Origin of the sequence: Pseudomonas sp. TWR1-1-3 (assembly GCF_049896805.1) — a bacterium.
Classification (GTDB): domain Bacteria; phylum Pseudomonadota; class Gammaproteobacteria; order Pseudomonadales; family Pseudomonadaceae; genus Aquipseudomonas; species Aquipseudomonas bubulae.
Window position 1 is genome coordinate 1 of record NZ_JAFCUZ010000008.1, and the last position, 56,734, is coordinate 56,734.

Genomic DNA, 56,734 nt, shown 5'->3' on the forward strand with positions numbered 1-56,734 from the left:
CCTGGCTGCCCTTTGTGGGGGCGACCGTGCTCGCGATGTCAAAACGCGCCCCTTCCGGTAGCCGCCTCGCCCCCACAGGGAGGTTTTCCGGCTTCAGAGGCATTTCATCGTCACGATTTTGTGACAGTTGTGCTGTCGCACAGTCAAGAATGACAGCCTGCCCCTCACATCGTAACGAATACTTTACGAATAAGCGCCATCATCCCAGCATTACTGGCTTTAGGCTAGCTGCACATGACAATCACATGGGGTATCACTAAGGCATCGCAACAACACCGAATAATAAAAACGATTTCCTTGCGGAGAGCCCCATGAAGCAAACGAAATACGTCGCCCGTGAGCCTGATGCCAATGGCTTTATCGACTACACACCTGCCGAGCACGGGGTGTGGAACACGCTGATTACCCGTCAGTTGAAACTGCTGGAAGGCCGCGCCTGCCCCGAGTACATGCAAGGCATCGAAAAGCTGGGCCTGCCCCACGACCGCATCCCGCAACTCGATGAGATCAATCAGGTACTGGGCGCCACCACAGGCTGGCAAGTTGCCCGGGTACCCGCACTGATCCCCTTCCAGACCTTCTTCGAGTTGCTGGCCAACAAGCAGTTTCCAGTGGCCACCTTTATTCGTACCCCCGAAGAACTCGATTACCTGCAAGAGCCGGATATTTTCCATGAGATTTTCGGCCACTGCCCGCTGCTGACCAACCCGTGGTTCGCCGAATTCACCCACACCTACGGCAAACTGGGGCTGCAAGCGAGCAAGGAGCAACGGGTGTATCTGGCACGCCTGTACTGGATGACCATCGAGTTCGGCCTGGTCGACACGCCGGAAGGCAAACGCATTTACGGTGGCGGGATTCTGTCGTCGCCCAAAGAAACGGTTTACAGCCTGTCTTCAGAGCCGGAACATCAGGCTTTCGATCCGCTGGAAGCCATGCGTACGCCGTATCGCATCGATATTTTGCAGCCGCTGTATTTTGTCCTGCCGGACTTGAAGCGACTGTTTGACCTGGCCCATGAAGACATCATGGGTATGGTCGAAAAAGGCATGACAATGGGCCTGCACGCGCCGAAGTTCACGCCCAAGCCGAAAGCGGCTTAACCTTTTTTTAGTCATCAATAAAAACTGATTTCAGGAATCCACCATGAACGCACTGAACCAAGCCCACTGCGAAGCCTGCCGCGCCGATGCTCCACAGGTCAGCGACGAAGAACTGCCGATCCTGATCAAACAGATCCCGGACTGGAACATCGAAGTTCGCGACGGCATCATGCAGCTGGAAAAGGTCTTTCTGTTCAAGAACTTCAAATTCGCCCTGGCCTTTACCAATGCCGTGGGCGAGATCGCCGAAGCCGAAGGCCATCACCCGGGCCTGCTGACCGAATGGGGCTCGGTCACCGTGACCTGGTGGAGCCACTCGATCAAGGGCCTGCACCGCAACGACTTCATCATGGCCGCACGCACTGATGAAGTCGCCAAAACTGCCGAAGGTCGCAAGTAATGCACTTTGCCGATATTGGTCGGGTACCGGGCGACCCGATTCTCGGTTTGATGGACGCCTATCAACAGGATACCAATCCGGACAAGTTCGACCTGGGCGTGGGCGTCTATAAAGACGCCAATGGCCTGACGCCGATCCTGCAATCAGTAAAGTTGGCCGAGCAGCGCCTGGTCGATCAGCAACAGACCAAAACCTATATCGGCGGTCATGGTGACAGCCGATTCGGGCAACTGATCAGCGAACTGGTGCTGGGCGAAGACTCACCCCTGCTGGCCAGCAAGCGCGCTGCAGCGACCCAGACCCCGGGCGGTACCGGGGCCTTGCGCCTGAGCGCCGATTTTATCGCGCAATGCTTGCCGGGCCGTGGCATCTGGCTGAGCGATCCAACCTGGCCGATCCACGAAACCATCTTTGCCGCAGCCGGGCTGAAGATCAGTCACTACCCTTACGTGGGCAGCGACAACAAGCTCAATGTCGCGGCCATGCTCGAAGCCCTGGAACACGCGCCAAAAGGCGATGTGGTGCTGCTGCACGCCTGCTGCCACAACCCGACCGGCTTTGACCTGTCCCAGGCGGACTGGCTGCAGGTGCTGGACGTGGTCCGTCGTCGTGAATTGCTGCCTTTGATCGATTTTGCCTACCAGGGCTTTGGCGACGGAATGCAGGAAGACGCCTGGTCGACCCGCCTGTTCACCCGTGAACTGCCGGAAGTGCTGATCACCAGCTCGTGCTCGAAGAACTTCGGCCTGTACCGCGAACGCGTCGGTGCATTGATTGTGTGTGCCAATGACGCCGAAAAGCTGACCGACATCCGCAGCCAGTTGGCCTATATTGCGCGAAACTTGTGGTCCAACCCGCCGGATCACGGCGCGTCGGTGGTAGCAACCATCCTCGGGGATGCCCAGCTGAAAAGCGTGTGGATCGCAGAAGTGGAAGCCATGCGCAGCCGTATCGCGCAATTGCGTAGCGGTTTGGTGGAAGCCCTGATCCCGTTCGGGCTGGCGGAGCACTTTGCCCATATTAATGAGCAACGCGGGATGTTTTCGTACACTGGCCTGACCCAAGAGCAAGTCCAGCTGTTACGCGAGAAACACAGCGTGTACATGGTTGGTTCGGGGCGCGCCAATATGGCCGGGGTCGACGGCACGCGCCTGAGCCTGCTGGCCAAGGCGATTGCGCAGGTGTGCACACACTAGCCCCCCCACCCGTAGCAGCTGCCGAAGGAACGAGGCAGCTGCTACAGGGCTCTGCCTTTTGCAGCGACAGCTGCAATATGAAAAGTTTGATACAAATCCCCCCAGACGCAATAAAAAGACAAATTGTCACACTCCCTCCTGTATCCTTAGCAAGCTACTTAAAACACACCTTACGAGGAGCGCGACGATGCACGAGATCCCAAACCTCCCCTTCCCAAGCCTGCACGAAACCGAGCAGCCAACCCCGCAACACACCAGTGGCGAAAACCCCGCACTGGACGAGGCTTCTGAAAGCCTGCAGGCCGAAAGCGAAGACTGACGGCGCACAATCAGACGGTGCGAAAAGCATTCAGTTTTTCACACCGTCTGACACAATCGCCCCTTATTGCGGAATCAAGCGTGACTGACACCTTCAGCGATACCCAGGCCAGCGTTCTGATCGGCACCGCCGAGAAAATGATCGACCTCTGGGAGCGCCTCAGCCCCGAAAAACAAGCTCTCCTGCTCAAACGGTTCGGCACCCAGGAAAATGCACTGGCCGCTTTAATCGCGACGCAACTGGTTACACCACTATAATCTGCACCAACCCGCTCCCCGCAGGACCCCTACCCCATGCCTGAAACACAGCGCCCCATGGCAATCACGCTGCAAGTGGTTTCCATCGTCCTGTTTACCTTTATCGGCTATTTGAACATTGGCATTCCGCTGGCCGTACTGCCGGGTTACGTGCATAACCATCTCGGTTACGGCACGGTGATCGCCGGGCTGGTGATCAGCGTGCAATATTTGGCTACGCTGCTGAGCCGGCCTTACGCCAGCCGCTACATCGATACCCGGGGCAGCAAGCGCGCCGTGATGGTTGGCCTGGCCGGCTGCGGCCTGAGTGGCGTGTTTATGCTGGTGTCCAGCTGGCTGACGAGCATGCCGGCCTGGAGCCTGGCCAGCCTGTTGATCGGCCGGCTGGTGCTGGGCAGCGCGGAAAGCCTGGTGGGCTCCGGCTCCATCGGCTGGGGCATAGGCCGGGTCGGCGCACAGAACACGGCCAAGGTGATTTCCTGGAATGGCATCGCCAGTTACGGCGCCATTGCCATTGGCGCACCTCTGGGCGTGGTCATGGTCGGCCACCTGGGGATGTGGAGCCTGGGCGTAAGCATTATTGCCCTGGGAGCGCTGGGCGTACTGCTGGCCTGGCCAAAACTGGCAGCACCCATTGTCAGCGGCGTGCGCCTGCCGTTTCTGCATGTACTGGGACGAGTACTGCCCCACGGCACCGGGCTGGCCCTGGGCTCGATCGGCTTTGGCACCATCGCCACCTTTATCACCTTGTATTACGCGACCAACCACTGGGAAAACGCAGCGCTGTGCCTGAGCCTGTTTGGCGCCAGCTTTATCAGTGCGCGTTTGCTGTTTGGCAACCTGATCAACCGTATCGGCGGTTTTCGCGTGGCGATTGCCTGCCTGAGCGTCGAGACGCTGGGCCTGCTGTTGCTGTGGCTGGCACCCAACCCGGAGTTGGCCCTGGCGGGCGCGGCCTTGAGCGGCTTTGGCTTTTCGCTGGTGTTCCCGGCGCTGGGGGTTGAGGCGGTCAACCTGGTGCCGGCCTCCAGCCGGGGGGCTGCGGTGGGTGCGTACTCGCTGTTTATCGATCTGTCGCTGGGCATCACCGGGCCGCTGGTGGGTGCCGTGGCGGCAGGCTTCGGCTTTGCTTCGATCTTTCTGTTTGCGGCGCTGGCGGCGCTTGGCGGGTTGATGCTGAGTGTTTATCTGTATCGCCAGGCGCAGAACGCAAGAGCGTCCTAGCTCGCGCTCAGGGTGATTAAACCTGTGGGAGCGGGCTTGCCCGCGATGCAGACGGAGTGGTGTGCCAGGTAAAGCACGGTGATGCCATCGCGGGCAAGCCCGCTCCCACAGGACTGCTGCTGCCCTCTAGAAATCCACCCTGCCCCGCCCCGCCTTGATGTTGCCGCGCTTGGTCTTGGATTCCAGCCGACGTTTTTTTGAGCCCAGGGTCGGCTTGGTCGGGCGGCGCTTTTTCTCCACCTTGGTGGCGCTGACGATCAACTCCGCCAGACGCTCCAGCGCATCAGCCCGATTCTGCTCCTGGGTGCGGTATTGCTGGGCTTTGATAATCAGCACGCCATCACTGGTGATGCGGCTGTCACGCAGCGCCAGCAGCCGCTCTTTGTAAAAATCCGGCAACGACGAATTGGGAATATCAAAGCGCAGGTGCATGGCGCTCGAAACCTTGTTGACGTTCTGCCCGCCCGCACCCTGGGCGCGAATGGCCGTCAGTTCGATCTCGGCATCAGGGATATGCACGTTGTTGGAAATCACCAGCATCAAAAAAGGGTCCGTGTTCAGAGCATCAAGGATACCCCACAAACAACAAACCCGGCGCAATGGCCGGGTTTGCAGGGTTAAACACAGCGTTTATTTGGCAGAACTGTAAGCCGCTGCCTGCGCCTGTACCGCGCGCTTGTTCTTGATCACGAAGCACAGCCACATAAAGGCCACCCACACCGGAATCGCGTACACCGACACGCGAATCCCCGGGATCAACAGCATGATCACCAGGATAAACGCTACAAACGCCAGGCAGATGTAGTTGCCGTACGGATACCACAGCGCCTTGAACAGCGGGACTTGCGCGGTCTTGTCCATATGCTGGCGGAACTTGAAGTGCGAGTAGCTGATCATCGCCCAGTTGATCACCAGGGTCGCCACTACCAGGGACATCAGCAGTTCCAGCGCATCATGGGGCATCAGGTAGTTGAGCAGCACTGCAATGACCGTCACCGCCGCCGAGGCCAGGATCGAGTTGACCGGCACGCCGCGCTTGTCGATTTTGGCCAGCACTTTCGGCGCATCGCCCTGCTGCGCCATACCCAGCAACATGCGGCTGTTGCAGTAGGTGCCGCTGTTGTACACCGACAATGCTGCGGTCAAGACCACGAAGTTGAGGATGTGCGCAGCGGTGTTGCTGCCCAGCATCGAGAACACTTGCACGAACGGGCTGCTGCTGTAGCTGTCGCCACCGGCATTCAGGGTTTCAAGCAGCGAGTCCCACGGAGTCAACGACAGCAGAACTACCAGGGCACCGATATAGAAAATCAGGATGCGGTAGATCACCTGGTTGATCGCTTTCGGGATCACGGTGCGTGGTTTATCGGCTTCAGCTGCGGTGAAACCGAGCATTTCCAAGCCGCCGAAGGAAAACATGATAAAGGCCATGGCCATGATCAGGCCGGTCGTCCCGTTCGGGAAGAAACCACCGTGTTCCCACAGGTTGCTGACCGAAGCCTGAGGACCGCCACTGCCGCTGACCAGCAGGTAGCTGCCCAGGGCGATCATGCCGACAATTGCCACGACCTTGATGATCGCGAACCAGAACTCGGCTTCGCCAAACACTTTGACGTTGGTCAGGTTGATCAGGTTGATCAGCACGAAGAAGGCCGCTGCCGAGGCCCAGGTGGGGATCTCCGGCCACCAGTAGTGCACATATTTGCCGACGGCGGTCAGCTCCGACATGCCCACCAGAATGTACAGCACCCAGCAGTTCCAGCCCGACATAAAGCCGGCGAAACCGCCCCAGTATTTATGGGCAAAGTGGCTGAAAGAACCGGCAACCGGCTCTTCGACGATCATTTCACCGAGCTGGCGCATGATCATGAACGCGATAAAGCCGCAGATCGCATAGCCCAGAATCATCGATGGACCGGCCGACTTGAGCACCCCGGCCGAACCGAGAAACAGGCCAGTACCAATCGCGCCACCGAGGGCTATCAGCTGGATATGACGATTTTTCAGGCCGCGTTTAAGCTCGCCCGAATGCGAGGTATTTCCACTCATTGCAAAGGTCCCACACAAGGTTTGATGTGATTCAGTGCGTTGTAACTTGAGCACCAGAGGCAGTGATCGAAGGGTCTACAACACAAATCAAACCCCAGCGCAGGCGCCAGGAATCCAAGGTTGTTTCACGAGTCATGCGTCACCTGTTTGTTTTTATCTGTGACGGAATCGAACCCGCAACGCTTGTGGCATTGCGGAATTATCAAGGCGGATAGCCTTGAGGTTTTGGCCGTTCGGTGTAACGCCGAGCGGCGCAAAATGCGCGGGTACGCAATTGAGTCACAGTTAAAACGCGGCGCATTGTACACCCGCACGAAGGCAAGATCCCATCACACAGCCGATTGCAATACGAAACAAGCCGCAATTTATGTAGGAACTGTCCTAATTCTGTAAATCTCGGAAGGTTTTCATTACAAAGGGATGATTTCAGCGGTTTAGGGTCGGTAAGTGGCTGAATTCGTATAGATTTATTGACATGGTGTAACGATTATTTGCCACGCGAATTACGACCCGTAGCAGCTGCCGAAGGAACGAGGCTGCGTTCGGTTGCACAGCAACCGTAAATCCTGAAAACCGTATTGGCCTGGCACACCACAGTGCCTGTTTTTACGACGACTGCGTCGCCGCACGCAGCCTCGTTCCCTGGCAGCTGCTACGCAACCATCAGCATTTCGCAGACATAAAAAAACGCCAACCCCTGGGGGTTGGCGTTTTTTGTACCGCGCTTACCGCTTACTGCGGCTTGCGACGACCGAAGCCCGGGCGCTGGCCCGAACCTGCCGGGGCACCACGACGCTTGCCCGACGGCGCATCGTCAACCAGCTTTGGCCCGTTACGGGTTGGCTTGGTTGGACGCTTGTTGATTTCGCTCGGACGCTCGGCAACTGGCGCACCACGACCTGCTGGCACACGATCAGTACGGCCGGCAGGCTTGCGCGCCGGACGAGCCGATTCATCACGAGCCGGACGGCCCGGACGCTCGCCTTCGATATGCGGCTGGCGTGCCGGACGCGGCGCAACAGGTGCACCTTCAGCCGGGCGCAGCACGCGGGCAACACGGTCACCACGGGCCACAGGGCGCGAGGATTTGCGCTGCATGCGCTCAAGCTTGTCTTTGCTCTTGGCGTTCATCTCAGGCATGGCAACCGGCGTGAGGCCGACTTCAGCGCTGAGAATGTCCACTTCGAACTGGCTCATTTCGCGCCAGCGACCCATCGGCAGATCGGAGTTGAGGAACACCGGACCGAAACGTACGCGCTTCAGGCGGCTGACCACCAGGCCCTGGGATTCCCACAGACGACGCACTTCACGGTTACGGCCTTCCATCACTACGCAGTGGTACCAATGGTTGAAGCCTTCGCCGCCTGGCGCCTGCTTGATGTCGGTGAAACGCGCCGGACCGTCTTCCAGCACAACGCCGGCCTTGAGGCGGGCAATCATGTCGTCATCCACTTCGCCACGCACACGTACCGCGTATTCACGGTCCATTTCGTACGAAGGGTGCATCAAGCGGTTGGCCAACTCACCGTCAGTGGTGAACATCAGCAAGCCGGTGGTGTTGATGTCCAGACGACCGATATTGATCCAGCGGCCTTCTTTTGGACGCGGCAGTTTGTCGAACACGGTCGGACGGCCTTCAGGGTCGTCACGGGTGCAGATTTCGCCGTCGGGTTTGTTGTACATGATCACGCGGCGAACCGATTCGGCTGCCTCTTCACGCTTGATCACCTTGCCATCGATGGTGATGGCGTCGTGCAGGTCTACGCGCAGACCCAGGGTTGCATCCTTGCCATTGACCTTGATCCGGCCCTGGCTGATCCAGCTCTCTACGTCGCGACGCGAGCCAACGCCAATACGGGCGAGGACTTTTTGCAGTTTTTCGCCTGCAGGGCCAATTTCCTGGCCGTCTTTAGGGTCGAGATCTTTCATCTGGGCACCTCCCGGTGTGTCAATTCAGGCGAGCGCCTGAAGTGTTAAAAATGGGCCTTGGGGCTCTGCTGAGCCCCAGAGGGTCGCGAATCATACGCGGATATTGGCCATTGCGCATCAAAGGCTAGTCACGAAGTGCGTGGCTCACTTGGTTTTCCGCCGGCCGGTGGCCTCAAGCGCCAGTAAACGCAGGGCGGATTCGGCCAGCACCGCACGTTTTTCGTCTTTGTCGAGTTTCTTCCAGGCCTTGATTTCACGCTTGGTTCGCCCGCAGCCCAGGCAAATGTCGTCGGTGAACTTGCAGACACCGATGCAGGGGTCTTTGGTTGCAGTCATGGCAGCCCTCCGAAAATTGTGTGGGCGCGGGCTTGCTCGCGATGGCATCGCTGCGGTGTGCCTGACAGTCCGCGTCGTCTGCATCGCAGGCAAGCCAGCTCCCACGGGTCATGCATTGCCCGCAGAATCCGCGGCTTGCCAGGATCCTTAGTGGGAGTGCATCAGTCTTCCTGCTCGCGGCGTTCCTGTTCGATGGCTTCGGCCAGGGCCTGAGCCTCAAGCTCTTCGTCGCTCAAGGCAGATCGCTGCTCAAGTGCAGCAACCGCAGCGCGCAATCGCTCGCGGGCCAACTCGGCCGCAGAGGGTTGCTGCGGTTGTGGTTGGGCTTCTATTTCCGGCTCGAGCTCAGGCTCAGGCTCAGGCTCTAGAGCTTCAACTGGCGCAACGTCGCGCAACAAATCATCAAAGTCGGTTTTAAGACCTTCCTCCATCGAGTCCAGTTCCGTCAGCAGGGTGCGGAAGCTGGTTTCGTCTTTCGGCTCTTCCGGCTCAGCGCTTTCGTCGGCCAGCGCCTGAAGATGCGCAGGCACCGGGGCATCGTCAAAATCGAGGATCGGATCCGGCTCCAGCTCGCGCAGCTCGGCCAGTGGCGGCAATTCATCGAGGCTCTTGAGGTTGAAGTGGTCAAGAAAGCCCTTGGTGGTGGCAAACATCGCGGGCTTGCCCGGCACGTCACGATAACCCACCACGCGAATCCACTCGCGCTCCAGCAGTGTCTTGACGATATGGCTGTTGACCGCCACACCGCGCACATCTTCGATCTCGCCACGGGTAATGGGCTGGCGATAAGCGATCAGCGCCATGGTCTCCAGCATGGCTCGCGAGTAACGTTGCGGGCGTTCTTCCCACAGACGTCCGACCCAGGGCGAGTACTTTTCGCGGATCTGCAGGCGATAGCCGGAGGCAACTTCTTTCAGTTCAAAGGCGCGGCCGTCGCAGGATTTGCGCAGCAGTTCCAGGGCCTTCTTGAAGACCGGCGGTTCCGGGCGCTCGCCCTCTTCAAACAGTTCGAACAGGCGCTCAAGGCTCTGCGGCTTTCCCGAGGCCAGCAGAAAGGCCTCAAGCAAGGGGGCCAGCTCGCGGGGTTCAGTCAAATTCATGGTTTCAGCTCTTTATTCGGCTCTTGCCCGCACATGGATCGGCGCGAAGGGTTCATTTTGTACCAACTCGATCAGCGACTCTTTGACCAGTTCAAGAATGGCCATAAAGGTCACGACTACACCCAACTTGCCTTCTTCAGCGGTAAACAGCTCGACAAAGGGCACAAAGCCACCCCCCTTGAGACGCTCAAGTACGTCGCTCATGCGTTCGCGGGTCGACAGGGCCTCACGGCTGACCTGATGACTTTCAAACATGTCGGTGCGGCGCAGCACTTCGGCCATCGACATCAGCAGCTCTTCGAGCGCCACATCCGGTACCAGTTTGCGCGCCCGTGCTTCGGGGGCATCGAGCTTGGGCACATAGATCTCGCGCCCTACCCGGCTGAGCCCCTCAATGCCTTCAGCGGCAGCCTTGAAGCGCTCGTATTGCTGCAGGCGGCGAATCAGCTCGGCACGGGGGTCACCCTCGTCCTCCTCGATTTCGGCCGAACGCGGCAACAGCATCCGCGACTTGATCTCGGCCAGCATCGCGGCCATGACCAGATACTCGGCCGCCAGCTCCAGGCGCACGGTTTTCATCAGCTCGACATAACCCATGTACTGGCGGGTAATTTCCGCCACCGGAATGTCGAGAATGTCGATATTTTGCTTGCGGATCAGGTACAGCAGCAGGTCGAGCGGGCCTTCAAAAGCATCAAGAAACACCTCCAGTGCATCCGGGGGGATATACAGGTCTTGCGGCATTTCGATGACCGCCTGGCCATAGACCATGGCCAGAGACAGTTCTTGCTGGGCACCGGCCCGGGCCTCAGGTGCTTCTACGTCAGACATCAGGCCTCGACCATAAAGGGTTGAGGATCACCGCAGCCCACCCGCACGATCTCGGGGTCACCACTGTCCACCAGGCTGATGACAGTGGAGGCCTTGTTGCCGCCAAAACCGCCGTCAATGATCAGGTCGACCTGTTTTTCCAGGGCATCACGGATTTCATACGGGTCTTCCATCGGCTCGCTCTCGCCCGGCAGGATCAGGGTCACGCTCATCAGCGGTTCGCCCAGTTCTTCAAGCAATGCCAGCGCAATCGGATGGCTCGGTACGCGCAGGCCAATGGTACGGCGTTTAGGGTGCAGCAGCAGGCGCGGCACTTCGCGGGTGGCGTTGAGGATAAAGGTGTACGGCCCCGGCGTATGCGCCTTGAGCAGACGGAAGACCCCGGTATCCACCTTGGCAAACAGCCCCAGCTGCGACAGGTCACAGCACATCAGGGTGAAGTTGTGCTTGTCGTCCAGGTTGCGCAGGCGCTTGATCCGCTCGATCGCACCCTTGTCACCCATCTGGCAACCGACGGCATAGGACGAGTCGGTAGGATAAATCACCACCCCACCCTTCTTGATGATTTCAACGGCCTGTTTGATCAGACGCGGTTGTGGGTTTTCCGGATGAATCTGGAAAAATTGACTCACAGTGTTTACCTGTTCAGACGTTGGCAGTGGGTTTGTCATATTTGAATCGACACCACAATGGCGGCAAGTCTTCCGGAAGCGGACGGTATTCGCCGATCTCGGACCACCCTCCTGGACCATGAAAATCACTGCCGGCACTGACCAGCAGACCGAACTCACGCGCAAGGATCGCCAGGCTGCCAACCTGATCGGCCGGCTGGTACCCGTTGACCACTTCAATCGCGTGACCCCCAGCTTGAATATAGTCGCCAATCAGCCGTCGGCGCTTGCTGCGGGTAAAATCGTAGTGCGAGGGGTGCGCCAGACTGACCCAGGCGCCTGCTGCGCGCAGGGTGGCGACGGTGTCTTCCAGGGTCGGCCAGTGCAGCTTGACGTCCCCCAGCTTGCCGGCCCCCAGCCATTTGCGGAAGGCTTCGGCGCGATCCTTGACGTAACCGGCCTCGACCAGAAAATCGGCAAAATGCGGACGGGCCGGGGCGTTGCCGCTGTCACCCAGGGCTTGCTGGATAGCCCGTGCGCCTTCAAGCGCACCAGGCATACCCTTGAGCGCCAGCTTGCGACTGATCTCTTCGGCGCGCAGCCAGCGGCCATCGTGCAATTTGGCAATGGCCTCGACCAGCGCCGGGGCGTTGACATCGAAACCGTAGCCGAGCACATGAATCGTCGCTCCGCCCCAGGTGCAGGACAACTCCACGCCGTTGACCAATGTCATGCCCAGCGCCTGCGCCGCCGCGCGGGCTTCGTCGAGGCCTTCAAGTGTATCGTGATCGGTCAGGGCCAGGACTCGCACACCTTTCTCGAACGCACGCGCGACCAGTACCGCAGGCGCCAGGGCGCCATCGGATGCCGTGCTATGGCAATGCAAGTCAATTTCCACGGGGATTTAATAACCTCTAGCTGACGCTTTCGCTGTCATTGATGTTTGTTATTATGCCGCCACATCCTGCTTCTGGCTGCCACTGTGAAACAATTCATCGACTTCATCCCGCTGTTACTGTTTTTCATCGTTTACAAAATCGAACCGCGCATCGTCGAAATCGGCGGGCACAGCCTGTCGGTCGGCGGTATCTACAGCGCTACCGCCATGCTGATCATCAGTTCGCTGGTGGTGTATGGCGCGCTGTTTATCAAGCAACGCAAACTCGAAAAAAGCCAATGGCTGACCCTGATCGCCTGCCTGGTATTCGGCAGCCTGACTCTGGCCTTCCACAGCGAAACCTTCCTTAAATGGAAAGCCCCGGTGGTCAACTGGCTGTTTGCCCTGGCGTTTGCCGGCAGCCACTTTATCGGCGACAAGGTCCTGATCAAGCGCATGATGGGCCACGCCCTGAGCCTGCCAGATGCCATCTGGACCCGCCTGAACGTGGCCTGGATCGGGTTTTTCCTGTTCTGCGGCGCGGCCAACCTGTTCGTGGCATTCACTTACCAAAGCATCTGGGTCGACTTCAAAGTGTTCGGCAGCCTGGGCATGACTGTGTTGTTCCTGATCGCCCAGGGCATTTACCTGTCGCGCCATCTGCATGACACCGACCCGACTGATACCACCCCCAAGACCAAGGACTGACATGCTCTACGCCATCATTGCAACAGACGTCGCCAATTCCCTCGAAGCTCGCCTGGCTGCCCGCCCTGCGCACCTTGAGCGCTTGCAACAACTGAAAGCCGAAGGCCGCATCGTACTGGCCGGCCCGCACCCGGCCATCGACAGCAATGACCCTGGCGCTGCCGGTTTTAGCGGCAGCCTGATCGTGGCCGAGTTCGAATCCCTGAACGCTGCCCAGGCCTGGGCCGAAGCCGACCCTTACGTTGCCGCTGGCGTATATGCCAATGTCAGCGTCAAGCCGTTCAAGCAAGTCCTGCCGTAACCTGTATCTTTACCGGCAGCCGGCGCAAACAGCATCGGCACCGGTCAAATCGAGTAAGTCATGAGCGACCTGTTACTGATAGATGATGACCTGGAGCTGTGTGAGCTGCTGGTCAGTTGGCTGAGCCAGGAAGGCTTTCAGGTTCGCGCATGCCACGACGGTGCCAGCGCCCGCAAGGCGCTGGCAGAGTCCAGCCCCGATGCCGTGGTGCTGGATGTCATGCTCCCCGACGGCAGCGGCCTTGAGCTGCTCAAGCAATTGCGCAACGACCACCCTGATCTGCCGGTGCTGATGCTTTCGGCCCGAGGCGAACCGCTGGACCGCATCCTGGGCCTGGAGCTGGGCGCCGATGACTACCTGGCCAAGCCTTGCGACCCTCGCGAGCTTACAGCCCGCCTGCGCGCCGTGTTGCGCCGCAGCCACCCGGCGGCGGTGTCCAGCCAGATGGAGCTGGGCGACCTGTGTTTCAGCCCGATGCGCGGCGTGGTCACCATCGACCAGCGCGACATTACCCTGACCGTGTCTGAAAGCCGCATCCTTGAAGCCCTGCTGCGCCAACCGGGTGAGCCGCTGGACAAACAGGAACTGGCGCAGATCGCCCTGGGCCGCAAGCTGACCCTGTACGACCGCAGCCTGGACATGCATATCAGCAACCTGCGCAAAAAGATCGGCCCGCACCCGGATGGCAGCCCGCGCATCGTGGCACTGCGCAGCCGCGGGTATTTCTACAGCGTCTGAGAAAAGCGCCCTCACCCTGTGTAAATCCCCGGCAAAACCGTCTTTACCAAAGCTTTACCCACGGTTGACAGCGATTGACCTTGATCTCCCTAAACTGGGCGCATCCGGAACAACCGGAATCCAAATTCAAAGGAGACACACCATGCGTAAGACTCTAATTGCTTTGATGTTTGCTGCAGCACTGCCAACCGTCGCAATGGCCATGCCTGGTGGTGACGGCCAGATGGGCCCTCGTCACGGCGGCGAGCACCACGGTCGCGGCGACGCCCCTTACAGCCAGCTGGACCTCACCCGCGAGCAGCGCCAGCAGATCGGCAAGCTGATGGGCGAGCAAATGCATGATCGCAAGCAACTGGTCGAGAAGTACCTGGAAAAACTGCCAGCCGCCGACCAGAAAGCTCTGAAAGACGAGATGAAGGCCAAGCACGACAAAACCCAGAGCGATATTCGCGCCTTGCTCAAGCCTGATCAGCAAAAACGCTTCGACGAGATGCAAAAGAAACGCGCCGAGCGTCAAGCCGAGATGAAAGAGTTTAAGGACTGGAAAGCACAGCAAGCGCCAAAAGCGCAATAATCTGTCTGCCCACCAAGCCCAACGGCTCACGCCGTTGGGCTTTGGTCTTTTAAATCAATGACTTGTGAGGAATTACCGTGCGATCACTGTTTTGGCGCATTCTCGCCAGCTTCTGGCTGGCGATTGCCCTGGTCGCAGGGTTGTCGATCCTGCTGGGGCATATGCTCAATCAGGACGCATGGATTCTCAGCCGTCATCCCGGGATCGCCAATCTGGCGCAACAGTGGACCGAGCGTTACGAAACTCAGGGCGCCGATGCGGCGCAGGATTTCCTTGAACGGCGCAAGCGCCGTTATCACATCGACGTGCAAGTGCTCAACGAAAGTGGCGACCCGCTGGTACGTGGCACCTTCCCGCGTCGGGCAGCCGCCTGGGAAGCCCGCCAGAATCCGGGCACAGAACAGTTGCCATGGCGTCGCCTGACCGTCGAATACACCAGCCCGAAAACCGCCGAAACCTATTTGCTGATTTACCGAATTCCGCACCCGGAACTGGATGCCTGGCACCGCCAGAGCCTGATCTGGCCTCTGAGCGCACTGGGGATTGCGCTGGTGGTGCTGACGCTGTTCAGCCTGATGGTGACGCTCTCGATTACCCGCCCGCTCAAGCGTCTGCGCGTTGCCGTGCATGACCTTGGGCAAACCACTTACCAACAGAACAGCCTGGCGCAGTTGGCGTCGCGACGTGATGAATTTGGCGTTCTGGCCACCGACTTCAACCGCATGGGTGCCCGCCTGCAAAGCCTGATCGGCAGCCAGCGCCAACTGCTGCGTGATGTGTCCCACGAGCTGCGCTCGCCCCTGGCCCGACTCAAGATCGCTCTGGCCCTGGCTGAACGCGCCGGGCCTGAAGAACGTGAAAAACTGTGGCCACGCCTGACCCGCGAGTGCGACCGGCTGGAATCGTTGATCAGCGAGATTCTGACCCTGGCCCGGGTCGATGCTGATCAGGCCAGCGCCGAGCAGGTCGACCTCAATGCACTGCTCAACACCGTGCAAAAAGACGCCTCGATGCTGGCCCCCGAGCAGCCCGTACTGCTGCAAGCCGAACAGGGGTTGGGCCTCAACGGCTGGCCAACGATGATCGAGCGCGCCGTGGATAACCTGTTGCGCAACGCGCAGCGCTTCAACCCGCCTGGCCAGCCGATTGAACTGAGTGCGAAGCGCGAAGGCGAACACATCACCATCAAGGTTCGCGACCATGGCCCGGGGGTCGCTGAAGAGTACCTGGCGCAATTGGGTGAGCCGTTTTTCCGCGCACCCGGCCAGACCGCGGCCGGCCACGGGCTGGGATTGGCCATTGCGCGACGGGCGGCGGAACGCCATGGCGGGCGGCTGATGCTGGGCAATCACCCGGATGGCGGATTTGTTGCCACCCTGGAGTTACCGCTGAAACCGGACGGTAACCTGTAAAGGTTTCGCAGCAATTTGCTCGCTTAGCAGCTGCCGTAGGAACGAGGCTGCGTCCGATTGCAAAGCAATCGTAAAATCAGAATCCGCGGTTTAACTGAATAATCGCGTGCGCTGATTTTGCGGTGGCTACACCGCCGAACGCAGCCTCGTTCCTTCGGCAGCTGCTACGGATATTGCTACAGGGCTACTTAACCGACCACGCCTGCACAAACTCGGCGCTGTCCACCTTGGGCGCAACGCGCAACTCGTTCTGCGGCGTGCCCAAATACAGGAACGCCACCACTTCCTCGCCCTCACCCAGCCCCAAACCCTTGGCCACATGCGGTGCATACGACAGCTCGCCGGTGCGCCATACCGCGCCAATGCCCTGGGCATAAGCTGCCAGCTCAATGGCATGGGCCGCACAACCTGCGGTAATCAGCTGTTCAGCCTTCGGCACCTTGAAGTGATCCTGCAAACGGGCAAGCACTACCACCACCAAAGGGGCGCGCAAAGGCATGGCGCGAGCCTTGTCCAGGGCGGCCTGGGTCACTTCGCCACCTTGGGCCAGCACGGCCTCGGCGAGGATTTCACCCAGTTGATTGCGCGCAGCGCCTTCAACCGTCAAAAACCGGTAAGGACGCAACTGACCGTGGTCCGGCGCACGCAAGGCGGCGGCGAAAAGTACTTCACGTTGCTCAGCCGTTGGCGCCGGATCGAGCAGGCGCGGGGCAGAAACACGGTTGAGCAAAGCGTCGAGAGCCTCCATTGGCCACCTCCTGAAGAAAATGTGCAGCTATTCTAACGGTATCTCCCGAAGGCTTGGCGGTTTACATAGCCCGGACCACAGGTAGAATGGCGCCCCTCTTTCATCCCCGAGCTGACTTCATGGCGTTGCCGACATTACGCATCATCGGTTTCATTATCGGCATCTTCCTGATTACGCTCGCGATCAGCATGGCCGTGCCCATGCTGACCCTGGTGATTTACGACCACCTGGGCGACTTGCCATCCTTTTTGTGGGCCAGCCTGATTACCTTCATTGCCGGCCTGGCGCTGGTCATACCGGGCCGCCCCGAGCAGGTGCATCTGCGCCCCCGGGACATGTATCTGCTGACTGTGTCCAGCTGGGTGGTGGTGTGCATCTTCGCCGCACTGCCGTTTTTGCTGACGCAGCACATCAGCTATACCGATTCTTTTTTTGAAAGCATGTCCGGTATCACTGCCACCGGCTCTACGGTGTTGAGCGGCCTGGACACCATGTCCCCCGGCATTCTGATGTGGCGCTCGATGCTGCACTGGCTGGGCGGCATCGGCTTTATCGGTATGGCGGTAGCCATTTTGCCCCTGCTGCGTATCGGTGGCATGCGCCTGTTCCAGACCGAGTCTTCTGACCGCTCCGAAAAGGTCATGCCGCGCTCACATATGGTGGCCCGCCTGATTGTCGCCACCTACGTCGGCATCACCATTCTGGGCAGCCTGGCGTTCTGGTGGGCGGGCATGAGCGTGTTTGATGCAATCAACCACGCCATGTCGGCCATTTCCACCGGTGGTTTCTCGACCTCCGACCAGTCACTGGCCAAGTGGTCGCAACCGGCGGTGCACTGGGTCGCCATTGCCGTGATGATCATGGGTAGCTTGCCGTTTACCTTGTATGTGGCCACCCTGCGCGGCCATCGCAAGGCCCTGATCAAGGATCAGCAGGTACAAGGCTTGCTCGGCTTGCTGGTCGTGACCTGGTTCGTGCTCAGCATCTGGTTGTGGTGGACTACCAACATGCCGTGGTGGGACGCCTTCCGCCATGTCGCGCTCAACGTGACCTCGGTAGTAACGACCACGGGCTTTGCTCTGGGTGACTACAGCCTGTGGGGCAATTTCTCGCTGATGCTGTTCTTCTACCTGGGCTTTATCGGCGGTTGCTCGGGCTCGACTGCAGGCGGGATCAAGATTTTCCGCTTTCAGGTCGCCTATATCCTGCTCAAGGCCAACCTTAATCAACTGATCCACCCTCGAGCGGTGATCAAGCAGAAGTACAACGGCCACCGCCTCGACGAAGAAATCGTACGCTCGATCCTGACCTTTTCGTTTTTCTTCGCCATCACCATCTGCGTGATCGCGCTGGCCCTGTCGCTGCTGGGACTGGACTGGATGACCGCCCTGACCGGCGCCGCCAGCACGGTGTCGGGCGTAGGGCCAGGGCTGGGCGAGATCATCGGGCCGTCCGGCAACTTCGCCAGCCTGCCGGATGCGGCCAAGTGGATTTTGTCATTGGGCATGTTGCTTGGGCGACTGGAGATCATTACCGTGTTTGTATTGTGCATTCCGGCATTTTGGCGGCACTGATCCACAGAAGAGACCTGTCATGGACCAAATCCTGTCACTGCGCCATTACCGCCACGACCTGATTGCCCATAGCCATGAACATGCGCAGGTGGTGATCAGCTTGTCGGGCAAGCTCGATTTCGAAGTCGAGGGCCGACCCAGCCTGCTGCGCCAGCAACAGCTGATGGTCGTGCCTGCAGGCGCCCACCACACCTGCGGTAGCCCGCAAGGCAGCCACTGCCTGGTGCTGGACGTGCCTGGTGACAACTGGCTGGGCCAGTCCCTGGGTGGGCACGCCGATGCCAGCCGCCGATTGCTCGACAACCCCGCACAGCTGCCTCTCGACCCGAAACAGCATCAACTGGTCGACTGGCTCGCCACCAGCCCGATAAACGACCCGTTGATTGCCCGCCAGGGTGCGATTCTGCTGCTCGCCAGCCTGACTAACCTTGCCGGTGAACGGGCGCAACCCAAACGCCTGCCCTACGCGGCCATGGATGCCTATATTGAGCAGAATACTGCCTACCCGTTACAGGTTGCGGATCTGGCTCAAATTGCAGGCTTGTCCTGCGCCCGCTTGCACAGCCGCTTTGCCAGCGAGTGCGGGCAAACGCCAATGGACTACATCCGCCAGCGACGCCTGCGCAGTGCCCTGACGCTGCTGCGCCAAAGCGCCCTGGCCATAGGCGAAATAGCCAGCCGCGTTGGCTACAACTCGCAAAGCGCGTTCGCCGCCGCCATGCTGCGCGAATTCGGTGCCTCGCCTTCGGTGCTGAGACGCGAGTCTGGCGACAACTGACGCCAGTGTCGCGACAGACAGCTCCCTGCCCTGCCCCGTAGACTGCACGCCTTGCCTGTATTGAACCAAGGATTGCAATGACTCCGCGTACTGCCCTGGGCGCCCTGCATATCGGCGCTTTGATGTTTGGCCTGACTGGCGTGTTCGGCAAACTTGCCGCTGCATCGGCTTCGATCATCGTATTTGGCCGCGCCGCTTTCGCAGTGCTGGCATTGCTGTGCTTCACCGCGCTGGCCAAACGCAGCGCCTGGTACCGACTGACCCTGCGCGACGCCCGCAGTTTGCTGCTGAGCGGTGTGCTGCTGGCCGGGCACTGGATAAGCTTTTTTGTCTCGGTAAAAATCGCCGGGGTCGCGATTGCAACCCTGGGCTTTGCCAGTTTCCCGGCGTTCACGGTGATTCTGGAAGGACTGATTTTTCGCGAACGCATTCGTCCCAACGAAATAGTTCTGGTGGCGCTGGTCAGCATCGGGCTGATCCTGGTCACGCCAAGCTTTGACCTGGCCAGCCAGGCCACCGAAGGGCTGCTGTGGGCCGTCGCTTCCGGGTTGCTGTTTTCACTGCTGTCGCTGAACAACCGCGCCAACTCGGGGCGGATGCCCGCCGTGCAGGCCGCCATGTGGCAAAACGCGGTGGTCGCGTTGTGCCTGCTGCCCTTTGCCGGCCCGGGATTGAGCGAAGTCCGCCCGCTGGACTGGCTATGGATCGGTCTGCTCGGGGTGTTTTGCACCGGCGTGGCACACAGCCTGTTCGTCGCCAGCCTGGCAGTAATCAAGGCGCGCACTGCCGCCGTGGTCTTTGCCATGGAACCGGTCTATGGCATCACCCTGGCATGGTTGCTGTTCCACGAAACACCCTCGCTGCGCATGTTGCTGGGCGGTGTACTGATAATCGTCGCCATCGTGGTGTCGAGCCGCATGCGCAGCGGCCCCGCACCCGATAAGGCAGGGCTGGACGCCGCCGCTCACTGAGCCCGGTCGTTGTGCCCCAGGTCGCGCTGCGGGTCAATTTGGTCACGCACTCGCTGCTTGAGCACCTTGGCTTCGGGAAAGCCGCCGTCAGCCTTGCGTTCCCAGATCTGCACACCGTCGCAGGTGATGCGAAACACCCCACCGGTGCCAGGCTCCAGCACGACCCGGCCCAGGTCTTCGGCAAAGGTGCTGAGCAACTCTTGAGCCAGCCAGGCGGCACGCAGCAGCCACTGGCATTGGGTGCAGTAGGTAATGACAATTTCGGGTTTATTGATCGACATGATTTCAAAGGCTCTTGAAAGGAAGGCGCCGCTATAATAGCCGCCTTTCTCGCTTGCCCAGAGACTCATGATGCGCCGCCTGCTCTGTTGTTTGTTCCTGTGTCTTTGCCCTTTGGTGCTGTTTGCCGCCGAAGCCGCCAAACCCAAAGTCGGCCTTGTGCTGTCCGGCGGCGCGGCCCGTGGCCTGGCCCACGTTGGCGTATTAAAGGCCCTGGAAGAACAGGGCATTCATATCGATGCCATCGCGGGCACCAGCATGGGCGCAGTGATTGGCGGTCTGTATGCCTCCGGCTACAAAATCGATGAGCTGGAAAAACTCGCGCTGAGCATCGACTGGCAAGAGGCCCTGTCCGATGCGCCGGAGCGCGAAGACATACCTTTTCGGCGCAAGCAGGATGACCGCGACTTTCTGGTCAAGCAACAACTCAGTTTCCGCGACGATGGCAGCCTGGGCCTGCCATTGGGCGTGATTCAGGGCCAGAACCTGGCATTGCTGCTCGAAAGCCTGCTGGCCCACAGCAGTGATGTGCGCGACTTCGACAAACTGCCAATCCCGTTCCGCGCCGTGGCCACCGATATCGTCAATGGCGAAAAAGTGGTGTTTCGCAAGGGGCATCTGCCCCAGGTGATCCGCGCCAGCATGTCAATCCCGGCGGTATTCGCCCCGGTCGAGATCAACGGCCAGCTGTTGGTCGATGGCGGCATGGTCGACAATATCCCGGTGGATGTGGCCCGGGAGATGGGCGTGGACATGGTCATTGTGGTGGATATCGGCACCCCGTTGCGGGGCCGCAAACAACTCAACACCGTGTTCGACATCCTCAACCAGTCGATCACCCTGATGACCCGAAGCAATTCAGAAGTGCAGCTGGCATCATTGAAGCCTGACGATATTTTGATTCAGCCCGCCCTGGCCAGCTATGGCGCCACTGATTTTGGCCGCTCACTTGACATCATCAATGCAGGCTACAGGGCCACGCAGGTGCTTGAGAAACGCCTCGCCAGCCTGCGTCAACCTACGGACGTGCAACTGGCTGAAGCCCGCACCCCCGAAGAACGCACTCCGGTGATTACCGCGATCAAGATCGAAAACGACTCGAAAATCGGCGACTCGGTAATCCGCTACTATATTCGCCAGCCCATCGGCGAGCCCCTGGATCTGGGCCGCCTGCAACGTGACATGGGCACGTTGTACGGGCTCGATTACTTCGACCAGGTGCAATACCGCGTGGTGCACAAGGGCAAGGAGCGCACCCTGGTCATCAGCGCCAAAGGCAAGCGCAGCGGTACTGACTACCTGCGCCTGGGGCTGAACCTGTCGGACGACATGCGCGGTGACAGCGCCTTCAATATTGGTGCCAGCTACCGAGTGAACGGCATCAACCGGCTGGGTGCCGAATGGCTGACGCGGGTGCAGATTGGCGACAAGCAAGAGCTGTACAGCGAATTTTACCAGCCCCTGGATGCCGGCTCGCGCTACTTTGTCGCCCCCTATATCCGCGCCCAGTCACAAAACGTGGAAATCATCGACGAGAACGACCCTATTGCCGAGTACCGGCTGGAGCGCTATGGCTTTGGTCTTAACTTTGGTCGCCAAATCGGTAACAGCGGTGAAATTCGCCTGGGCATCGGTGAGGCATGGGGCAAGGCAGACGTACGCATCGGTGAGCGCGACATGCCAAGCCTCAACTTCAAAGAGGGATCCTATGATTTGAAGTACTCATTCGACTCACTGGATAACGTGTACTTCCCCCATTCAGGAGAAGACATCAGCCTGAGCCTGCGCCAGTTCGACCCGAGCCTTGGCTCGGATGAGCGCTATCGACAGTGGGAATTCAAACTGGACAAAGCCATGAGTTCAGGCCCCAATACCTGGATATTGGGCGGGCGTTACGGACGTACCCTGGACAAGACTGAAATTGTCACCTCGAGCTTCTTGCTCGGCGGGGCACGACAACTCTCAGGTTTCAGGGAAGATGCGATTTCGGCGCAGAATATAAGCCTGATGCGCGCCGTTTATTATCGTCGCCTCACGCCCCGCTCGTATTTGCCGTTTGATTTTCCGTTGTATGCCGGCGCTTCTCTGGAGCGCGGACGTGCCTGGAACAACGACAACGAGTACAACAGCGGCTATATCAATGCGGCGAGCATTTTTATCGGCTTTGACACGCCGCTGGGGCCGCTGAACTTCAGCTACGGCTTCAACGATGATGACCAGAAAGCGCTGTATCTGAACCTGGGGCAGACGTTCTGACGGCTGAAAACAGACTACTGTGGGAGCGAGCCTGCTCGCGATGCTGGCAGCGTGGTCTTTTAGACAGGCCGCAGTGATGCCATCGCGAGCAGGCTCGCTCCCACAACAGGGATGTGTGAGATCAGTTCTTTTCGAGGTTATCCAGAATCCGCTTGTGCACACGCAGGCAAATGCGCGCTTCTTCTTCATCAATACCCACGAACAGCTCCTGACGCAACGCCGTGGCAATGGCTTCGATCTGTTCGATCAGCGGGCGGGCAGAATCACTCAAGACGATTTTTTTCGCACGGCGGTCTTCAACCACCGCGTGACGCTGCACCAGCCCCTGCGCCTCGAGGCTGTCAAGCAGACGAGCCAGTGTCGGACCTTCAACGCCAACGCTCTGGGCCAGCTCGCGCTGCGTGGGCGCCTCGTCAAAACGGGCCAGATGCAAAAGCACCAGCCAGCGTGCCTGGGACAGGCCCAGGCCAGCGAGACGACGATCCAGCTCGGCACGCCAACCACGGGACATTTGGGCCAGTTGCATACCAAAACGGTGTTGATCGGTTAACGGCATAAAAAACTCAATGTTTAGACTGAAAATAGAGTGAAACTAATTATTAGTCAGCTAAGCATGCCGTTTGCTCATAGGCAAGGCCTATAAGTCAATCAATCGTTACATAATCCTCGTAATAGCTAGATTTCAAACTCCGATTGCAGGGCTGCACGCACGCAATACAGCACGCCCTCAGGTACCCGCCCCTTGAACTGCTCGGCGATGCTGGCCACGCTCGGCAGCTCGCCTTCACCATCGAGGAATGCATCCTGCACTTCCTCCATCAGCTCTTCAGGCAAGTCCAGTGCCTGCTCCAGCGACAGCTCCTGACGACCTATGGCTTCGGCCAGCATGGTGTAAACGTTCTTTTCCGAGCACTGCAATTGCCCGCTGATCTGCAGCGGAGTCATGCCGGCGCGGGCCAGGCTGATCAATTCGTGGCGGATATCGGCCACCACCTTCGGTGTTTCGCCCTGCCCGCCCAGCACTTCGAGGAATGCCTCGCCATAACGCTCCAGCTTGCGTGCACCGACGCCGCTGACCCTGGCCATCTCGGACATCGAGGTGGGCTGGCTGCGCAGCATTTCGAGCAGCGTGGAGTCGGGGAAGATGACATAGGGCGGTACGCCGTGCTCCTCGGCCAGTTTGCGCCGCAGGGCACGCAGGGCTTCCCACTGTTCGCGCTCTTCGCCACGCACCAGCTGGCTGGCCGGGCTGGCAGAGCTGCTCTTGACCGAGGTTTGCGGCTTGAGCTCGCGACGCAGCTCCAGGGTCACTTCGCCACGTAGCAAAGGCCGGCAGCTGTCGCTCAAGCGCAGGCCGCCGTAGCCTTCAATATCGATGTCAGCCAGACCACGGGCCACCAGCTGGCGGAAAAGCGTGCGCCACTCGCCTTCGGCGCGGGCTTTGCCCACACCAAAAACAGATAGATGTTGATGGCCAAAGCTGCGGACTTTTTCGTTTTCGCGACCCAGCAACACGTCGATCAAGTGTCCGGTACCATAACGTTGGCCCGTGCGATAAATCGCTGACAGCGCCTGACGCGCTGGTTCGGTGGCATCCCAGGTCTGCACGCCGTCCACGCAGTTGTCGCAATGCCCGCAAGGTTGTGGCATTTCTTCATCAAAGTAAGCGAGCAGGGTCTGACGGCGGCAGCGGGTTTCTTCGCACAGCGACAGCATGGCGTCGAGTTTGTGGTGCTCCAGACGCTTGTGTCGCTCGTCGCCTTCGGAGTTTTGCAGCATCTGCTTGAGCATCACCACGTCTTGCAGGCCGTAGGCCATCCAGGCATCCGCCGGCAGACCATCACGGCCTGCGCGGCCGGTTTCCTGGTAATACGCCTCTAGCGACTTGGGCAAGTCCAGATGCGCAACGAAACGCACGTTGGACTTGTCGATGCCCATACCGAACGCAATGGTGGCTACCATGATCAGCCCTTCCTCGTTGAGGAAGCGCTTCTGGTTGGCAGCCCGGGTGTCGCTGGGCAAGCCGGCGTGATATGGCAAGGCCGGGAACCCCTGATCGCAGAGGAACTGCGCGACTTCATCGACTTTTTTACGGGACAGGCAGTAGACGATGCCCGCATCGCTGCGACGCTCCGACAAGAACGCCAGCAACTGCTTGCGCGGCTGCTCTTTGGGCACGATGCGATAGAAAATATTGGGACGGTCGAAGCTCGACAAAAAGCGTTCGGCATTCTGCAAATGCAGGCGAGTGACGATCTCTTCGCGGGTGCGCTTGTCGGCCGTGGCCGTCAGGGCAATTCGCGGCACAGTGGGAAACACTTCAGCCAGTTGGCCCAGCTGCAGGTATTCAGGGCGGAAGTCGTGGCCCCATTGCGATACGCAGTGAGCTTCGTCGATGGCAAACAAGGCGATGTCCAGGCTCTGCAAAAACGCCATCATGCGCGGCTGCACCAGACGCTCCGGCGCAAGATAGAGCATCTTGACTTCGCCGCGCTTGATACGGTTGGCCAGCTCGCGCTGCTGCTCGGCACTCAGGGTCGAATTCAAGGACGCCGCGGCCACCCCGAGTTCCTCAAGGGTCGCGACCTGGTCGTCCATCAAGGCAATCAGCGGCGATACCACCACGGCCAGGCCATCGCGCAGCAAGGCCGGTACCTGGAAGCACAGGGACTTGCCGCCGCCGGTGGGCATCAGCACCAGGGCGTCGCCACCATTGGCCACGCGCTCAATAATGTCACCCTGGCGGCCACGGAAACTGTCGTAGCCGAAGATGTCTTTGAGTACGCGTTGAGCCTGTTCGAGCATAGAAACTCCAGAAATCGCCGAAACACCCCTGCGCCAGCACGATCCGCCACGCCCGCAAGCCTCTAAAAGGCTCGGACCCAGGCCACCGGTACGCGACATTTAACGCAGGGCATCACAAAACGCGGCAGTATACCCGAGCACTCCCCCGCTGCGGGGGGTGTAATTGCAACACCGATAACCGGGAACTGATGGCAAATGTGCCCTGCGGCTGGCTTGGAAGCTCAAGAAAGCCTAGAATTCACTATCGTTTATTTACTAGGTAACACTTAATGTCCTTCGCTGAGCAACTAACCCGCCTGCAAGCCTTCCTCGACGCCGACGAGCTGCATGACGAGGCGCTGGACTACGTGGCCACCCACGGCTATCTGACTGCCCTGTCCATCTGTTCCGAGGAAGTGCCAGAGCGCGAATGGATCGACGCGATCTTCTCCGAAGCCCCGCATTACAAGGACGACGCCCAGCGCGCCGAAATCGAAGGCACGCTGATCCAGCTCAAGGCTCACATCGCCCGTCAACTGGCGTCCGATGAAGAGTTCGAACTGCCATGCGACCTGGATCTGGGCGACGAGCCGGATGATTCCGACCTGCGCGGCTGGTGTGTAGGCTTTATGGAAGGCGTATTCATGCGCGAAGCCGCCTGGTTCGAAACCGCCGAAGAAGAAGTCAGCGAAATGCTGCTGCCAATCATGGTGGGCTCGGGCCTGTTCGATGATCAGCCAGAATTCGAAGACATCGCCAAAGATGCCAACCTGATGGACGACATGATCGTTCAGATTCCGGAAGCGCTGACGGCCCTGTACCTGCTGTGCCAGGCGCCAGACGAAAAGCCGGCGATCCTCAAACCGCGCCACCACTGATCCTTTAGTGGTTCAGCCCCCACTCGGCAACCGCCCGCGGTTGCTGCGCTACGCTTTGTTTGCCATTGGCTGGCTGAGCGTAGCCCTGGGGGTGATCGGCATATTTCTGCCGGTACTGCCTACAACCCCTTTTCTGCTATTGGCTGCCGCATGCTTTGCGCGCAGTTCGCCGCGTTTTTATCAATGGCTGGTCGAGCACCCACGGCTCGGGCCATGGATCCGCGACTACCTGGACGGTAATGGCATCCCGCTCAAGGGCAAGGTCTACGCCATTGGCCTGATGTGGCTGAGCATTGGCCTGTCCTGCTACCTGGTACCCTTGCCATGGGCCCGGGGCTTTATGCTGACCAGTGCCGTGCTGGTGAGCATCTACATCCTGCGACAAAAAACCCTCGAAAAACCCTGAAACCCTTGTGGGAGCGGGCTTGCTCGCGTTCGCCCCAACTCGGCTTCCCCGACATACCCCGCCGCCTGCATCGCGAGCAAGCCCGCGCCCACAGATTACGACTTGTGCCCGTGATTTTTCAGATAGGTATCGGCACCCATCGCTTCGATCTGGCCTTCAATCAACGCCTCGAACGGGCGCAGCAACGGCGTGAACGAGGTGGCCGGCTCCAGAATTTCCAGCGCCTGCACAATCGCTTCCAAAGTAGACAGGGCACCCGGCCCCGGCGCCTTGCGCAACCGGTAACGTGACACAGCGCCCTCGGGCAACGTCACCCGCGGCAATTGCGCCAGCAGCGGATTAAGGTGCAGCAACTTGCGCGCCTTGCGCCAGGTGCCGTCCGGTACCACCAACAGCAACGGCAGGTCCTGCTCGCCCACAACATCGGCCACGATCAGTTGCGCATCGTCACCGGGGAACAATAACCGCGCCCGATACCCCGGCGGGTTGAGCAAGGTTGCCAAATCTTCGAACACCTCGCCAACCACCAATTGTGCGTTGGTCAGTCCCAAGGCTGCCAGTCGGGCGGTGTTCAGTGCGTGATTGACCTCACTGGGGTGCTGCAACAGCAACACGCGGGTACGGCTTGCCAGTTGTGGAATAAGTTCGCACAGGCAGTGGGACTGCGGGCGCATACAGCGCGGGCATTGGGCTCGGGACATAGAGTAAACGGGCTCGTTCAAGGTTTATGAAGCTGGGCTTTGAGCAGGTCGCGAAACGTCTGGATCAAGGGTTCGCGGCTGCGACCACGGCGCACGATCATCGAGAACGGCGCCTGATAGCCAAAGGTCGCGGGGAGCAGCACGCGCAGGTCACCCTTCTCCACCCAGGGCTCGGCATAGTGTTCGGGCAGGTAACCGATGTAGGCGCCCGAGAGCACCAGAATCAGCTGTGCCTCCATGCTGTCCACCGTCGCAGCGCTGTGCTTGAAGCCGTGGCGCGCCAGTTCAGCCTGGCTCCAGTAGCCGCGCCCGACCATCCGCTGCTGGGTAATCACCGGCCCGGGGATACGCCGCTCACTGAACAGAGGGTGTCGTGTGCTGCAGTACAGCCAGTGCTGCTCGCGGTACAACGGCTGGTAGACCAGCCCGCTCATGCGCGTGGAAAACGCTCCGATGGCCAGGTCCAGGCGATTGTCCTGAACCCCGAGCTGCAATTCATACGGGCTCATCACCGATAAATGCAGGTGCACAGCTGGATGCTCCTGGCTGTAGGCACCAATGGCCTCGGCAAAGGGCAAGGCCTTGTCGTTGACCGTCGAGTCGATCACACCCAGGTTCAGGGTACCGCGCAACTCACCCTTGAGCGCTGCCGCGTATTGCTCGAAACCTTCCAGTTCGCCCAGCAGGCGCAGGGTTTCCTGATGGAACAACTCGCCCTTGCTGGTCAGGCTGAACCCGCCACGACCGCGATGGCACAGCACCAGCCCCAGATTGGTTTCAAGCTGGCTCATATAAGTGCTGATGGCAGACGTCGAGAGGTTGAGCGCCTGCTGGGCATTGGCGAACCCCTGGTGCCTGACCACGCTGGCAAAAATTCGCAATAGTTTCAGATCGGGTAAAGCGTTGGCCATCAGTAACTCACTTTCCACCGTGGGAGCGGGCTTGCCCGCGATACAGGCGCCCGGGTTTCAGCCTGCTCTATGGTGATGCATTCGCGAGCAAGCCCGCCCCCACAGGCAATGATGAATGATCAAAGTCTACCGCTATCAGTTTAGAAAAACCTGAACTAAGTATTTGTTCGCAGCGATTCTTCCCGCCTCGCACCTTTCGCAGAATCGAGCGCCATAACTCCTACAAAACGACGAGGCCTTACCCGTGGACAAAATTCTTCATCAACCACTGGGCGGTAATGAAATGCCGCGCTTCGCCGGCATCGCCACCATGATGCGCCTGCCCCACCTGCAATCGGCCGCCGGCCTTGATGCCGCTTTTGTCGGTGTGCCCCTGGATATCGGCACTTCGCTGCGCGCCGGCACCCGCTTCGGCCCCCGCGAAATCCGCGCCGAATCGGTAATGATCCGCCCGTACAACATGGCCACCGGCGCCGCCCCCTTTGATTCATTGTCGGTTGCCGATATCGGCGATGTGGCGATCAACACCTTCAACCTGCTGGACGCCGTGCGCATCATCGAAGAGGCCTACGACGAAATCCTTGAACACGATGTCATCCCCATGACCCTGGGCGGTGATCACACCATCACCCTGCCCATCCTGCGGGCCATCCATAAAAAGCACGGCAAGGTTGGCCTGGTGCATATCGATGCCCATGCCGATGTAAACGATCACATGTTTGGCGAGAAAATCGCCCACGGCACCACCTTCCGCCGCGCCGTGGAAGAAGGTCTGCTGGACTGTGACCGCGTGGTGCAGATCGGCCTGCGTGCCCAGGGCTATACCGCTGAGGACTTCAACTGGAGCCGCAAACAAGGGTTCCGCGTGGTGCAGGCCGAAGAGTGCTGGCATAAATCCCTGACGCCATTGATGGCCGAAGTGCGCGAGAAAGTCGGTAACGGCCCGGTGTACCTGAGCTTTGATATCGACGGCATCGACCCGGCCTGGGCGCCGGGCACCGGCACCCCGGAAATCGGCGGCCTGACCACCATCCAGGCAATGGAGGTGATCCGCGGTTGCCAGGGCCTCGACCTGGTCGGCTGCGATCTGGTAGAAGTCTCGCCGCCGTACGACACCACCGGCAACACTTCATTACTTGGCGCCAACCTGCTCTACGAAATGCTCTGCGTGCTGCCCGGCGTAGTACATCGATAAGGACATCTCTGCGGTGCCAGCAAGCCTTGCGCTTATGGCACCAAGCCACCGTGCTTTAGCTGCATCCATAAAAAAAATAATCGGAGATTCGCCATCATGGCTCTAGATCTACTGGTCGTCCTTATCTACGCAGCGGCAATGCTGGTGCTCGGTTACTACGGCATGCGCAAGGCCAAAACCCACGAAGACTATCTGGTTGCCGGACGAAATCTGGGACCCACGCTGTATATGGGCACGATGGCCGCCACCGTTTTGGGCGGTGCCTCTACCGTCGGCACCGTGCGCCTGGGCTATGTACACGGGATTTCCGGCTTCTGGCTATGTGCCGCTCTGGGTTGCGGGATCATCGCGCTGAACCTGTTTTTGGCCAAGCCGCTGCTCAAACTGAAAATTTTTACCGTCACCCAGGTGCTGGAAAAACGCTACAACCCGATGGCCCGCCAGGCCAGTGCGGTGATCATGCTGGCCTACGCACTGATGATCGGTGTGACCTCAATCCTGGCCATCGGCACCGTTCTGGAAGTGCTGTTCGGCCTGCCTTTCTGGATCTCGGTATTGATCGGTGGTGGCGTGGTGGTGATCTACTCCACCGTGGGCGGCATGTGGTCGCTGACCCTGACCGACATCGTCCAGTTCGTGATCAAGACGGTCGGCCTGATGTTCGTGCTGCTGCCCATCTGCCTGTACCGCGTCGGCGGCTGGGACGAACTGGTGAGCAAGTTGCCAGCCTCGAACTTCAGTTTCACCAGCATCGGCTGGGACACGATCATCACCTACTTCATGATTTATTTTTTCGGCATCCTGATCGGCCAGGACATCTGGCAACGGGTGTTCACCGCCAAAACTGCCAAAGTGGCCAAGTATGCTGGCACATTCGCCGGGTTCTACTGCATCCTCTATGGCCTGACCTGTGCACTGATCGGCATGGCCGCACACGTGCTGATTCCCGATCTGGATAACGTCAACAACGCCTTTGCCGCCATCGTCAAAGTGTCGCTGCCAGACGGTATTCGCGGGTTGGTGATTGCAGCAGCACTGGCGGCCATGATGTCCACCGCCAGCGCCGGTTTGCTGGCAGCCTCCACCGTACTGACCGAAGACCTGTTGCCAAGGCTGCGCGGCGGCAAGCAGTCGAGCCTGCGGATCAACCGCCTGTTTACCCTGCTGACGGGCATTGCCGTACTGGGTATCGCGCTGGTGGTGTCTGATGTGATCAGCGCCCTGACCCTGGCCTACAACCTGCTGGTGGGCGGCATGCTGGTGCCATTGATCGGCGCGATTTTCTGGAAACGCGCCACTACAGCGGGCGCCATCTCCAGCATGAGCCTGGGTTTTATCACCGCATTGATATTCATGATCAAGGACGGCCTGGACGCCAACACCCCGATCTACTACAGCCTGGCCGTGGCACTGGCAAGCTTTGTGCTGGTCAGCCTGATAGATCGGCGCCCTGTGGCGGTGGCCAGCGTCGCCTGAGAAGGTCTTTCTTGAGCGGGTCCGACGTTCCTGTTCGTACCCGTTTTTCTGCCGATCTCATTTCATACAACCGCAAACACCAATACCCCGCCCACGCAGCGCCTTGTCGCTGCCAGCCCATTAGTCAGTCCAACTACGCTTGAAAAGCGGCTACAGGGGATGTAGCCGCTCAACTTCAAACTACCTGTGATTGATTAAATGGACTTAACACCATGACCCACTTCAAGACGTACCTGGCTATTGCCGTGGTGGCCACCACCACGATGCTCACCGGCATGAATGCTCAAGCCGATGTCACCACACTGACATTCGAGATCATCAACAACACCTCCGGGCCGCTCAAACTCAATCGTTCAAACTGGAACCTGTCGCTGGTCGAACCCGGCTACTTTGATGTCGATCCGTTAAGCGAGCATTCGATTGCAGTCAGCTATAAAACCAGCTTCGGCTACCCGCGCAAAACCCCTGCGATACTTCGCGAAGTCTTTTCATACGCCAATGGCAATCGGGAATGCACCTTTAACACAGCACTGCGGGTTACCCAGTCATTTGGCGTATTCAAACCCACACTGAGCTCTACACGATCTGCCAGTGCAACCTCGACGGGTATGGATGATGCGAAATGTGAAGCGCGAATAACGGAGAAAACAGACCAGGCGCCGCTAAACTACAGCGTGCGTTTTACCATGGGCTGACAAGCCCTGATGGATGGGGGCAGTTCACACTGCCCTTGTGTTGCCTGCAGCCCTTCACCCCTCTCGCCGGCAATCACCGGGAGCCGTGAACAGCACGCGACGCAAACGCAACTTTAGCGGCGACGTTGCGGACGACGACGCGGATCCTCGACAGGGATAGGCACAGGTTGCATTGGCGGCTCGATCAGGCCGAGGGCCACGCCCAGGTCATGGAGCCAGGTTTGCAGTTTGTCTTTCATATATCCCCCTTGGGGTCACTCGAGCGACGGGAATTCAGTGGTCGCTTCGTACAGATAATAGTCCTAAGTACTACAAGATGCTTGCTTAAGGTCAATGAACTTTAGGCTAAGTCGCCCCATACATCGGATTCAGGCCAGCACTTGAAGTTGCAGCGATTAATCATGAACTGGCAGCGAACGGGCCTGTTGCAGCTGTATCCAGGCATTCAGGTTTGCCCCCGTCATGCCTTTTCGCCACATCAGCCAGGTCGTGGCGCATGCAAAAGGTTGTTTCAAAGGGTGTACACGGACATTTTCACGCCCCGGCAAGCTGGCCAGCATCGAAGCCGGCATCAATGCGACCCCCGACCCCGCCGCCACGCACGCCAGCATGCCTTGATAGGATTCAATCTCCATTACCCGGCCCATGGCTGCGCGATCACTGGCGTACCAGGCTTCAAGCCGGGCCCGATAAGAACAGCCCTGGCGAAAAGTAAACACTTCACGCCCCTGCACATCCTTGGCGTGGGTGATCTGCGGATGATCCAGATCACTGATCAGTACCAGGCGCTCGTCACAAAACTCCACCCCGTCCAGGCCTGCCAATTCCAGCGGGCCATCCACCAGGGCGGCATCCAGGCGCCCGCCCAGCAGCCCTTCGAGCAACTCGCCGCTGGGTGCCGATTGCACATGCAGATTCACCGCCGGGTAGGTGCGATGGTAGTGCGCCAGCAGGTTCGGCAAATGGATTGCCGCAGTGCTGTACATGGTGCCCAGGGTGAACTTGCCCGAAGGCACGCCACCCTGCACCGCGCTCAGCGCTTCATCGTGCAGGGCAAACAAACGTGCGGTGTAATCCAGCAGCACCTGCCCTGCCGGAGATAACTGCAAGCGCTGACGCTCACGCATAAACAGTTCGACCCCCATCTGCTCTTCCAGTTGCTTGAGCCGGGTCGACAGGTTGGAAGGCACTCGGTGCAGACGCTCAGCCGCACGGGTGATCGACCCTTCTTCAGCCACGGCCTGAAAAATACGTAATTGGCTGAACTCCACACGATTCTCCAAAACAGAATAAGTAGATCACTATTATTCATTTTTAGAGAAAGTCAAATGCCACTAGCCTGACGGTCATTCTTCACTATCGGGAAATCCCAGCATGTCACCCCTGATTCGCCTGCTCGCCAGCCTTGTTGCACTCATGATGGCCATGGGCATTGGCCGTTTTTCCCTGACGCCGCAACTGCCGCACCTGATCAGCGAAGGCCAGATCGACCTGACCGGCGCAGGGCTGATTGCCGCCGCCAACTACCTGGGTTACCTGCTCGGCGCCCTGGATGCCATGCGCGCCAGGCGCCCCGACCAGGTGCGTAACCGATTGCATACAGGCCTGTGGCTGTGCGTTGGGCTGACGCTGGCGTCGTACTGGGCCCAGGGGTTTTGGGCGCATCTGTTATTACGATTCGGCTCCGGGATCGCCAGTGCCTGGGTGATGGTGATGATCACCGCACTGAGTCAGCACATCGCTATCACCGCCAATCGACCGCGTCTGGGCGCTCTGGTTTTTGCCGGGCCCGGTCTCGGGGTGATGCTGACCGGACTGCTGGCCCTGGCCGCCAATTTAACCGGGCAAGACTCGGCCTCGCTCTGGATGATTTATGCCCTGGCGGCACTGCTGATGTTGCTGGTGATTTTGCCCGCGCTACCGCAACCCGCTGCACTTGCCGCCCGGCCTCAAACGATGCAGCCCGATAACCGGCAACCCGGGATCGCCCGTCTGGGAGCAATTTATGGGCTCTATGGCCTGGGCTATATCATCCCGGCGACATTTTTATCCCAGATGGCCAATGCCCGGTTTCATGGCCAGTGGCAAGCCGATCTGTTCTGGCCAGCATTCGGGCTATGTGCTGCCATTGGCGTGGCACTGATCAGCTTTCGTCGGCCGCGCCCTGCTACCACGCGCTTCTGGCTGATGGGCGGGTTATGGATTCAAGCCCTTGGTGTGCTGGCGTGCCTGCTTCCGAGCAGCGCGGGGCTGGCACTTGGTGTAATCCTCTGCGGCACACCGTTTCTGGCCTGCATGCCGCTGGTGATGCAGTGCTCACGGGATCTGGCGCCCAATGCCACAGCGCGCAATGCGGCCATGCTGACCGCCTGTTTCGCCGTGGGCCAACTGTGCGGGCCATTGCTGGCTGCATTGAGCAGCCATTTCAGCGGCGGCTTGCAACCGGCACTGATCATCGCGGCCAGCGGGCTGCTGCTAGCGGGCACTCTGGCCTGGCAGTCGGTCAGCCCCCCAGCAGAGCACGCACTTTGCGACGCACCCACTGCTCGGCGCTGACAAACGTAATACCGCACAGCACCAGCACTGCGCCCACCACAAAGTTGACGCTCAGAGGCTCATGCAGCACCAGCACACCGAATGTCACTCCGAACAGCGGGGTCATGAAGGAGAACACCGCCAAGTTGGAAGCCATATAACGCTTGAGTAACCAGAACCACACCAGATAACTGAAGAACGACACGACCAGCCCTTGAAACAGCACACTGGCCACCGCCACGGTGGTCAGGCTGACGTGGCTGATCTGGCCGCTGAAAGCGGCAATCACCAGCAGGCCGAAAAAACCGACAATCAACTGATAGAACAGGGTCAGGGTCACAGGTGCCTCCGACAACCGCGAGCCGCGCACCACCACCGTGGTCGCGCCCCAGGCCATGCCCGCCAGAATGGCGTAGGCATCGCCCAGCAGCACGTTGCGGTCCATGTCAGCAAACGACATACCGCCCGCGAATGAGAAGGCAATCCCGGCAAACGCAAGCAATATCCCCAGCCATTGCAAAGGCCGCAAGCGCTCGCTGGGCAACAGCCAGTTAATCCCGAGTGCGGTGAAAATGGGCGCGGTATAGAGAAATACCGACATATGCGCGGCACTGGTCAGTTGCAGGCCTTCGGAAATAAAGAAGAACTCCAGGCCGAACAGGCTGCCTGCCAGCAAACCGCCACGCCAGGTGGCAGGCACTTGGCTCCAGCCACCCTTCCAGCAGATCAGCAGCCCAACCAGCAGTGCTGAAATACCGGAGCGCATGGCGGCCTGCATCACGGGTGCGATATCGGGTGCCGCCAGCTTGATGATGACCTGTTGCACACCCCAGATCAGGCACAATCCCAGCATCACTTGCAGTGCGAAAGCATCCGTTGCTCGCCGCGAAACACTCATAGTTCACCCGAAAAAAGCCACACCTAAAAAGGTCGAAAACAATCAGGACGCCAGCTTGCGTGCCGCCCAATAACCCGACAGGGCTGCAAGACAGGTCAGTAACCCGCCCCAGGCCATGTCCATCAATGCCAACTGGGGCGACCAGCCTTGCAGCGTGGCCCAGTTCGTCATGTCATAGGTGCCATAAGCCACCAGCCCGAAAAACGCACCTGCCAGAGCAGCCCTGCGCGCACTGGCCCGGGCAAGGGCCGGCAATACCACAAAGAACACCACGCCCAGCACATACAGCAGGTAAAACACGATGGCCGGGCCCCACTTGGGTTGAGCCAGCATCAACGAACCCAACAGCTCTTTATAGGTAGAGCTCATAAGCAGGCCCAGCCACAGGCCGTCAAGCACCAGAAAAGCCAGTAACGCACCGATATACGCCCACACTGCCTTGCTCATGTCGCCAGCCCCTCGTGTTGGATCAGATCAGTTCGATACGGTCCGGGTGGATCGCAATCTTGCCTTCCTTGTAGAGCGCACCAATGGCTTTCTTGAAGTTGCCCTTGCTGACGCCAAAATGAGTACTGATGACTTCAGGGGCACTTTTGTCGCTCACGGCGAGCACACCGTTGTTGTCGCGCAACTTGCTGAGGATCTTCGAATTCAGGCTGCTGGCTGCTTCCTGGCCAACCGGTTGCAGGCTCAGGCTGATCTTGCCGTCCGCACGGACTTCCTTGATGTAGCCCTTTTCCTGCTTGCCCGCACGCATGAACTTGAAGATTTCATTCTTGTGGATCAAACCCCAGTGCTTGTTGTTGATCACGGCTTTAAAGCCCATGTCCGTGGCCTCGGCCACCAACAGATCAACTTCCTGGCCGACCTGATAATTGGCCGGGGTTTTGTCCAGGTAGCGGTCCAGACGGGCAGTCGCGGTGATACGACGCGTGTGCTTGTCGAGGTAGACGTGCACCACGACATATTCGCCGGCGGTCATCTGGCGCTTTTCTTCGGAATACGGCAACAGCAAATCTTTTGGTAAACCCCAATCGAGGAATACGCCGATGCTGTTAACTTCAACCACTTTCAAGCTGGCAAATTCACCGACTTGAACTTTTGGTTTTTCAGTGGTGGCAATTAACTTGTCAGCGCTGTCCAAATAAACAAAGACGTTGAGCCAGTCTTCATCTTCGCTGGGAATATCTTTTGGAATATAACGATTGGGCAACAGGATTTCGCCGTCAGCCCCACCATCCAGATACAAACCGAAGTTTGTATGTTTAACCACTTGCAAACTGTTGTAGCGACCGATTAAAGCCATGTCCAATACCCTCATTACGTAGGCGGCATTCTACCCGAGTTTAGGGGGGCAAATTGGAGTGCCGCAGCCCGCCATCCAAAAAATCTGCGAAAGGTTTGATTTATCAGGTTTTTCCAACGCGCCTTGGACGCCACTCGTCAGCCTGGCGGATGCTCAAAGGCCATCTGCGCACGGCCGGACACGTATACAAAACCTCCCACGTTATGAATTAAAACAGCGAGTTAGCCGACAATTATGCAGTCGTTCATGCTGACTCATACTGCACCGATATTATTTTACGAAGATATTTAACAAGCAATTGTCAAGTATTTCAGGTACTATCGCTGGCCAAGTTATTTTCTACAGGTCAATAGCCGCCATGCGTGTAAAAGCATCCGCCAGCAAAGCAAAGCCAGCTCCCGCTGTTGAAACCAGTGATTCCATCAATGCTCAAATCGAAGCATTCCTGAAATCCGGCGGCGAGATTCAGCAAATCAGCAAAGGCGTCAGCGGCCAAACTTTCGGCCCGTCCAAGCAAATCACGCTCGGCAAGAAGTAATACCCCCTCGCTTCATCTGGTCCTTATGCGCTTTGCCCTTCAAGGCGCTAGGACTCTCGATTTATCCCCTTTGTTCCCCTGCCCCGCCCCCGATTCGCATCGATAAATCGACGAACGGCACTTTGTTGCCGATATTCCTGCGTATGCTCCGAAGGCTCTGAATCAAGCCTTTGAGCCCAAATAGGGAGCCGATCATGCTGACACGGACGGTGTTGCTGGCCAGCACGCTGCTGACCAGCACCATTGCAGACGCACAGGTGTTTTCCCGCGAGCTGGGCGACTTCGACCTGAAGCTGGCCACCCAGCCCAGCCGCAGCATGGCCCAGGGCCTGGTCAAGCCCACCAGCCCCGGCTCGACCTTTCATGGCGGCCTGGACCTGACCCACGACAGCGGCTGGTATGTCGGGCAATGGGCACCCACCATGGGCATCAAGCCTGGCAGCAACCTGGAAGTGGATTCGTATCTGGGCTACAAGCGCCCCTTTGACCAGACCCTGAGCTATGAGCTGGGGGTGATCCATTACAGCTACCCCAAAGTCGACTCACTCGACAGCCAGCAGATCTTTGCAGGCCTCACCGTGCTGGGCACGCGCTTTGGCGCCGCCTTCAGCAATGATCCGGGGCGCCGCGACAGCACATTGTTTGCCGATCTGGGGGTCAACCAGCCCTTTGGCATCGGCGTAAGCATGAAATACACCACCCACCAACTGGGCTCACCGGTGTCCATTGCCGACGGTGGCAGCGTACGCGCATTCAATGACTGGTCGATCAAACTCTCGCGCCCCTGGATGGGCATTGACCTCAACGTGATCTACAGCGATTCCAGCCTGGACGGCAGCGACTGCTCTGCCTACTCAGGGCAGAACTCCCAGTGTGATGGCTTACTGACATTTAAGGCCGAGCGGACGTTCTACTGAAACGCCCGGGTTTTGTCGGAGCGGGCTAGCTCGCGATGCAGACGGCGCGGTTTCCCAGTCACCCCACGATGACACCATCGCAGGCAAGCCAGCTCCTGCAGACATTGCGGCGCTCACAAAATCTGCGGCGTTTCAGGCAACAAAAAACCCGGCGCAGGCCGGGTTTTTTGTGAGCCATGCCAGCGATTTACTCAGCCGCTGGTGCTTCTGGCTTGCGGCGCTTGAGCGGCGCCATGCCGTCCTTGCTGACCAACGAAAGAGCGTCGGTCTTCGGGCGGTTGGCGATCTTGCGCTTGGTCGGTGCCTTGGCGCCCGACTTCTTCTTGACGCCCTTGGCGTCGGTCTTTTTCTTCTTCACACCAACAGCCTTACCCGAAGCCTTGACGTTTTTCGGGCCGCCGTAGACGCCTTTGACTTCCTTGATGGTACGGCGCTCGAAGCTTTGCTTCAGGTACCGCTCAATGCTGGACATCAGGTTCCAGTCACCATGGCAGATCAGCGAGATCGCCAGGCCATCATTGCCCGCACGGCCAGTACGACCAATACGGTGAACGTACTCGTCGCCGCTGCGAGGCATATCGAAGTTGATCACCAGATCCAGGCCTTCAACGTCCAGACCACGGGCCGCCACGTCGGTAGCCACCAGAATCTTGACGCCGCCCTGCTTCAGGCGATCGATGGCCAGCTTGCGGTCTTTCTGGTCTTTTTCACCGTGCAAGACGAACGCCTTGTACTCCTGAGCCACCAGGCGACCGTAGATGCGGTCAGCCATGGCACGGGTGTTGGTGAAAACGATGGCTTTTTGATAAGTCTCGTTAGCCAGCAGCCAGTTAACAATTTGCTCTTTGTGCTGGTTGTGGTCTGCCGTGATGATCTGCTGACGCGTGGTGGCGTTCAACTGGCTGACCTGGTTGAGCTGCAAGTGCTCAGGGTTGTTCAGTACCTTGCCGATCATCTCACGCAGGCCCGAACCACCGGTGGTGGCCGAGAACAGCATGGTTTGCTGACGGTTCGGGCACTCATCGACCAGACGTTGCACGTCTTCGGAGAAACCCATGTCGAGCATGCGGTCGGCTTCGTCGAGTACCAGAACTTCAACTTCTTTCAAGTCAAGGTTGCCGGCATTCAGTTGCTCGAGCAAACGGCCAGGGGTGCCGATCAGGATATCCGGCACCTTGCGCAGCATGGCCGCCTGAACCTTGAAGTCCTCACCGCCGGTGATCAGACCGGACTTGATGAACGTGAACTGCGAAAAACGCTCAACTTCTTTTAGCGTTTGCTGTGCCAGCTCGCGGGTCGGCAGCAAAATCAACGCTTTGATACTGACGCGGATTTTGGCAGGACCAATCAGACGATTCAGAATCGGCAGTACGAAAGCGGCAGTTTTGCCACTCCCGGTTTGAGCTGTAACCCGCAGGTCACGCCCTTCGAGCGCGAGCGGGATGGCCGCTGCTTGCACAGGCGTAGGCTCGACAAATTTAAGCTCGGCCACAGCTTTAAGCAGGCGTTCGTGCAGGGCGAAATCGGAAAACACGGGTGCTACCTCGAAGAAATACAAAAAATCAGCGGCATAGAGTAACGGTTTCGAGCGCCAAGGCCGAGTTACTTTGCACGAACGGCGTGAAACAAATGGTTTTTTAGGGTCTTTAGTCCAATCAAGGCCCACAAATCGCCCTGAAGTGCTCTAATCCCATGGCCATTTATTACCGGATATCGTTTTAGCTTATGGATACTCAAGCACTCTGGAGCCAAATCCAGGACCTGTGGGCCAATCTGGATCAACATCCCTGGGTTTCGGCCATACTGGGCCTGATCGTTCTCGTGGGCGTCGCCCTGCTGGCCGGTCATATCGCACGCATTATTATCCTGCGCGTGACCAAAATGCTCGGCCGCCAACCGGCCCTGCACTGGATCAATGATTTACGCGAACACAAGGTGTTCCATCGCCTGGCGCAACTGACTCCCTCGCTGATAGTGCAGTTCGGGCGCAATCTGGTGCCGGACATGAGCGACAACGGTCGCCACTTCCTTGGCAACCTGGCGCTGGCCATCACCATCTTCGTACTGACGCGGGTTATCAGTTCACTGCTGGACGCCTTGCTCGACATCTATTCGCGCACCAACTACGCCAAGACCCGCCCGATCAAGGGCTACATTCAGCTGACCAAAATGTTGCTGTATGTGTTCTCGGCCATCATCATTGTCGCGACCCTGATCGACCGCTCGCCAATGCTGCTGCTTTCCGGGCTGGGGGCAATGTCTGCGGTTATCCTGCTGGTCTACAAGGACACCCTGCTGTCGTTCGTGGCCAGCGTACAGTTGACCAGCAACGACTTGCTGCGGGTTGGCGACTGGATCGAAATGCCTCAGGTCGGGGCCGATGGTGATGTGATCGATATCACCCTGCATACCGTCAAGGTGCAGAATTTCGACAAGACCATTGTCTCGATACCCACCTGGCGCCTGATGTCCGAGTCGTTCAAGAACTGGCGCGGCATGCAGCAGTCCGGCGGCCGGCGGATCAAGCGCAGCCTGTTTATTGACGCAAGCGATGTTGCGTTCCTGACCGATGAGCAGGAGCAACGTCTGGAGGGAGTGCGCCTGCTGAGCGACTACCTGCATCGCAAGAAAGCCGAACTCAAAAGCTGGAATGAAGCCCAGGGCAACGTGGCAGCCATGTCAGCCAACCGTCGACGCATGACCAATATCGGTACTTTCCGCGCCTATGCCCTTGCCTATCTGAAAAGCCATGCCGATATCCAGCCGAACATGACCTGCATGGTGCGCCAACTGCAAACCACGCCTCAAGGCGTACCCCTGGAGGTGTACTGCTTTACCCGAACCACTGTGTGGGACGAATACGAACGCATTCAGGGCGATATCTTCGACTATCTGCTGTCAGTACTGCCCGAGTTCGGTTTAAGCGTGTACCAGCAACCAAGCGGTAATGACCTGCGCAAGGGGCTGTTGACCAGAATACCGATCGAAGAGTGATGTGTAGCCGCTAAGGAGTACAGAGAGGCTGCGAGAATCTGAAAGCCCTGCGGGGCTTGTCGCAGCCTCTTGTCTCGTCAGCGGCTAAATGTTCAGGCGTGCTTGAACTGCGGGTCGCCAGTGAGTTTGAACAACAACTCGATGCCCTGCGGCCAGGTGCCATAGCCACCTTCGCCATTGATATGCCCGGCATTCTCCAACCATACCAGTTCACTCCCCCAGGCCTGGCTGAAGGCCTCGGCCCGCTCGCGGGTGACATAGGGGTCGTTGGTACTGGCTACGGTGATCGCATCAAAAGGCAGGGTATTGAGCGGCATGGGGCTAAAGCCTGAGGTCCCGGCCGGGTAGCTGTCGGCCTCGGTATCACTGGGTGCCACCAGTAACGCCCCGCGCACCCGCCTTGCTTCCTTGGGGTGCTGCTGGGCCCAGCGGGCTATCAGCGTACACGCCAGGCTGTGACCCACCAGCACTACGGGGCGCTCGCTCTTGGTGATTTTTTTATGCAGGTTCTGCACCCAGTCAACACAGGCGGGAGTTTCCCAATTGTCCTGCTTGACCCGATGCAAACCGCTGTAGCGCTGCTCCCAGTGAGATTGCCAATGCTCTGTTCCTGAATTGAACAGGCCCGGCAAGATCAACACCCTGACTGTCATTCCGACTCTCCCTTAAGGCGATAGATGGACTGAGATTGACCTTAGACCGTCACAGCCCTGCGGTCTAGCCGGCTTATCCAGACGGCAATCAATATCACCAGCCCGCCCAGGAACAACCGCCCCAGAGGCTCGTGTTGATTCCAGATCAACAGGCTGAAAAACAGACCCACCGGCACATGCACGTTGTTCATGACCGCCAGGGTCGCGCCACTGACCATGCACGCGCCCTTGTTCCACCAATACAGGCCAAGTGCAGTGGAGACCAGCCCCAGAAACACCAGCACTCCCCACTGCAAGGGGGCTTCAGGCCAGAAATCGGCTTTGCCGAACAACACAAAAGCAGGCAGTACCACAGCCAGCGCACCCAGATAGAAGTAACCGAAGCGCCGGTAATGCGGCAAATCGCTCGGGTAGCGTGCGACCAGATGCCGGTACATCACCTGACCGGCGGCATAAGTGAAGTTGCCCAGTTGCAGGAGCAGGAAGCCCTTGAAAAATTCGGGGCTGATGGTGTCAAAACGAATGACCGCAGCCCCCATAACGGCGACCAGTGCCGCAACAAGCGCCCACGGATTGAAACGGCGGTTGATTGCATCCTCGATTAGGGTCACGTGCAGGGGGGTCAGGATGGTGAACAACAACACCTCCGGAACCGTAAGCACTCGAAAACTCAAGTACAGACAGACGTAGGTGACACCGAACTGCAGCGCCCCGATCAACAGCATGCCGCGCATGAAACCGGGTTCGACCTGACGCCAGCGTGTGAGCGGAATAAATACCAGCCCCGCCAGTACCACACGCACCAGTACCGCAAAGTAACTGTCGACGTGCCCCGCCAGATACTCGCCAATCAGGCTGAATGAAAACGCCTGAATCAGGGTAACAATTAACAGATAGCCCATGAATCTCTCGCTCAAAAACCGTAGTTGCCTGTTCGTTTACGCCGTGGCGAATTCGAAAGAATGGGCGACCTTAGCGGGTTTGCCGGGGAAGTAAAATGCTGGCTTGCCAATCTCATCCGCTCCAGGGCAATTGAGACCTCAGGGCGCACAGCACTAGAAACCGGTCAGCCGCTTCCATTCCTGCAAGGCGTCCGGGCCCAGCGGCCTGAACAACGCCGGATCGTGAAAGAGTGCCTGCTGGATCTCAACCAGGTTCATGGTTGCGCTTTGACTCATAAACGGCACCAGTTGCCCGTGCCACAGGGCTCCGTCCGGGGTGAAATAGCCGCTTTTGTAGGGCCGTCCGGGATAAATCTGCGAGTAGATTTTTTCCGCGAAATAATCCACCACACTTTCGTCATAATTGACCCCCTCCCCGGAAATGACCTGCAAACCGGCTCTGCGATGAGAGGCCGCATGGACATACTCATGCACTACCGTGGAGCGCACCTTGTCGGAGTCCACCAGACCGTTTACCACATAATCCGGATGATCCGTGGCGATATGGATCTTGCCTTGCGGGGAGGTCCAGGCGACAGGGCTGGCTTTCGTAGAGGCCGCGTCGTAGGGGATATCCATCCTGACCGCCAAATCACTGGCCGTTGTCGAAATGACTTCAACGCCCTCCAGTTCAACATTGAACCGGGTGCGGATTTCCTGCTCAATTCGCTTGAAGTCGATGCCGCTCTCAACCTGCCAGGGGGTACTCGCCGGCAGCTTGTTCAGGTTGCGGTAAAGCTGCGGCCCGTCCGGCTCCGGGGTGAACAGGATCTCGGGGGCGGTCTCCCATTTCGATCTTGGCTTGGGTTGCAGAGTAATCTGCGGGGCCAGGTCCCAGACACCTGAGGTATGGCCCTGAGCTGGCCTATACGCAACAAAGGGGCCAGCCTGTTCACCATCCGTATGCAACTGCCAGAATCTGTTTCTGACCCGCACCACCTCATAAGCCTCGGGCGGATCTCCAACCGCGATATAGGATCTATTGTCGAAGGTATGGACACCTGTTGTCGTATCGGGCTGCCGCCCTTTCAATGAAACGTCGCTGCGCCGGAATGTGGTCATGTCCCCCAATGAGGCCAGCCCGTTATCGTCCTGCAGTCTCCAGGTATGCAAACTGGCGGTCTCTGGCACTTCATCTCCCCCGCCCTTGATCCCTCTTCTTTTCCATTGCCCCGCAGCACCCGCTTCAGGCTTGGCAATTACCCCGCTGCTGAGCAGTTGCGAGGGATTGTCAGGACTTCTGACTCGCAGCAAGTAATAACCATCGGGAAGATCAGGGCTGGCAGAAACAAAGAATTTTTGCTGGCCGAAATGTACTGACCGGGCGCCTGAGGCCAAGCGCGGCCCATAGGGAAGACTGGATACAGGATCAATCAGGCGGTAATCACTGGTCGTGACGCTGCCCGTGTTGCGAACCTGCACGTTTTTAACATCACTGACCGTACGCAGCTCATCGCCCTGAGCCACAGGCTTCCAGGCCCCGGGATCCGCGACCGTTACCAGCCCCTGTTTAATGTCGTAACGCGCCACGCTTGAAAGGCTGGTCACTTGCCTGAAGTGCCCGAGACCTTTCTCAGCCAGACAAGCACCACCCTCAAGCAGTTTGGCACCGCTCCACTTGAGCAAACGGGGCAAGCCATCCAGGGGGTTCAGCTCCTGAGCCAGAGACACCAGCAGGGTTCTGGCGAGCTTGCCCATCCGGGGCAACACGGCCTTGAAACCGATCTTTCCAGCCAGGTTGATCACCCGCACTGCCCCTCCGGCAAATCTTACGACGGGGACCAAAAACAGCAGGTCCAGGAGCATCCCGAATGCCCCCGAAGCTCTGCGTTTCTGATCATCCGAAAGCAGATCCTCGATGCCCCCCCAGAAAGGCGTAATCGCCTTTAGCAATGACAGGGCAGGATGTGCCTGGTCAAAAGCCGTCACTCCCCGGGCAGCCGCACGAGCTTGCCCCTTGTCGATATAGAGCGGAATCAGCCTGGCAATCTGTTTGCTGCGCAAGGAGTTGAACGTATCGGGCAGATGGCTGCTCGTCTCGTCTCCCGCTGGCACGCTACCAAGCTCCTCAATAATCAGCCTGGATCGGGAGGTCTCATGGGGCATGGGTTTGTGCCCGGTCCGATAGGCATTTTCGTCAATATTCAAAACCGTGCCATGCCGAAAAGTGTGGACCCAGGTGTGAATACCGATTTTCTTTGGAGCGATTACGCCTCCTACCAGCAATGGCTTGAGCCTTGGACTCTCTTGTATGTGCAGCGCCCTTGGGAAAATCTCGTAGAGATCACAGGTTTCTTTTTTGCACACTTCGAGAATAAACCCCTGACGCAACATCAGTGAGTCCGTGATTTCGGGGCTGTCCTCACTGACACTGCCGGTACTTTCAGCTCTGACACGCAATACCCTGACATGGCTGTATTCAATGTCCTGACGCTGCCGCGGGGGCAGGCTGTCCAGTAAAAACCTGACAACCGCCTGTTGTGCTGCCACAAGCGCCGCTTCATAGGCATTGTACTGCCGGTTGAATTCCAGCTCGATATTCACCGGCAACTTCTTGAGCCGTGAGAAGCGCTCGGCACTTGCACGAACCTCCTCGGCACTCGGTATGGTGGCTGATGTGTAGGGCGGAAAATCCAGCTCCATATGCTTGCCGGCAGCGTAAAGCTCAAACAGCGGCATTCTGCCCCTGGCAGCCGTGAACTCGCTGAAATAGGGATTCAGGCCGCGCCGGGCCAGCTCTTTTTTTGCAATTTCAAACCTGTTGGGGGCAGGTTTGAACAGGTCATTGGTTGCTTTGAAAATCGCGTGTTCATACGCATCCAGCGCTTGTACTGCGCGCTGGATCTCCACGCTGGAATAAGCAGCCAGGGGCATTTTAGGTACAACGCCATGCAGGGCCGCCCAGGCCATCAGTGGAGGCAGGCGCAAGGCAAGAATGGCTGAAGACTTCTCGCGGAGCAGAACCTGTTTCTGCTCGTTTGCTTTGGCGGAAAAAACGAGCCCCTGCCCCTGCTTGCCAGGCAACAGGATGACTTCCTGAAATGTCATGCGCAGTGTCGAGCCTGGCTCGATGGCATGCGCCAGTTCGGCACCATGGCGCAAGTTGACCCAACTGGCCGAACCGTAAGTCAGTTCGCCAGGAATATCGCGGACACTGAAATCCGGTGGCATGGCCGTTCGCAACAACCGCGCCAGCAACGCGGCAAACGCCGAGGATGCAGCTTGTCGCGAAGTAAGCAAAAAGGTCTCAAAATCGCTGCGGATCCACGCATAGGTCCTGCCCCATAGACGATCCGAGTGCAAGTCGTAACCGGCCACTTCACCAGCCTGCGAGTATCGAAGCACAAGAGTTTTCCAGACCAGTTGGGTACATAGCGTCACCGGGCTGGTCTCACCATCGCGTGCGCCATGCCACCCCAGGACCTTGAGCAATTCGCGACCGAGACACTGACCGCATTCTGAAGTCAGCAGCTGTTGCAGCGCGACTGCAGGCCTGGTGTGAGCGAACCGGGCAGGGTCAAAATCAGGCAGGTAATGTGCCAGCAATTCCAGCGGCGGCAGAGCGTTAACACCTTGTGAAGGCTGCCGGGACGATATAAAACCCTTGACGGCATTCAGCAGCTTTCGCTCCTGATCCGCAGTGAGAAGGCAGTCAATCAGGGGCGTGCCCCGCTCCATACCCATACACCGAACTGCATACTGCTCTTCAAGATCGTTCAGTGCCTGCAGCCTGGCAGGAGCCGTAGTCGGGTCAGCCGGAATGACACGGTAGTACTCGAGCATTTCCGGCAGAGTTACGGACTCACCGTAATCAAAAAGATAGGTTTGCCCGTCACCCTGCAGGTAGGTCTCCAGATGCCCGCGCAGTCTGACCGGCAGTGTTTCTGCAAGCGGCAGGCGCTGGTACAGCACCTGTATAGCCTCGCCACGCAAGTCATCCTTGAACAACTGAAACTGGCGAATTACCTCACTGATGGCGCACTGCAGCTCTGAATGCATGACTGGACGCAGCCTGCGCGAAGACGGTACAGCAGACTGCTTGAGCATTTCGGACATAGCCTGCAAGTCCGCCAAGGTAGCGTCTGCCTGCTGTTTGAACGTGTTTATCGGTTCATCTGGCACCGCCTCGGGTGCTACAGGCAATTGGTACTCGACAGCGATGTACCTCAATGGGCGAACAAGAGCCTGTATGCTTTCACGAAACTCCTGCGCTGCCATTTCGATGCAATTGTCACCCGCACAGATAAAGAAAAGATCTGCTTGGGCAAAAACGTTGAATGCCTCGAGATTGGCAACCATTTCACGTAGCACATCGCCGAGCGGACTGGTACTGACAAGCTGCAAATGCTCTGGATTTATCCTCCCGGCTGACAGATCTGTGACTTTGCTGTCATCGCGGTAACCCTTGAGATTCAGACTGTCCATATCGAATGGTGAAACCAGCGGCTGGATCAGGGGGAATACCTGCACCAACCCGTCATTCAGGGCGGTGTTCCTGAACGCTTGCGCGGTGTGCTTTCCCTGTCGGGCTGACTCGCACACCTGCAGCACATGCCCGACACGAAACCTGGCCCTGAGATCAATTGCCTGCTCCAGATAAAGGGGCTCCACCGAGCCAGAACGGATCAGGTGTGTACAACTGTCCTGCTGCCAGCTCAGCAATGTTGTCAGGCAGTGGGCAAAGGCATCGCCGCCGGGTACACCCGGATAGTCCACAAGCGCACGTGGACGATGGGCAAAAACAGCGTCCCGGTGGCCCAACGCAACCCCGGCTCGCAACCAGGGATGGTTTTGTGGTTGATCCAGCCAGAGCGTCATGCAGTCACTGAACTCACTGCCCGAGGAAAACTCGATCAGTCCCTGACCTGCAATCAACAGGATGACACCCGCAGGACTGTAGATGGGCAGATCCCGCGGACTGCTGGTAAGAACCAGACATCCGGCAACCCGGGCCTCGATTCCAGGCACCCGCAGAAACAGCTCATACACGCCGGGGCTGTGCAGATCCATCGCATCGCGCACGCCGCCGGTTATCCCCTTGATCATGGCCGCCCCTTCAGCCGTCAAGGTACCGTCGCGCAAGCGCAGATTGGCTTCAGCGGCCCTTTGTCTGGCCATTCTGTGTGCCAGCCAGGCCTTGAGAGGCTCGTTCATCGGCAGGTCACGGGCATAGCGATTATCGGCGTCCTGCAGAAGTTTAAGCAGAACCCCAGGCTTCTCCAGACCGGAGTGACTGCGATAAAAATGGCCCGCACTGGCCGCAGGGTATGTCCAGGCAGTCATTTGGCCGTCCGTGCTCATGCCGTCCGGATGCGCAGCCAACTCGCCGCTCTCCCTGTAGGCCGCGAACAGCTGGACAATGCTGCGGCTCTCCCATTCATGGCCGGATACCCCCAGGACGCCGAAGACAAGTCGCTGCGGATCGACACCTGCCAGCTCATGGGGCGAGGCAACAGCCATTGCCGACTTGAGCCCGTCCAGCGGTGTACCGCTATAAAAAGCCGCTACCTGTTGCTGGTAGTTCAAGCAGGCCCGGACACCTGCATCCTGCAACATGGCCACGAGCTCACTGCCGGTAGTGTCGCCGCCAACAATGCGCGCCCCCAGATCCCCATAGACTCCCGCCTTGTCGAAGATACCGACCAACCCCTGAAAAACCGGCAGCTCACGGCTCGCCAGATATCGACTCAGTTCCTCACCCAGAGTCCGGGAAGTGGCGGGACTGGCAACCTGCTCGGTCTGATCCTGATTCCACACAAGCCGATAATCAGTGACATGCATTGCATCCAGGTCAAATGCTTGTGACACAAACGCAAAGCGCCGGTGCAACGTTGTGCGAAACGAATCTCTGGCGGCCGCAAGAAAAGTGGGCTGTCGGGATAGGTGGCCGGCAATGGCCAGCGCTTCTCTTTGGAGTTGCGCCTCTGGGCGGGACGAAAGCATGGACATGGCACACAGCCCTTAATCAGTGATGTTTTGCCATCCGATAAGAATCCCGGGCAAAACAATTAAAGGGCAAAGCTAACAGAGCATGGACCTGTAAAAAGATAGATACATAGCGCACTTGAAAGGCGTGAACATGCTTGTACGCAACAAATGCTCCAGACAAAAAAAGCCCGATCCAGCGCAAAGGCTGATCGGGTACGGGCACTCAATAAAGTGCAAAGGGAGGTTCGATGCGCGAACCGCATGCTTGAAGGAGCAATGAAACAATTAAGCCATCGGGCGATTATCTGTCGATTAACAGACTACGCGATGGCAGACAACCTGGCCTTGGCCTGATTCAAACCTTTCTCCTGGAAGTCACCGCCCAGGTTCATCCCTTCGGCATGGATAAAGGTCACATCGTGAATGCCGACAAAGGCCATGACCTGACGCAGATAAGGTTCCTGATGGTCCGAGGTGCTACCCGCATATAGCCCGCCGCGAGCCGTCAACACGTATGCTTTCTTGCCGGTCAAAAGCCCCTGTGGACCGGTTTCGGTGTACTTGAAGGTCACCCCGGCGCGCAATACGTGGTCCAGCCAGGCTTTGAGCGTGCTCGGTATCGCAAAGTTGTACATGGGCGCCGCCAGCACCAGTACATCAGCGGCCAGCAACTCGTCGGTCAACTCATCGGAGCGCTTGAGGGAGGCGTGCTCGTCTGCACTGCGTTGTGCTTCGGGCTTCATCCAGCCACCCAACAGGTTGGCATCAAGGTGCGGTACCGGGTGCAGGGCAAGGTCGCGAACGGTGACCTGATCGGTCGGATGGGCTGCTTGCCACTGGCTGATGAACTGCTGGGTCAACTGACGGGAAAACGAGCCTTGCTGGCGGGCGCTACTTTCAATGATCAGAACATTGGACATGGCGGACAAGCTCCATCTGTAAATGCTGTAAGAATGGAGCCAAGATTAGGGGTCATTGATTCGATAAAAAAGCGCAATTACCTGCTACAACCTATCTATAAATCTGTTTGTTTAACGGTATCCTGTAACCAGTCCAAAATCAGAGGAATTCATTGTGAAAGCGCCCCGCGTGACCCTTGATCAATGGCGCACCTTGCAGGCTGTGGTCGACCACGGAGGCTTCGCCCAAGCCGCTGAAGTTCTCCACCGCTCACAGTCGTCTGTCAGCTATACCGTGGCCCGCATGCAGGACCAGCTCGGCGTGCCGCTGCTGCGCATCGACGGACGCAAGGCGGTGCTGACAGAAGCCGGTGGCGTGTTGCTGCGTCGCTCCCGGCAACTGGTCAAGCAGGCCAGCCAGCTCGAAGACCTTGCCCATCATATGGAGCAAGGCTGGGAAGCCGAGGTGCGCCTGGTCGTCGACGCAGCCTACCCCAATGCCCGGTTGGTGCGCGCCCTGACCGCCTTTATGCCGCAAAGCCGGGGCTGTCGCGTACGTCTGCGTGAAGAGGTCCTGTCCGGCGTCGAGGAAGTGCTGCTCGAAGGCGTGGCTGACCTGGCCATCAGCAGCTTCAATATTCCCGGCTACCTGGGTACCGAGTTGAGCACCGTGGAGTTTGTCGCCGTGGCCCACCCCGACCACCCGTTGCATCGCCTGCAACGCGAGTTGCATTTCCAGGACCTCGAAAGCCAGTTACAAGTGGTGATTCGTGACTCCGGGCGCCAGCAACCACGCGACGTGGGCTGGCTGGGCTCCGAGCAGCGCTGGACCGTCGGCAGCCTGGCCACGGCGGCTGCCTTTGTGGGCAGCGGGCTGGGGTTTGCCTGGTTGCCACGGCACATGATCGAGCGCGAGCTCAAGGAAGGTCTCCTCAAGCCGTTGCCGCTCAACCAGGGCGGCAATCGTCACCCGGTGTTTTTCCTGTACGCCAACAAGGACAAACCCCTGGGCCCGGCAACTCAAATCCTTGTCGAATTGTTGCGAACTTTCGACACGGCACCGCTCGAGGCACCTTTCGCCGCACCGCAGCAAGCGTGATGAGCAGTGGGCAGGAACCTGATTCGAGAATATCCTGTCCAACACCCGCCGCCCGTGAACATCTGCCATTGCAAGATGTGGCACGGGCACTGGTTCAATGCCCCCCAGCTTCACTGACGGTGCGGCATAGAACGGTCACCCAACTTTTCAGGATCACTGAACCATGCTTAAAAAAATTGCTCTTGCCGCTGGCGCCCTGCTGTTCGCTGCCAACCTTATGGCGGCTGAAACTGCCAAAGCGCCTCACGTGGTACTGGATACCAGCTTTGGCAAGATCGAAATCGAACTGGACCCGGTCAAGGCTCCGATCAGCACTGACAACTTCCTCAAGTATGTCGACAGCGGCTTTTACAACAACACCATTTTTCACCGCGTGATCCCGGGTTTCATGGTGCAAGGTGGTGGTTTTACGTCGCAGATGGTGCAAAAACAGACCCGCGACCCGATCAAGAACGAAGCCAGCAACGGCTTGCATAACGTTCGCGGGACCCTGTCGATGGCACGCACGTCGAACCCGAACTCGGCCACCAGTCAATTCTTCATCAACGTGGCAGACAATGCGTTTCTGGACCCGGGCCGTGATGCCGGTTACGCCGTTTTTGCCAAGGTGGTAAATGGCATGGACGTTGTTGACCAGATCGTCAACTCGCAAACCACCACCAAACAAGGCATGCAAAATGTGCCCATCGATCCGGTACTGATCAAGTCGGCCAAGCGTATCGACTGACAGGCGCTATCACGCAGGAAGCGCTGACTGGAAACAATACACGGTCGCTGCTGCCGCAGACGGCTATGCTGCCTTCGCCTGCAGCGACCGTGTTTTGCTCTGCCGGTCACACCACTATAAGGAGAGCCCGCGCTGCGGGCGTCAGTGCCAATGCTCTATCGTCGCTTCGAACAACTGATCGATATTTTTCGCGAAGCCCCCACTCCGGCTCCGCCCAGCACTGTCTGGGCATTTTATCTCTACTACCTGCGCCAGGTCTGGCCCGTGTTTGCCGCCTTGCTGGTGGTCGGGCTGATCGCGGCACTGATCGAAGTATCGCTTTTCAGCTACTTGAGCACGCTGATCGACCTGACCCAGGGCACGCCCAATACTGACTTTTTCAAGGTCCACAGCGGTGAGCTGATCTGGATGGCCGTGGTCGCACTGATCATCCGCCCGGTGTTCTTCGGCCTGCATGACCTGCTGGTGCACCAGACCCTGAGCCCCAGCATGACCAGCATGATCCGCTGGCAAAACCACAGTTATGTGCTCAAGCAAAGCCTCAACTTTTTCCAGAACGATTTTGCCGGGCGCATCGCCCAGCGCATCATGCAAACCGGCAACTCCCTGCGTGATTCGGCGGTACAGGCCGTCGATGCGCTGTGGCACGTCCTGATCTATGCCATCAGCTCGCTGGTGCTGTTTGCCGAAGCCGACTGGCGCCTGATGATCCCCCTGCTGACCTGGATCCTGTGCTATGTCGGGGCCTTGTATTACTTCGTACCACGGGTCAAGGAACGCTCGGTGGTATCTTCTGATGCACGCTCCAAACTGATGGGCCGCATCGTCGACGGCTATACCAACATCACCACCCTCAAATTGTTCGCCCACACAAACTTTGAGCAGCAGTACGCGCGCGAAGCCATTATCGAGCAAACCGAAAAAACCCGACTGGCCAGTCGCGTGGTCACCAGCATGGACGTGGCAATCACCAGCCTGAATGGCCTGCTGATCGTCAGCACCAGCGGGCTGGCGCTGTGGCTGTGGAGCCAGTCGCTGATCAGCGTCGGCGCAATTGCCCTGGCCACCGGCCTGGTGATTCGTATCGTCAACATGTCCGGCTGGATCATGTGGGTGGTCAACGGCATTTTTGAAAATATCGGCATGGTTCAGGACGGCCTGGAGACCATCGCCCAACCTGTCGCCGTGACTGACCGCGACCAGGCTCCACGCTTGATCGTCAACCGTGGCGAAGTGCGTTTTGAACACGTTGACTTCCACTACGGCAAGCGCAGCGGGATCATCAGCGACCTCAACCTGGTAATTAAACCCGGTGAAAAAATCGGCCTGATCGGCCCTTCCGGTGCCGGCAAGTCAACCCTGGTGAACCTGTTGTTGCGCTTGTATGACCTGCAAGGCGGTCGCATCCTGATCGACGATCAAAACATCGCCGAAGTGACGCAGGAAAGCTTGCGCGAACAGATCGGAATGATTACCCAGGACACCTCGCTGCTGCATCGTTCGATCCGCGACAATTTGCTGTACGGCAAGCCGGACGCCACCGACGAGGAGCTGTGGGAAGCCGTGCGCAAAGCCCGGGCCGATGAGTTTATCCCGCTGCTATCCGATGCCCAGGGCCGCACCGGTTTTGACGCTCATGTGGGCGAGCGCGGCGTCAAGCTGTCCGGCGGCCAGCGCCAGCGTATCGCCATTGCCCGCGTGCTGCTCAAGAACGCTCCGATCCTGATCATGGACGAGGCCACCTCGGCACTGGACTCCGAAGTCGAAGCCGCGATCCAGGAAAGCCTGGAAACCCTGATGCAAGGCAAAACCGTGATTGCCATCGCCCACCGCCTCTCCACCATTGCACGGATGGACCGTCTGGTGGTTCTGGAAAACGGCCGTATCGCTGAATCCGGAACCCACAGCGAGCTGCTCGCCAAAGGTGGCTTGTACTCGCGTTTGTGGCAACACCAGACCGGTGGTTTTGTCGGCATCGACTGAACCAAAAAAGCGCTAGCTGCAAAGCGCGTGGAGCACAACGCCAGCCCCCGATTTCAAAGGGGGCTGGCGTTTTTTATGGCACTGGAAAAAAAATCGGCGAGTGCTGTAATTAGTAAAGGATTCGGGAGAATCCTGTAGTAAATCGCAGGAGGCAACGCCGCTTCAATTGCTCGATGGATTTATCCATCCGGGATCTCCTCCATGACCTTGTTCAAACGTTCCGTCACTGAGTTGCTGGGTACTTTCTGGTTGGTATTGGGCGGTTGCGGCAGTGCTGTGCTCGCAGCCGCGTTTCCTGATGTCGGCATCGGCCTGCTGGGGGTGGCTCTGGCATTTGGCTTGACCGTGGTGACCATGGCCTTTGCCATCGGCCATATAAGTGGCTGCCATCTCAACCCGGCCGTGTCGTTCGGCTTGTGGGTTGGTGGACGCTTTCCTGCAAAAGAACTGCCTGCCTACATCATTGCCCAGATCCTCGGCGGTGTGATTGCTGCCGGGCTCCTGTACATGATTGCCAGTGGCAAACCCGGCTTTGATCTGGCTGCCAGCGGGCTCGCAGCCAATGGCTATGGCGACCACTCACCCGGGGGCTACTCCATGGTGTCGGGGCTCATCTGTGAAATCACCATGACCGCCATGTTTATCCTGATCATCATGGGCGCCACTGACAAACGGGTATCCGCGGGGCACGCCCCTCTGGCCATCGGCCTGGCGCTGACGCTGATCCACCTGATTTCGATCCCGGTGACCAACACGTCGGTCAACCCGGCACGCAGCACAGGCCCGGCGCTGATCGTGGGCGGCTGGGCGCTTCAGCAGTTATGGATGTTCTGGTTGGCGCCAATGCTCGGTGCGGCCATTGGCGCACTGGTCTATCGCTGGCTGGGCAAGGAAGGCAGCTAAACGGCCGGACGCGAGGGTCAGGCCTGCCGATATGGCAGCGCCGACCTCGCCTCTTCGGCATACGCCAGCACACCGACCCGCTCACGCTGCAAAAAGTCACTTACGGCCGCCTTCAAGCCCTGATGGCGCAGGTAATGCCATGAGTGTGTGATCACCGGTTCAAAGCCGCGAATCAGCTTGTGCTCGCCCTGAGCACCAGCATCAAAACGCCTGATACCGTGGGCGATAGCGTAATCCATGCCCTGGTAGAAACACGTCTCGAAATGCAGGCGGTCAAACTCGCCAAGACATCCCCAGTAGCGACCATAGAGACTGTCGCCGCCGATCAGGCTGAACGCCATCGCAACCGGGGTCGAACCCTGTTTGGCCAACACCACGCGAATCGATTCGGGCATGCGTTCGGCCAGCAGGCTGAAAAAATCCCGGGTCAGATACGGCGTTTGCCGTCGCACAGCATAGGTGTTGGCGTAGCAGGCGTAGACAAAATCCCATTGCGCTTCACTCACCTGCTGGCCGTCCAGCCACTCAAACTCAAACCCCTGCCCTGCCACTTGCTCACGCTCTTTGCGCATCTGTTTGCGCTTGCGTGAGCTCAGGGCATCGAGAAAATCCTGAAAGTCCCGGTACCCGCGGTTCTGCCAGTGAAACTGACAACCCAGCCGTTGCATCCAGCCGGGTTGTTGCGCCAGCGCCGTATCGGCCAGCAGGTCGGTGAAATTGATATGGGCGCTGGACAGCCCTTCGATCTGCAGATAACCGGGCAAGGCCGCCAGCAGCTCAAGCCCGTCCTCGGCACGGGCGGCCAACAACCGGGGGCCGCTGACCGGACTGAACGGGACTGCCGCAAGCAGCTTGGGGTAGTACTCGATACCTGCCCGCTCACAGGCTTGCGCCCACTCGTGATCGAACACGTACTCACCGTAGGAATGCCATTTTCGATAACTGGGCAACGCCGCCTGCAACTGCCCATTTTCATAATGCAGTAAATGCTCGGGCTGCCAGCCTGAATGCGGGCCCAGGCTGGCACTGTCTTCCAGGGTACTGAGAAAGGCATGGCGCAAAAAAGGCTGGGCCACCGGCACCAGCGCATCCCATTCATGGGCGGGGATGGTGGACAGGCTGTCGAGTCGTTGAAGCGGCATTAATAGTCCTCAAGGCGCGGCGTAGACGCGATGGTATCACCCAACCACTGAATCGCTTCACTGTCACAGACTTGCTATCAGTCTGCCACTTTTCTGTCATATCCACCCGCGATACTGACGCCGCTTCTTAGAACACGGGGTTATGAGCGACCTGTTTGCCAACACGCTCATGACACGCCAAGCCTCGTTAACGTGAGCCCGTAAAGGGCCGATTTTTCTTGGGGTGGCTAGGGCCATCTCAGCACTGGGAGATTCATAATGCGTCTTGTATCTACACGGGTTGCTGCGGGACTGTGTGGTGGCCTGGTATTGGCCATGAGCGTTCCGGCCAGCGCTGCGGTCGATGCCAAACTGCTCGAAATGCTAAAAGCCAACGGCTCTATTTCGCCTGCACAGTACTCCGAGCTGCAAACTGAACTCGCCAGTGAGAATCAAGCCAAGCAAGAAGCTGCCGCCGATCAGGTGAAAAAATCCGATCTCAGTGCCTTCGAACAGAAAGTCGCCTGGGCCGCCAAAACCGAACTCAAGGGGGATGTACGGGTTCGTCAGGAAACCGTCAAGATCGACGGCGAATCCGATGGCAAGAACAAGGACCGCCAACGTATTCGTGCCCGCCTGGGCGCCTATACCGAAATCAACCCGCAGGTGAATACCGGTATCCGTATCGCCACTGGCGGCGGTGACGATGCACGTTCCACCAACCAGGATCTGGACAACTACTTCGACAAGAAGCAACTGTGGCTGGACATGGCGTTCATCGACTACCACCCGACCGCCGTCAAGGACCTGCACCTGATTGCCGGCAAGATGCCACAGCCGTGGGTCAATATGGGCGATGTAATCTGGGATAGCGATATCAACCCGGAAGGTCTGGCCGCCACTTACAAACACAACCTGGGCAACAGCGGCGTCGAAATGTTTGGTAGCGCCGGTTACTACACCCTCAAGGACAACGTTGACGGCGAAGGCGTGCAATTCAAGCACGACCTGAGCCTGTACGCCGGCCAGCTGGGTGCTCGCTTCGCCCCTACCGACAGCCTGAAAGTGACCTTGGGCGGCAGCGTTTACAGCTACAACAACGACAAGGACAGCAAGTGCCCGACCACCGGGACCAAGACCACCCCATGTGCACTCGGCGTCAACGGTAACAGCACTGACGAGTTCCGCCTGTACGAAGGCTTCGGCCAGGTCGATATCGCCAACCTGCCCGTGCCGCTGTCGCTGTACGGCCAATACGTGCATAACGCTGCCACCGACAGCGATCAGGATGATGCCTGGTTGGTGGGTTTCAAATCCAAGCTCAACGCCTTCAGCCTGGACTACAACTACCGCGATATTCAGCGTAACGCCGTGGTCGGCGCTTTCACCGATTCTGACTTCGCCAACGGTACTACCGGTTCCCGCGGTCACAAGTTCAAAGTGGGTTATGAAATCGACAAGAACTTCGGTGTCGGCGTGACCTACTTCCTGACCAAGGCCGACTACGCGACCTCCACCCAGAAAGATGCCAAGGCCAACACCTTGCAGCTGGACCTGGAAGCCAAGTTCTAAAAGAAAGGTTTACTCAATAGACAAAACGCTGAAGTCATTCAGCGTTTTGTGCCGTAAAAGCAGAGCGAGGATGCCGTCGGCCCCCATCACATCCACCGACAGT

At 58.6% G+C, this 56,734-nt stretch carries 54 protein-coding genes; 29 read left to right on the forward strand and 25 right to left on the reverse strand.

Annotated elements, in window-relative coordinates; translation table 11 throughout:
• Nucleotides 1–311: 311 nt before the first annotated feature.
• From phhA to ACP7BE_RS22705, 6 genes are all read left to right on the forward strand, one after another.
• Entirely contained in the window at nucleotides 312–1,103 is a 792-nt protein-coding gene (gene phhA, locus ACP7BE_RS22680) for a phenylalanine 4-monooxygenase (protein ID WP_095002631.1), read from the forward strand.
• A gap of 43 nt (nucleotides 1,104–1,146) precedes the next feature.
• Complete coding sequence (locus tag ACP7BE_RS22685; protein ID WP_016781595.1) at nucleotides 1,147–1,503, forward strand: 4a-hydroxytetrahydrobiopterin dehydratase; 357 nt, start codon at nucleotides 1,147–1,149, stop codon at nucleotides 1,501–1,503.
• The gene (locus tag ACP7BE_RS22690) at nucleotides 1,503–2,699 is read left to right on the forward strand and encodes an amino acid aminotransferase (protein WP_095002632.1); all 1,197 of its coding nucleotides are present in this window, start codon (nucleotides 1,503–1,505) and stop codon (nucleotides 2,697–2,699) included. The genes ACP7BE_RS22685 and ACP7BE_RS22690 overlap by 1 nt, the downstream gene beginning before the upstream one ends.
• A gap of 187 nt (nucleotides 2,700–2,886) precedes the next feature.
• The gene (locus ACP7BE_RS22695) at nucleotides 2,887–3,018 is read left to right on the forward strand and encodes a hypothetical protein (RefSeq protein WP_254925257.1); all 132 of its coding nucleotides are present in this window, start codon (nucleotides 2,887–2,889) and stop codon (nucleotides 3,016–3,018) included.
• 80 nt (nucleotides 3,019–3,098) lie between these two features.
• Nucleotides 3,099–3,275 carry a hypothetical protein gene (locus tag ACP7BE_RS22700; protein WP_095002633.1) on the forward strand — a complete coding sequence of 59 codons (177 nt, stop codon included), beginning with the start codon at nucleotides 3,099–3,101 and terminating at the stop codon, nucleotides 3,273–3,275.
• A 36-nt stretch (nucleotides 3,276–3,311) separates the two neighbouring features.
• Nucleotides 3,312–4,499 (forward strand): MFS transporter, encoded by a 1,188-nt coding sequence (locus tag ACP7BE_RS22705; protein WP_095002634.1) that lies wholly within the window; start codon nucleotides 3,312–3,314, stop codon nucleotides 4,497–4,499.
• 126 nt (nucleotides 4,500–4,625) lie between these two features.
• Here ACP7BE_RS22705 and arfB read toward each other — a convergent pair whose 3' ends face one another.
• The 8 genes from arfB to ACP7BE_RS22745 form a co-directional block, all read right to left on the reverse strand.
• Entirely contained in the window at nucleotides 4,626–5,039 is a 414-nt protein-coding gene (gene arfB / locus ACP7BE_RS22710) for an alternative ribosome rescue aminoacyl-tRNA hydrolase ArfB (protein ID WP_086799653.1), read from the reverse strand.
• Nucleotides 5,040–5,129: 90 nt separating this feature from the next.
• Nucleotides 5,130–6,548 carry an amino acid permease gene (locus ACP7BE_RS22715; RefSeq protein WP_095002635.1) on the reverse strand — a complete coding sequence of 473 codons (1,419 nt, stop codon included), beginning with the start codon at nucleotides 6,546–6,548 and terminating at the stop codon, nucleotides 5,130–5,132.
• Nucleotides 6,549–7,280: 732 nt separating this feature from the next.
• Nucleotides 7,281–8,477, reverse strand: coding sequence for a 23S rRNA pseudouridine(2605) synthase RluB (gene rluB / locus ACP7BE_RS22720; RefSeq protein ID WP_088377744.1), 1,197 nt, complete (start codon nucleotides 8,475–8,477; stop codon nucleotides 7,281–7,283).
• Between the two features lie 144 nt (nucleotides 8,478–8,621).
• On the reverse strand, nucleotides 8,622–8,813 hold the full coding sequence (locus ACP7BE_RS22725) for a DUF1289 domain-containing protein (protein WP_095002636.1): 192 nt from the start codon (nucleotides 8,811–8,813) through the stop codon (nucleotides 8,622–8,624).
• Nucleotides 8,814–8,974: 161 nt separating this feature from the next.
• Nucleotides 8,975–9,913 carry an SMC-Scp complex subunit ScpB gene (gene scpB, locus ACP7BE_RS22730; protein ID WP_426107384.1) on the reverse strand — a complete coding sequence of 313 codons (939 nt, stop codon included), beginning with the start codon at nucleotides 9,911–9,913 and terminating at the stop codon, nucleotides 8,975–8,977.
• Between the two features lie 12 nt (nucleotides 9,914–9,925).
• Nucleotides 9,926–10,624, reverse strand: coding sequence for a segregation and condensation protein A (locus tag ACP7BE_RS22735; RefSeq protein WP_170943745.1), 699 nt, complete (start codon nucleotides 10,622–10,624; stop codon nucleotides 9,926–9,928).
• A gap of 119 nt (nucleotides 10,625–10,743) precedes the next feature.
• Entirely contained in the window at nucleotides 10,744–11,376 is a 633-nt protein-coding gene (locus tag ACP7BE_RS22740; RefSeq protein ID WP_095002639.1) for an L-threonylcarbamoyladenylate synthase, read from the reverse strand.
• A 13-nt stretch (nucleotides 11,377–11,389) separates the two neighbouring features.
• Nucleotides 11,390–12,253, reverse strand: coding sequence for a PHP domain-containing protein (locus ACP7BE_RS22745; protein ID WP_095002640.1), 864 nt, complete (start codon nucleotides 12,251–12,253; stop codon nucleotides 11,390–11,392).
• 84 nt (nucleotides 12,254–12,337) lie between these two features.
• On the opposite strand from ACP7BE_RS22745, the gene ACP7BE_RS22750 reads away from it, so the two are divergent.
• From ACP7BE_RS22750 to ACP7BE_RS22770, 5 genes are all read left to right on the forward strand, one after another.
• Complete coding sequence (locus tag ACP7BE_RS22750; RefSeq protein ID WP_095002641.1) at nucleotides 12,338–12,940, forward strand: septation protein A; 603 nt, start codon at nucleotides 12,338–12,340, stop codon at nucleotides 12,938–12,940.
• Nucleotide 12,941: 1 nt separating this feature from the next.
• Nucleotides 12,942–13,241, forward strand: a complete 300-nt coding sequence (locus tag ACP7BE_RS22755) for a YciI family protein (RefSeq protein WP_095002642.1) — start codon at nucleotides 12,942–12,944, stop codon at nucleotides 13,239–13,241.
• A 60-nt stretch (nucleotides 13,242–13,301) separates the two neighbouring features.
• Nucleotides 13,302–13,979 carry a response regulator transcription factor gene (locus ACP7BE_RS22760; protein WP_426107388.1) on the forward strand — a complete coding sequence of 226 codons (678 nt, stop codon included), beginning with the start codon at nucleotides 13,302–13,304 and terminating at the stop codon, nucleotides 13,977–13,979.
• Between the two features lie 142 nt (nucleotides 13,980–14,121).
• On the forward strand, nucleotides 14,122–14,553 hold the full coding sequence (locus ACP7BE_RS22765; protein ID WP_095002644.1) for a Spy/CpxP family protein refolding chaperone: 432 nt from the start codon (nucleotides 14,122–14,124) through the stop codon (nucleotides 14,551–14,553).
• A 77-nt stretch (nucleotides 14,554–14,630) separates the two neighbouring features.
• Entirely contained in the window at nucleotides 14,631–15,965 is a 1,335-nt protein-coding gene (locus ACP7BE_RS22770; protein ID WP_095021119.1) for a sensor histidine kinase, read from the forward strand.
• A 184-nt stretch (nucleotides 15,966–16,149) separates the two neighbouring features.
• Here the strand turns inward: ACP7BE_RS22770 and ACP7BE_RS22775 are convergent, their stop codons facing one another.
• Entirely contained in the window at nucleotides 16,150–16,713 is a 564-nt protein-coding gene (locus ACP7BE_RS22775) for a nitroreductase family protein (RefSeq protein ID WP_426107391.1), read from the reverse strand.
• A gap of 119 nt (nucleotides 16,714–16,832) precedes the next feature.
• Between ACP7BE_RS22775 and ACP7BE_RS22780 the strand changes: the two genes are divergently transcribed.
• The 3 genes from ACP7BE_RS22780 (at nucleotide 16,833) to ACP7BE_RS22790 (ending at nucleotide 20,036) form a co-directional block, all read left to right on the forward strand.
• Nucleotides 16,833–18,287 carry a TrkH family potassium uptake protein gene (locus ACP7BE_RS22780; RefSeq protein WP_095002647.1) on the forward strand — a complete coding sequence of 485 codons (1,455 nt, stop codon included), beginning with the start codon at nucleotides 16,833–16,835 and terminating at the stop codon, nucleotides 18,285–18,287.
• 19 nt (nucleotides 18,288–18,306) lie between these two features.
• Nucleotides 18,307–19,065: an AraC family transcriptional regulator gene (locus ACP7BE_RS22785; protein ID WP_095002648.1), complete on the forward strand. Its 759-nt coding sequence runs from the start codon at nucleotides 18,307–18,309 to the stop codon at nucleotides 19,063–19,065.
• 77 nt (nucleotides 19,066–19,142) lie between these two features.
• Complete coding sequence (locus tag ACP7BE_RS22790; protein WP_095002649.1) at nucleotides 19,143–20,036, forward strand: DMT family transporter; 894 nt, start codon at nucleotides 19,143–19,145, stop codon at nucleotides 20,034–20,036.
• Here the strand turns inward: ACP7BE_RS22790 and ACP7BE_RS22795 are convergent.
• Nucleotides 20,030–20,317 (reverse strand): SelT/SelW/SelH family protein, encoded by a 288-nt coding sequence (locus ACP7BE_RS22795; protein WP_095002712.1) that lies wholly within the window; start codon nucleotides 20,315–20,317, stop codon nucleotides 20,030–20,032. The genes ACP7BE_RS22790 and ACP7BE_RS22795 overlap by 7 nt on opposite strands.
• Before the next feature lie 70 nt (nucleotides 20,318–20,387).
• Here ACP7BE_RS22795 and ACP7BE_RS22800 point away from each other — a divergent pair, with 70 nt between their 5' ends.
• Nucleotides 20,388–22,571 (forward strand): patatin-like phospholipase family protein, encoded by a 2,184-nt coding sequence (locus ACP7BE_RS22800; RefSeq protein WP_095018931.1) that lies wholly within the window; start codon nucleotides 20,388–20,390, stop codon nucleotides 22,569–22,571.
• Nucleotides 22,572–22,692: 121 nt separating this feature from the next.
• Here ACP7BE_RS22800 and ACP7BE_RS22805 read toward each other — a convergent pair whose 3' ends face one another.
• Together ACP7BE_RS22805 and recQ are read right to left on the reverse strand one after the other, a co-directional pair.
• Nucleotides 22,693–23,127 (reverse strand): MarR family transcriptional regulator, encoded by a 435-nt coding sequence (locus ACP7BE_RS22805; protein ID WP_095002651.1) that lies wholly within the window; start codon nucleotides 23,125–23,127, stop codon nucleotides 22,693–22,695.
• Between the two features lie 119 nt (nucleotides 23,128–23,246).
• Nucleotides 23,247–25,376: a DNA helicase RecQ gene (gene recQ, locus ACP7BE_RS22810; RefSeq protein WP_095024137.1), complete on the reverse strand. Its 2,130-nt coding sequence runs from the start codon at nucleotides 25,374–25,376 to the stop codon at nucleotides 23,247–23,249.
• A 269-nt stretch (nucleotides 25,377–25,645) separates the two neighbouring features.
• Here recQ and ACP7BE_RS22815 point away from each other — a divergent pair, with 269 nt between their 5' ends.
• Nucleotides 25,646–26,233: a YecA family protein gene (locus ACP7BE_RS22815; RefSeq protein WP_095002653.1), complete on the forward strand. Its 588-nt coding sequence runs from the start codon at nucleotides 25,646–25,648 to the stop codon at nucleotides 26,231–26,233.
• 7 nt (nucleotides 26,234–26,240) lie between these two features.
• On the forward strand, nucleotides 26,241–26,639 hold the full coding sequence (locus tag ACP7BE_RS22820; RefSeq protein WP_169916488.1) for a YbaN family protein: 399 nt from the start codon (nucleotides 26,241–26,243) through the stop codon (nucleotides 26,637–26,639).
• Between the two features lie 95 nt (nucleotides 26,640–26,734).
• On the opposite strand, the gene ACP7BE_RS22825 is transcribed toward ACP7BE_RS22820, so the two are convergent.
• Nucleotides 26,735–27,340 carry a tRNA-uridine aminocarboxypropyltransferase gene (locus ACP7BE_RS22825; protein ID WP_095002654.1) on the reverse strand — a complete coding sequence of 202 codons (606 nt, stop codon included), beginning with the start codon at nucleotides 27,338–27,340 and terminating at the stop codon, nucleotides 26,735–26,737.
• Nucleotides 27,341–27,357: 17 nt separating this feature from the next.
• Nucleotides 27,358–28,251 (reverse strand): LysR family transcriptional regulator, encoded by an 894-nt coding sequence (locus tag ACP7BE_RS22830; RefSeq protein WP_095002655.1) that lies wholly within the window; start codon nucleotides 28,249–28,251, stop codon nucleotides 27,358–27,360.
• Nucleotides 28,252–28,495: 244 nt separating this feature from the next.
• Between ACP7BE_RS22830 and speB the strand changes: the two genes are divergently transcribed.
• From speB to ACP7BE_RS22845, 3 genes are all read left to right on the forward strand, one after another.
• The gene (speB, locus tag ACP7BE_RS22835) at nucleotides 28,496–29,446 is read left to right on the forward strand and encodes an agmatinase (RefSeq protein WP_095002656.1); all 951 of its coding nucleotides are present in this window, start codon (nucleotides 28,496–28,498) and stop codon (nucleotides 29,444–29,446) included.
• A 96-nt stretch (nucleotides 29,447–29,542) separates the two neighbouring features.
• Nucleotides 29,543–30,922, forward strand: coding sequence for a sodium:solute symporter (locus ACP7BE_RS22840; protein ID WP_095002657.1), 1,380 nt, complete (start codon nucleotides 29,543–29,545; stop codon nucleotides 30,920–30,922).
• Between the two features lie 212 nt (nucleotides 30,923–31,134).
• On the forward strand, nucleotides 31,135–31,617 hold the full coding sequence (locus ACP7BE_RS22845) for a hypothetical protein (RefSeq protein ID WP_095002658.1): 483 nt from the start codon (nucleotides 31,135–31,137) through the stop codon (nucleotides 31,615–31,617).
• Nucleotides 31,618–31,730: 113 nt separating this feature from the next.
• Here ACP7BE_RS22845 and ACP7BE_RS22850 read toward each other — a convergent pair whose 3' ends face one another.
• The gene (locus tag ACP7BE_RS22850; RefSeq protein WP_254924894.1) at nucleotides 31,731–31,856 is read right to left on the reverse strand and encodes a PA1414 family protein; all 126 of its coding nucleotides are present in this window, start codon (nucleotides 31,854–31,856) and stop codon (nucleotides 31,731–31,733) included.
• Between the two features lie 156 nt (nucleotides 31,857–32,012).
• Nucleotides 32,013–32,888 (reverse strand): putrescine utilization regulator PtrR, encoded by an 876-nt coding sequence (ptrR, locus tag ACP7BE_RS22855; RefSeq protein WP_095002659.1) that lies wholly within the window; start codon nucleotides 32,886–32,888, stop codon nucleotides 32,013–32,015.
• A gap of 103 nt (nucleotides 32,889–32,991) precedes the next feature.
• On the opposite strand from ptrR, the gene ACP7BE_RS22860 reads away from it, so the two are divergent.
• Nucleotides 32,992–34,173, forward strand: coding sequence for an MFS transporter (locus tag ACP7BE_RS22860; protein ID WP_095002660.1), 1,182 nt, complete (start codon nucleotides 32,992–32,994; stop codon nucleotides 34,171–34,173).
• On the opposite strand, the gene ACP7BE_RS22865 is transcribed toward ACP7BE_RS22860, so the two are convergent.
• From ACP7BE_RS22865 to ACP7BE_RS22875, 3 genes are read right to left on the reverse strand one after another with little or no spacing between them, the layout of a single operon-like run.
• Nucleotides 34,121–35,050, reverse strand: a complete 930-nt coding sequence (locus ACP7BE_RS22865) for a DMT family transporter (RefSeq protein ID WP_095002661.1) — start codon at nucleotides 35,048–35,050, stop codon at nucleotides 34,121–34,123. The genes ACP7BE_RS22860 and ACP7BE_RS22865 overlap by 53 nt on opposite strands.
• 42 nt (nucleotides 35,051–35,092) lie before the next feature.
• Complete coding sequence (locus tag ACP7BE_RS22870) at nucleotides 35,093–35,497, reverse strand: DUF2177 family protein (protein ID WP_095002662.1); 405 nt, start codon at nucleotides 35,495–35,497, stop codon at nucleotides 35,093–35,095.
• A gap of 22 nt (nucleotides 35,498–35,519) precedes the next feature.
• Entirely contained in the window at nucleotides 35,520–36,356 is an 837-nt protein-coding gene (locus ACP7BE_RS22875) for a CvfB family protein (RefSeq protein ID WP_095002663.1), read from the reverse strand.
• Between the two features lie 358 nt (nucleotides 36,357–36,714).
• On the opposite strand from ACP7BE_RS22875, the gene ACP7BE_RS22880 reads away from it, so the two are divergent.
• Entirely contained in the window at nucleotides 36,715–36,894 is a 180-nt protein-coding gene (locus ACP7BE_RS22880) for a hypothetical protein (protein WP_016781632.1), read from the forward strand.
• A gap of 194 nt (nucleotides 36,895–37,088) precedes the next feature.
• Nucleotides 37,089–37,811, forward strand: a complete 723-nt coding sequence (locus ACP7BE_RS22885) for a TorF family putative porin (protein WP_426107401.1) — start codon at nucleotides 37,089–37,091, stop codon at nucleotides 37,809–37,811.
• A 187-nt stretch (nucleotides 37,812–37,998) separates the two neighbouring features.
• On the opposite strand, the gene ACP7BE_RS22890 is transcribed toward ACP7BE_RS22885, so the two are convergent.
• Nucleotides 37,999–39,345: a DEAD/DEAH box helicase gene (locus ACP7BE_RS22890; RefSeq protein ID WP_095002665.1), complete on the reverse strand. Its 1,347-nt coding sequence runs from the start codon at nucleotides 39,343–39,345 to the stop codon at nucleotides 37,999–38,001.
• Nucleotides 39,346–39,536: 191 nt separating this feature from the next.
• Between ACP7BE_RS22890 and ACP7BE_RS22895 the strand changes: the two genes are divergently transcribed.
• Entirely contained in the window at nucleotides 39,537–40,805 is a 1,269-nt protein-coding gene (locus ACP7BE_RS22895) for a mechanosensitive ion channel family protein (protein WP_095002666.1), read from the forward strand.
• Between the two features lie 92 nt (nucleotides 40,806–40,897).
• Here ACP7BE_RS22895 and ACP7BE_RS22900 read toward each other — a convergent pair whose 3' ends face one another.
• The 4 genes from ACP7BE_RS22900 to ACP7BE_RS22915 form a co-directional block, all read right to left on the reverse strand.
• A complete protein-coding gene (locus tag ACP7BE_RS22900; RefSeq protein ID WP_095002667.1) occupies nucleotides 40,898–41,458 on the reverse strand; it encodes an RBBP9/YdeN family alpha/beta hydrolase in 561 nt (186 codons plus the stop codon).
• A 41-nt stretch (nucleotides 41,459–41,499) separates the two neighbouring features.
• Complete coding sequence (locus ACP7BE_RS22905) at nucleotides 41,500–42,360, reverse strand: carboxylate/amino acid/amine transporter (protein WP_095002668.1); 861 nt, start codon at nucleotides 42,358–42,360, stop codon at nucleotides 41,500–41,502.
• Nucleotides 42,361–42,513: 153 nt separating this feature from the next.
• On the reverse strand, nucleotides 42,514–48,348 hold the full coding sequence (locus tag ACP7BE_RS22910) for a hypothetical protein (RefSeq protein WP_426107404.1): 5,835 nt from the start codon (nucleotides 48,346–48,348) through the stop codon (nucleotides 42,514–42,516).
• 299 nt (nucleotides 48,349–48,647) lie between these two features.
• Nucleotides 48,648–49,247, reverse strand: a complete 600-nt coding sequence (locus tag ACP7BE_RS22915) for an FMN-dependent NADH-azoreductase (protein ID WP_095002670.1) — start codon at nucleotides 49,245–49,247, stop codon at nucleotides 48,648–48,650.
• Between the two features lie 154 nt (nucleotides 49,248–49,401).
• Here ACP7BE_RS22915 and ACP7BE_RS22920 point away from each other — a divergent pair, with 154 nt between their 5' ends.
• From ACP7BE_RS22920 to aqpZ, 4 genes are all read left to right on the forward strand, one after another.
• Entirely contained in the window at nucleotides 49,402–50,325 is a 924-nt protein-coding gene (locus tag ACP7BE_RS22920; RefSeq protein ID WP_095002671.1) for a LysR family transcriptional regulator, read from the forward strand.
• Nucleotides 50,326–50,488: 163 nt separating this feature from the next.
• The gene (locus ACP7BE_RS22925; RefSeq protein WP_095002672.1) at nucleotides 50,489–51,052 is read left to right on the forward strand and encodes a peptidylprolyl isomerase; all 564 of its coding nucleotides are present in this window, start codon (nucleotides 50,489–50,491) and stop codon (nucleotides 51,050–51,052) included.
• Nucleotides 51,053–51,202: 150 nt separating this feature from the next.
• Nucleotides 51,203–53,035 (forward strand): ABC transporter ATP-binding protein, encoded by a 1,833-nt coding sequence (locus ACP7BE_RS22930; protein ID WP_095002673.1) that lies wholly within the window; start codon nucleotides 51,203–51,205, stop codon nucleotides 53,033–53,035.
• 201 nt (nucleotides 53,036–53,236) lie between these two features.
• Nucleotides 53,237–53,938 carry an aquaporin Z gene (gene aqpZ, locus ACP7BE_RS22935; RefSeq protein ID WP_095002674.1) on the forward strand — a complete coding sequence of 234 codons (702 nt, stop codon included), beginning with the start codon at nucleotides 53,237–53,239 and terminating at the stop codon, nucleotides 53,936–53,938.
• Nucleotides 53,939–53,955: 17 nt separating this feature from the next.
• Here the strand turns inward: aqpZ and ACP7BE_RS22940 are convergent, their stop codons facing one another.
• A complete protein-coding gene (locus ACP7BE_RS22940) occupies nucleotides 53,956–55,080 on the reverse strand; it encodes a GNAT family N-acetyltransferase (protein WP_095002675.1) in 1,125 nt (374 codons plus the stop codon).
• Nucleotides 55,081–55,338: 258 nt separating this feature from the next.
• On the opposite strand from ACP7BE_RS22940, the gene ACP7BE_RS22945 reads away from it, so the two are divergent.
• Nucleotides 55,339–56,631 carry a putative porin gene (locus ACP7BE_RS22945; RefSeq protein WP_165446539.1) on the forward strand — a complete coding sequence of 431 codons (1,293 nt, stop codon included), beginning with the start codon at nucleotides 55,339–55,341 and terminating at the stop codon, nucleotides 56,629–56,631.
• Nucleotides 56,632–56,734 lie beyond the last annotated feature (103 nt).

Bases quoted from the DNA above. Each gene is read 5' to 3' on its own strand.
- phhA (WP_095002631.1), top strand. From the start codon at position 312: ATGAAGCAAACGAAATACGTCGCCCGTGAGCCTGATGCCAATGGCTTT.
- ACP7BE_RS22685 (WP_016781595.1), top strand. From the start codon at position 1,147: ATGAACGCACTGAACCAAGCCCACTGCGAAGCCTGCCGCGCCGATGCT.
- ACP7BE_RS22690 (WP_095002632.1), top strand. From the start codon at position 1,503: ATGCACTTTGCCGATATTGGTCGGGTACCGGGCGACCCGATTCTCGGT.
- ACP7BE_RS22695 (WP_254925257.1), top strand. From the start codon at position 2,887: ATGCACGAGATCCCAAACCTCCCCTTCCCAAGCCTGCACGAAACCGAG.
- ACP7BE_RS22705 (WP_095002634.1), top strand. From the start codon at position 3,312: ATGCCTGAAACACAGCGCCCCATGGCAATCACGCTGCAAGTGGTTTCC.
- arfB (WP_086799653.1), bottom strand. From the start codon at position 5,039: ATGCTGGTGATTTCCAACAACGTGCATATCCCTGATGCCGAGATCGAA.
- ACP7BE_RS22715 (WP_095002635.1), bottom strand. From the start codon at position 6,548: ATGAGTGGAAATACCTCGCATTCGGGCGAGCTTAAACGCGGCCTGAAA.
- rluB (WP_088377744.1), bottom strand. From the start codon at position 8,477: ATGAAAGATCTCGACCCTAAAGACGGCCAGGAAATTGGCCCTGCAGGC.
- ACP7BE_RS22725 (WP_095002636.1), bottom strand. From the start codon at position 8,813: ATGACTGCAACCAAAGACCCCTGCATCGGTGTCTGCAAGTTCACCGAC.
- scpB (WP_426107384.1), bottom strand. From the start codon at position 9,913: ATGAATTTGACTGAACCCCGCGAGCTGGCCCCCTTGCTTGAGGCCTTT.
- ACP7BE_RS22755 (WP_095002642.1), top strand. From the start codon at position 12,942: ATGCTCTACGCCATCATTGCAACAGACGTCGCCAATTCCCTCGAAGCT.
- ACP7BE_RS22760 (WP_426107388.1), top strand. From the start codon at position 13,302: ATGAGCGACCTGTTACTGATAGATGATGACCTGGAGCTGTGTGAGCTG.
- ACP7BE_RS22765 (WP_095002644.1), top strand. From the start codon at position 14,122: ATGCGTAAGACTCTAATTGCTTTGATGTTTGCTGCAGCACTGCCAACC.
- ACP7BE_RS22775 (WP_426107391.1), bottom strand. From the start codon at position 16,713: ATGGAGGCTCTCGACGCTTTGCTCAACCGTGTTTCTGCCCCGCGCCTG.
- ACP7BE_RS22780 (WP_095002647.1), top strand. From the start codon at position 16,833: ATGGCGTTGCCGACATTACGCATCATCGGTTTCATTATCGGCATCTTC.
- ACP7BE_RS22785 (WP_095002648.1), top strand. From the start codon at position 18,307: ATGGACCAAATCCTGTCACTGCGCCATTACCGCCACGACCTGATTGCC.
- ACP7BE_RS22790 (WP_095002649.1), top strand. From the start codon at position 19,143: ATGACTCCGCGTACTGCCCTGGGCGCCCTGCATATCGGCGCTTTGATG.
- ACP7BE_RS22795 (WP_095002712.1), bottom strand. From the start codon at position 20,317: ATGTCGATCAATAAACCCGAAATTGTCATTACCTACTGCACCCAATGC.
- ACP7BE_RS22800 (WP_095018931.1), top strand. From the start codon at position 20,388: ATGCGCCGCCTGCTCTGTTGTTTGTTCCTGTGTCTTTGCCCTTTGGTG.
- ACP7BE_RS22805 (WP_095002651.1), bottom strand. From the start codon at position 23,127: ATGCCGTTAACCGATCAACACCGTTTTGGTATGCAACTGGCCCAAATG.
- recQ (WP_095024137.1), bottom strand. From the start codon at position 25,376: ATGCTCGAACAGGCTCAACGCGTACTCAAAGACATCTTCGGCTACGAC.
- ACP7BE_RS22815 (WP_095002653.1), top strand. From the start codon at position 25,646: ATGTCCTTCGCTGAGCAACTAACCCGCCTGCAAGCCTTCCTCGACGCC.
- ACP7BE_RS22825 (WP_095002654.1), bottom strand. From the start codon at position 27,340: ATGTCCCGAGCCCAATGCCCGCGCTGTATGCGCCCGCAGTCCCACTGC.
- ACP7BE_RS22830 (WP_095002655.1), bottom strand. From the start codon at position 28,251: ATGGCCAACGCTTTACCCGATCTGAAACTATTGCGAATTTTTGCCAGC.
- ACP7BE_RS22840 (WP_095002657.1), top strand. From the start codon at position 29,543: ATGGCTCTAGATCTACTGGTCGTCCTTATCTACGCAGCGGCAATGCTG.
- ACP7BE_RS22845 (WP_095002658.1), top strand. From the start codon at position 31,135: ATGACCCACTTCAAGACGTACCTGGCTATTGCCGTGGTGGCCACCACC.
- ACP7BE_RS22850 (WP_254924894.1), bottom strand. From the start codon at position 31,856: ATGAAAGACAAACTGCAAACCTGGCTCCATGACCTGGGCGTGGCCCTC.
- ACP7BE_RS22860 (WP_095002660.1), top strand. From the start codon at position 32,992: ATGTCACCCCTGATTCGCCTGCTCGCCAGCCTTGTTGCACTCATGATG.
- ACP7BE_RS22865 (WP_095002661.1), bottom strand. From the start codon at position 35,050: ATGAGTGTTTCGCGGCGAGCAACGGATGCTTTCGCACTGCAAGTGATG.
- ACP7BE_RS22870 (WP_095002662.1), bottom strand. From the start codon at position 35,497: ATGAGCAAGGCAGTGTGGGCGTATATCGGTGCGTTACTGGCTTTTCTG.
- ACP7BE_RS22875 (WP_095002663.1), bottom strand. From the start codon at position 36,356: ATGGCTTTAATCGGTCGCTACAACAGTTTGCAAGTGGTTAAACATACA.
- ACP7BE_RS22880 (WP_016781632.1), top strand. From the start codon at position 36,715: ATGCGTGTAAAAGCATCCGCCAGCAAAGCAAAGCCAGCTCCCGCTGTT.
- ACP7BE_RS22885 (WP_426107401.1), top strand. From the start codon at position 37,089: ATGCTGACACGGACGGTGTTGCTGGCCAGCACGCTGCTGACCAGCACC.
- ACP7BE_RS22895 (WP_095002666.1), top strand. From the start codon at position 39,537: ATGGATACTCAAGCACTCTGGAGCCAAATCCAGGACCTGTGGGCCAAT.
- ACP7BE_RS22900 (WP_095002667.1), bottom strand. From the start codon at position 41,458: ATGACAGTCAGGGTGTTGATCTTGCCGGGCCTGTTCAATTCAGGAACA.
- ACP7BE_RS22905 (WP_095002668.1), bottom strand. From the start codon at position 42,360: ATGGGCTATCTGTTAATTGTTACCCTGATTCAGGCGTTTTCATTCAGC.
- ACP7BE_RS22910 (WP_426107404.1), bottom strand. From the start codon at position 48,348: ATGTCCATGCTTTCGTCCCGCCCAGAGGCGCAACTCCAAAGAGAAGCG.
- ACP7BE_RS22915 (WP_095002670.1), bottom strand. From the start codon at position 49,247: ATGTCCAATGTTCTGATCATTGAAAGTAGCGCCCGCCAGCAAGGCTCG.
- ACP7BE_RS22925 (WP_095002672.1), top strand. From the start codon at position 50,489: ATGCTTAAAAAAATTGCTCTTGCCGCTGGCGCCCTGCTGTTCGCTGCC.
- ACP7BE_RS22930 (WP_095002673.1), top strand. From the start codon at position 51,203: ATGCTCTATCGTCGCTTCGAACAACTGATCGATATTTTTCGCGAAGCC.
- aqpZ (WP_095002674.1), top strand. From the start codon at position 53,237: ATGACCTTGTTCAAACGTTCCGTCACTGAGTTGCTGGGTACTTTCTGG.
- ACP7BE_RS22940 (WP_095002675.1), bottom strand. From the start codon at position 55,080: ATGCCGCTTCAACGACTCGACAGCCTGTCCACCATCCCCGCCCATGAA.
- ACP7BE_RS22945 (WP_165446539.1), top strand. From the start codon at position 55,339: ATGCGTCTTGTATCTACACGGGTTGCTGCGGGACTGTGTGGTGGCCTG.